Annotated in this window: 40 protein-coding genes (1 of these 40 cut by a window edge); 23 read left to right on the top strand and 17 right to left on the bottom strand. The window is 69.4% G+C overall.

Annotated features, from left to right (window positions below; genetic code table 11):
* Positions 1-78, bottom strand: the start of a protein-coding gene (locus K0H49_RS20290) for a tripartite tricarboxylate transporter substrate binding protein (RefSeq protein WP_219216282.1). It extends 897 nt beyond the left edge of the window; 78 of the gene's 975 nt are visible here — the first part of the coding sequence; the start codon lies at positions 76-78; its stop codon lies off the left edge, out of view.
* A gap of 264 nt (positions 79-342) precedes the next feature.
* Between K0H49_RS20290 and K0H49_RS20295 the strand changes: the two genes are divergently transcribed.
* Positions 343-660, top strand: coding sequence for an NIPSNAP family protein (locus K0H49_RS20295; RefSeq protein WP_219216284.1), 318 nt, complete (start codon positions 343-345; stop codon positions 658-660).
* Positions 661-680: 20 nt separating this feature from the next.
* On the opposite strand, the gene K0H49_RS20300 is transcribed toward K0H49_RS20295, so the two are convergent.
* Genes K0H49_RS20300 through K0H49_RS20320 form a run of 5 tightly spaced genes read right to left on the bottom strand, consistent with a single transcriptional unit; the run spans position 681 to position 3,273 of the window.
* Positions 681-1,499, bottom strand: a complete 819-nt coding sequence (locus K0H49_RS20300) for an alpha/beta fold hydrolase (RefSeq protein ID WP_219216287.1) — start codon at positions 1,497-1,499, stop codon at positions 681-683.
* Positions 1,500-1,537: 38 nt separating this feature from the next.
* A complete protein-coding gene (locus K0H49_RS20305; RefSeq protein WP_219216288.1) occupies positions 1,538-2,311 on the bottom strand; it encodes a ferredoxin--NADP reductase in 774 nt (257 codons plus the stop codon).
* On the bottom strand, positions 2,308-2,625 hold the full coding sequence (locus K0H49_RS20310) for a 2Fe-2S iron-sulfur cluster-binding protein (protein ID WP_219216290.1): 318 nt from the start codon (positions 2,623-2,625) through the stop codon (positions 2,308-2,310). The genes K0H49_RS20305 and K0H49_RS20310 overlap by 4 nt, the downstream gene beginning before the upstream one ends.
* Positions 2,622-2,948: a ferredoxin gene (locus K0H49_RS20315; protein WP_219216292.1), complete on the bottom strand. Its 327-nt coding sequence runs from the start codon at positions 2,946-2,948 to the stop codon at positions 2,622-2,624. Before K0H49_RS20315 ends, K0H49_RS20310 begins: the two co-directional genes overlap by 4 nt.
* 19 nt (positions 2,949-2,967) lie before the next feature.
* Positions 2,968-3,273 (bottom strand): 2Fe-2S iron-sulfur cluster-binding protein, encoded by a 306-nt coding sequence (locus tag K0H49_RS20320; RefSeq protein WP_219216294.1) that lies wholly within the window; start codon positions 3,271-3,273, stop codon positions 2,968-2,970.
* Between the two features lie 259 nt (positions 3,274-3,532).
* Here K0H49_RS20320 and K0H49_RS20325 point away from each other — a divergent pair, with 259 nt between their 5' ends.
* The 9 genes from K0H49_RS20325 to K0H49_RS20365 all read left to right on the top strand — a co-directional run bounded on the left by K0H49_RS20325 (position 3,533) and on the right by K0H49_RS20365 (position 14,555).
* Positions 3,533-4,264 (top strand): TenA family transcriptional regulator, encoded by a 732-nt coding sequence (locus K0H49_RS20325; protein ID WP_219216296.1) that lies wholly within the window; start codon positions 3,533-3,535, stop codon positions 4,262-4,264.
* A gap of 285 nt (positions 4,265-4,549) precedes the next feature.
* Entirely contained in the window at positions 4,550-5,530 is a 981-nt protein-coding gene (locus K0H49_RS20330; RefSeq protein WP_219216298.1) for a Bug family tripartite tricarboxylate transporter substrate binding protein, read from the top strand.
* Positions 5,527-6,966 carry an aldehyde dehydrogenase family protein gene (locus K0H49_RS20335; protein WP_219216300.1) on the top strand — a complete coding sequence of 480 codons (1,440 nt, stop codon included), beginning with the start codon at positions 5,527-5,529 and terminating at the stop codon, positions 6,964-6,966. Before K0H49_RS20330 ends, K0H49_RS20335 begins: the two co-directional genes overlap by 4 nt.
* Before the next feature lie 75 nt (positions 6,967-7,041).
* Positions 7,042-7,962, top strand: a complete 921-nt coding sequence (locus K0H49_RS20340) for a LysR family transcriptional regulator (RefSeq protein WP_219216303.1) — start codon at positions 7,042-7,044, stop codon at positions 7,960-7,962.
* 172 nt (positions 7,963-8,134) lie between these two features.
* Positions 8,135-8,530, top strand: a complete 396-nt coding sequence (locus tag K0H49_RS20345; protein WP_219216305.1) for an acyl-CoA thioesterase — start codon at positions 8,135-8,137, stop codon at positions 8,528-8,530.
* Positions 8,527-9,705, top strand: a complete 1,179-nt coding sequence (gene prpC, locus K0H49_RS20350) for a bifunctional 2-methylcitrate synthase/citrate synthase (RefSeq protein WP_219216307.1) — start codon at positions 8,527-8,529, stop codon at positions 9,703-9,705. The genes K0H49_RS20345 and prpC overlap by 4 nt, the downstream gene beginning before the upstream one ends.
* A gap of 140 nt (positions 9,706-9,845) precedes the next feature.
* Positions 9,846-12,470 (top strand): Fe/S-dependent 2-methylisocitrate dehydratase AcnD, encoded by a 2,625-nt coding sequence (gene acnD, locus K0H49_RS20355; protein ID WP_219216309.1) that lies wholly within the window; start codon positions 9,846-9,848, stop codon positions 12,468-12,470.
* Positions 12,471-12,492: 22 nt separating this feature from the next.
* Positions 12,493-13,680 carry a 2-methylaconitate cis-trans isomerase PrpF gene (gene prpF / locus K0H49_RS20360; protein ID WP_219216311.1) on the top strand — a complete coding sequence of 396 codons (1,188 nt, stop codon included), beginning with the start codon at positions 12,493-12,495 and terminating at the stop codon, positions 13,678-13,680.
* Positions 13,681-13,694: 14 nt separating this feature from the next.
* The gene (locus K0H49_RS20365; protein ID WP_219216313.1) at positions 13,695-14,555 is read left to right on the top strand and encodes an isocitrate lyase/PEP mutase family protein; all 861 of its coding nucleotides are present in this window, start codon (positions 13,695-13,697) and stop codon (positions 14,553-14,555) included.
* 22 nt (positions 14,556-14,577) lie between these two features.
* Here K0H49_RS20365 and K0H49_RS20370 read toward each other — a convergent pair whose 3' ends face one another.
* The 5 genes from K0H49_RS20370 to K0H49_RS20390 form a co-directional block, all read right to left on the bottom strand.
* The gene (locus tag K0H49_RS20370) at positions 14,578-15,489 is read right to left on the bottom strand and encodes a LysR family transcriptional regulator (protein ID WP_219216315.1); all 912 of its coding nucleotides are present in this window, start codon (positions 15,487-15,489) and stop codon (positions 14,578-14,580) included.
* A 206-nt stretch (positions 15,490-15,695) separates the two neighbouring features.
* Complete coding sequence (locus tag K0H49_RS20375) at positions 15,696-16,619, bottom strand: CsgG/HfaB family protein (protein WP_219216317.1); 924 nt, start codon at positions 16,617-16,619, stop codon at positions 15,696-15,698.
* A gap of 157 nt (positions 16,620-16,776) precedes the next feature.
* Positions 16,777-18,534, bottom strand: a complete 1,758-nt coding sequence (locus tag K0H49_RS20380; RefSeq protein ID WP_219216319.1) for an ATP-binding response regulator — start codon at positions 18,532-18,534, stop codon at positions 16,777-16,779.
* A gap of 11 nt (positions 18,535-18,545) precedes the next feature.
* A complete protein-coding gene (locus K0H49_RS20385) occupies positions 18,546-19,256 on the bottom strand; it encodes a LuxR C-terminal-related transcriptional regulator (RefSeq protein WP_219216320.1) in 711 nt (236 codons plus the stop codon).
* A gap of 75 nt (positions 19,257-19,331) precedes the next feature.
* On the bottom strand, positions 19,332-19,541 hold the full coding sequence (locus K0H49_RS20390; protein ID WP_219216322.1) for a hypothetical protein: 210 nt from the start codon (positions 19,539-19,541) through the stop codon (positions 19,332-19,334).
* Between the two features lie 354 nt (positions 19,542-19,895).
* On the opposite strand from K0H49_RS20390, the gene K0H49_RS20395 reads away from it, so the two are divergent.
* On the top strand, positions 19,896-20,948 hold the full coding sequence (locus tag K0H49_RS20395; RefSeq protein ID WP_219219027.1) for a ThuA domain-containing protein: 1,053 nt from the start codon (positions 19,896-19,898) through the stop codon (positions 20,946-20,948).
* Positions 20,949-21,029: 81 nt separating this feature from the next.
* Positions 21,030-23,249: an outer membrane protein assembly factor BamB family protein gene (locus tag K0H49_RS20400; RefSeq protein WP_219216325.1), complete on the top strand. Its 2,220-nt coding sequence runs from the start codon at positions 21,030-21,032 to the stop codon at positions 23,247-23,249.
* Positions 23,250-23,316: 67 nt separating this feature from the next.
* On the opposite strand, the gene K0H49_RS20405 is transcribed toward K0H49_RS20400, so the two are convergent.
* Positions 23,317-24,102, bottom strand: coding sequence for an IclR family transcriptional regulator (locus K0H49_RS20405; protein ID WP_219216326.1), 786 nt, complete (start codon positions 24,100-24,102; stop codon positions 23,317-23,319).
* Positions 24,103-24,318: 216 nt separating this feature from the next.
* Between K0H49_RS20405 and K0H49_RS20410 the strand changes: the two genes are divergently transcribed.
* Genes K0H49_RS20410 through K0H49_RS20425 form a run of 4 tightly spaced genes read left to right on the top strand, consistent with a single transcriptional unit; the run spans position 24,319 to position 27,644 of the window.
* Positions 24,319-25,299 carry a TRAP transporter substrate-binding protein gene (locus K0H49_RS20410; protein WP_219219029.1) on the top strand — a complete coding sequence of 327 codons (981 nt, stop codon included), beginning with the start codon at positions 24,319-24,321 and terminating at the stop codon, positions 25,297-25,299.
* Positions 25,300-25,319: 20 nt separating this feature from the next.
* Positions 25,320-25,763, top strand: coding sequence for a type II 3-dehydroquinate dehydratase (locus K0H49_RS20415; protein WP_219216328.1), 444 nt, complete (start codon positions 25,320-25,322; stop codon positions 25,761-25,763).
* 19 nt (positions 25,764-25,782) lie between these two features.
* Positions 25,783-26,367 (top strand): TRAP transporter small permease, encoded by a 585-nt coding sequence (locus K0H49_RS20420; RefSeq protein ID WP_219216330.1) that lies wholly within the window; start codon positions 25,783-25,785, stop codon positions 26,365-26,367.
* Positions 26,364-27,644 carry a TRAP transporter large permease gene (locus K0H49_RS20425; protein ID WP_219216332.1) on the top strand — a complete coding sequence of 427 codons (1,281 nt, stop codon included), beginning with the start codon at positions 26,364-26,366 and terminating at the stop codon, positions 27,642-27,644. Before K0H49_RS20420 ends, K0H49_RS20425 begins: the two co-directional genes overlap by 4 nt.
* Positions 27,645-27,689: 45 nt before the next feature.
* Here the strand turns inward: K0H49_RS20425 and tam are convergent, their stop codons facing one another.
* A complete protein-coding gene (gene tam, locus K0H49_RS20430) occupies positions 27,690-28,454 on the bottom strand; it encodes a trans-aconitate 2-methyltransferase (RefSeq protein ID WP_219216333.1) in 765 nt (254 codons plus the stop codon).
* Between the two features lie 105 nt (positions 28,455-28,559).
* Between tam and K0H49_RS20435 the strand changes: the two genes are divergently transcribed.
* Positions 28,560-29,486 carry a LysR family transcriptional regulator gene (locus K0H49_RS20435; protein WP_219216337.1) on the top strand — a complete coding sequence of 309 codons (927 nt, stop codon included), beginning with the start codon at positions 28,560-28,562 and terminating at the stop codon, positions 29,484-29,486.
* A gap of 138 nt (positions 29,487-29,624) precedes the next feature.
* Positions 29,625-29,822, top strand: coding sequence for a hypothetical protein (locus K0H49_RS20440; protein ID WP_219216339.1), 198 nt, complete (start codon positions 29,625-29,627; stop codon positions 29,820-29,822).
* A gap of 6 nt (positions 29,823-29,828) precedes the next feature.
* Here K0H49_RS20440 and K0H49_RS20445 read toward each other — a convergent pair whose 3' ends face one another.
* Both K0H49_RS20445 and K0H49_RS20450 read right to left on the bottom strand, forming a co-directional pair.
* The gene (locus K0H49_RS20445) at positions 29,829-30,224 is read right to left on the bottom strand and encodes a hypothetical protein (protein ID WP_219216341.1); all 396 of its coding nucleotides are present in this window, start codon (positions 30,222-30,224) and stop codon (positions 29,829-29,831) included.
* Positions 30,225-30,367: 143 nt separating this feature from the next.
* Entirely contained in the window at positions 30,368-30,646 is a 279-nt protein-coding gene (locus K0H49_RS20450) for a hypothetical protein (RefSeq protein WP_219216343.1), read from the bottom strand.
* A 172-nt stretch (positions 30,647-30,818) separates the two neighbouring features.
* Here K0H49_RS20450 and K0H49_RS20455 point away from each other — a divergent pair, with 172 nt between their 5' ends.
* Genes K0H49_RS20455 through K0H49_RS20465 form a run of 3 tightly spaced genes read left to right on the top strand, consistent with a single transcriptional unit; the run spans position 30,819 to position 35,738 of the window.
* Positions 30,819-33,089: an ATP-binding protein gene (locus K0H49_RS20455; RefSeq protein WP_257625040.1), complete on the top strand. Its 2,271-nt coding sequence runs from the start codon at positions 30,819-30,821 to the stop codon at positions 33,087-33,089.
* A complete protein-coding gene (locus K0H49_RS20460; RefSeq protein ID WP_219216346.1) occupies positions 33,089-33,553 on the top strand; it encodes a response regulator in 465 nt (154 codons plus the stop codon). The genes K0H49_RS20455 and K0H49_RS20460 overlap by 1 nt, the downstream gene beginning before the upstream one ends.
* Positions 33,540-35,738 (top strand): response regulator, encoded by a 2,199-nt coding sequence (locus K0H49_RS20465; RefSeq protein ID WP_219216347.1) that lies wholly within the window; start codon positions 33,540-33,542, stop codon positions 35,736-35,738. The genes K0H49_RS20460 and K0H49_RS20465 overlap by 14 nt, the downstream gene beginning before the upstream one ends.
* Before the next feature lie 24 nt (positions 35,739-35,762).
* Here the strand turns inward: K0H49_RS20465 and cphA are convergent, their stop codons facing one another.
* On the bottom strand, positions 35,763-38,354 hold the full coding sequence (gene cphA, locus K0H49_RS20470) for a cyanophycin synthetase (RefSeq protein WP_219216350.1): 2,592 nt from the start codon (positions 38,352-38,354) through the stop codon (positions 35,763-35,765).
* A gap of 40 nt (positions 38,355-38,394) precedes the next feature.
* The gene (locus K0H49_RS20475) at positions 38,395-40,647 is read right to left on the bottom strand and encodes a cyanophycin synthetase (RefSeq protein ID WP_257625041.1); all 2,253 of its coding nucleotides are present in this window, start codon (positions 40,645-40,647) and stop codon (positions 38,395-38,397) included.
* A 127-nt stretch (positions 40,648-40,774) separates the two neighbouring features.
* Between K0H49_RS20475 and K0H49_RS20480 the strand changes: the two genes are divergently transcribed.
* A complete protein-coding gene (locus tag K0H49_RS20480) occupies positions 40,775-43,054 on the top strand; it encodes a cyanophycin metabolism-associated ABC transporter (RefSeq protein WP_219216370.1) in 2,280 nt (759 codons plus the stop codon).
* On the top strand, positions 43,054-43,533 hold the full coding sequence (locus tag K0H49_RS20485) for a cyanophycin metabolism-associated DUF1854 family protein (protein ID WP_219216372.1): 480 nt from the start codon (positions 43,054-43,056) through the stop codon (positions 43,531-43,533). The genes K0H49_RS20480 and K0H49_RS20485 overlap by 1 nt, the downstream gene beginning before the upstream one ends.
* Positions 43,534-43,671 lie beyond the last annotated feature (138 nt).

The raw sequence follows: 43,671 nt of genomic DNA on the forward strand, positions 1-43,671 counted from the left end.
GGCGGTGGTGAAGAGCGCGAGCAGGAGGGCCCCGAGGGCCTGGCGCCACGGTCGGGAACGGGCGGGAAAGATGATCATGTGAGCTTGTCTCCGTTGTTGAAAGGTCGCCACGCAGGCCCTGTCATGGCACTGTCGAAGCGGCCCAGAAATGCTACGGAGATCGCACGTCGGGTTCGAGCCGTCGCACGGAATCACGAGGATGACTATCTTTCACAGATGCGGGGATGCCGAGCTCTTCGCCATCAACAAATCTGATGTGTCGCATCAGCGCAAGCGGCTTCCAGCGCGCGCGTCGCCTCACTAGGATGACCGTTCGCTCGGTCGCATCCACGGAAGGCTCCAGTGATCCACGAATTCAAGCAATACACCCCCGCCCCCGGCAAGGCCGATGCGTTGCGCACGCGCTTCCTGGCCACCACGCTGCCGATCTTCGAGCGGCTGGGTATCCCCGTGGTGTCGGTGTTCGCTCCCGAGGCGCCGCAGGGAGACCTCTGGTACATCGTGCGCTTCGACAGCGAAGCGCAGCGGGCCGCCGCCTGGGCAGCCTTCGGGGTGGACGAGGAGTGGCGGCGGGCCAAGGCCGCGTCCGAAGAGGACGGGCCGCTGCTGGCCAGCCAGAAGGGCTGCTTGCTCGCGTCGCTGTTCGAGCGCGCCGACTGAGTCTGCGCGGCCCGCGGAGCTCAGCGCCGTTCGGCCGTTCCGAGGTGCCGCAGCAGGGCGGCGTCGAAGGCTGCCGCCTGGTCGATGTTGGGAAGGTGCCCGGCCTGGGCAATGACTTCGAGCACCGAGCCGGCTATGCGCCGGTGGATGTCGGCCATGGCCTGCGGCAGCACGCCGTCGTTGGCGCCGACGATCAGCGTGGTGGGCAGGGCGATCTCTTGCACGCGTGCGAGGTAGTCCAGCCCCTGGATGGCGCGCGCGCAGCCTACGAAGCCGGTCACCGAGGTCGACGCCGCGACCTGCAGCAGGCGCTGCGCGGTGTCGGGATGCGCGTCGAGAAAGGCGCGGCCGAACCAGCGCTCCAGCGTGGGCCGGGCCAGCGCCCCACAGCCCTCGCGCTCGGCGGTGGCGATGCGTTCGTCCCAGGGCGCCCCGGCTTCGGGTGGCATGTCGGCGCGCGCGGCGCAAAGGCAGAGGCTCTCGAGCCGATCGGCATGCGCCAGCGCCAGTCCGAAGCCGCTCATGCCGCCCAGCGACAGGCCGACGTAGTGCACCTTCTCGAGCCCGAGCGCGTCGAGCACCGCGACCGTGTCGTCGACCAGCTGCTGCATCGTGGCGGGCGGCTGGCCGGCGACCGAGCTGCCGTGGCCGCGCGTATCCGTGCAGAGCACCTGCCAGCCCCGCGAAGCCAGCAGCGCCGCCTGCGTGGCCCACATGGCGCTGCTCGAGAGGATGGAGTGCGCCATGTACACGGCCGGCGCGCGAGGGTCGCCGTGGCGATGCACCGCGATCTGGCTGGCGGCCGAGGGCAGGGGGATGGTCTGTGAGGTGCTTTGCATGGGAAGGCGTTTTGGGTGCTGGAAGAAGGGCGGCTCAATCAATAACCGGCGAAGAACTCGATCGCCACCTGCTCCGGCGGCACGCCGCAGGCGTCGAGGCAGTCCTGCATGGCCGCGACCATCGCCGTGGGGCCGACGATGTAGTAGCTGCAGGCTTGCCAGTCAGGCACTTCCTGCTGGATGAGCTCGGCGGTGATCAGCCCGCTGCGCGTGGCCGGCGTGATCGCGTCGCCATGCGGTGCTGCCTCGCCCTGTTCGGCGATCACATGGACCACGCGCAGCGATGGCAGATCGGCGCAGAGCCGCGCGAGTTCGTCGCCCCAAGCCGCGAGATCGGGCGTGCGGTTGCCATAGAGCAGGGTCACGGGCGGTGTGGCCTTGCCGCATGCCGCTTCGTGCTGCAGGTGCCGCAGCATGCTGAAGAAGGGCGTGATGCCGATGCCGCCGGCCAGCATCACCAGCGGCCGGCTCGGGTCCGCGGGCAGCACGAAGTCGCCCATCGCCGGGCTCAGCAGCACGCTGGCGCCGTCGGCGCCGAGCGTACAGGCCGACAGGTGGCGCTTGAAGGGCGTGTCGCGCATGCGCATCGCGATCATCAGCTGCGCGTCGTGCGGCGCGCTGGCGATCGACAGCATGCGCTCGCCGTCGTCGGAGCCGTCCTCGGGGACGTCGAAGCCGGCCAGCTGAACGCTGACGAACTGGCCGGCCTCGAATTCGAAGCCCGCGGGGCGCTCGAGGAAGAAGGCCACGGTGTCGGTGGCGACGGTCGCGCGTGCGAGCACGCGGACGGGGAAGCTGTCGGGGTCGGTCATGGGGCGCTGCCGTTTTGGGTGGGGGAAGGGGCGGGGGACCAGGAGACGCTGACGTCGCCGCCGACGAAGGTCTGGCAGGCCATGCGGTAGCCCTGTGCCAGCTCGGCCTCCGACAGGTGCTTGCGCTCCTTGGGCTTCACGGTGTCGGCATGTTCCAGGCCGCGTTCGATCCGGCATTTGCAGGTGCCGCACAGGCCGCCGCCGCACTTGAAGGGAATGCCGCCCTGCCCGCGCAGCGAGACCCGCAGCAGGTTGCTGTTCTCGGGCGCGGTCAGGACCTTGTGGTCGTTGGTGATGAAGGTGATGCTGATCATGGGCGGTCGAGTTCCGATGCGTCGATGCGCACCAGGCGCACGTCCAGGGTCCCGAAGTTCACGAGCTGCGAGAGTTCCTCGCGCGCGGCCTCGAGCGTGTCGAAGCCCGGCAGGAACTTGGAGGGCACGAGATTGCGCAGGGGCGGATCGCCGTCTTCCACGATCGCGACCTTCACCGGCCGCAGCAGCTGTGCGATCACGAAGCGCGCGCGCCGCTGGCCGCAGAAGAAATAGTCGTGGGCTTCGACGGGATGAAGTCCGTCGCACAGTTCGGTGCGGAACTGCCCGTCCTTGTTCGTGAGGATCACGTATGCAGAGGCCATGGGAGGGGTCGGTGGGGTTTCAGGTGGGCGCGCTCTCGCCCTGGCTGATCTCGATGTCGTGATGGATCCAGAGCTGGCAGGCCAGCCGGAAGCCGGCGTCGAGCTGGTCGCCGAGCTGCTTCTTCTCTTTCCAGTTGGGCTCGGCCAGGTGCTCGGCGCCGCGCAGGACCTTGCACATGCACTTGGAGCACTTGCCCATCCCGCAGCCGTAGTCGAGGTGCGGAAAAGGGAACTGCTTGATGCCGGCGCGCACCACCAGGTTGGTGTTGGGCCGCACCTCGCCTTCGTGGCACTGGCCGTCTTTACGGATCACAACTTTGGGCATGGGCAATCGGTTCCATGGGTCGAGGGGTGGGGCGCTCGGGCCGCATCGGTCGGCGCCAGGGCTCGAGGGCTAATGTCGAAGCGAAGGCCGGCGCGCGTCAAACCACATCAGCACCGCCGATGCGTGACATCAGAGATATTGATAGGAGTGGACGGTTTTCATCGTCTCTTCATAGGATCACGCCAGGCCCGAAAAGGCCCCGTGCCGCGCGCCTCCCGGTGGCCGCGGACCTCCGTTCAGACCGACAAAGGACCACCCCATGACCGCATTGATGAGCAAGGAAGACTTCCGCCACGCACTTGAAGAAACGGTGCGGGGCAAGAGCGCGAACAAATCGCCTTTCAGCATCGCTTGGGCCGAGGGCCGGCTCTCACGCACGCATCTGGCGCGCTGGGCCGAGAACCATTACCACTACGTGGGCCCGTTCGCGGACTACCTGGGCTTCATCTACGCACGCACGCCGGCCCATCTGCTCGAGGTCAAGGACTTCATGCTGGCCAACATGTACGAGGAAGAGATCGGCGGCGACCGCCACACCGACCTGCTGATCCGCTTCGCGGAAGCCTGCGGCTCCTCCCGCGCGCGGGTGACAAACCCGGACAACATGCTGCCCTCGACGCGCGGCCTGCAGAGCTGGTGCTATTCGATGGCGATGCGCGAGAACCCGATCATCGCGGTGGCCGGCATCGTGGTGGGGTTGGAGTCGCAAGTGCCCTCGATCTACCGCAAGCAGGCGCCGACGCTGCGCGACCAGTACAAGTTCACCGACGAGGAGGTCGAGTTCTTCGACCTGCACATCGTGTCCGACGAGATCCACGGCGAGCGCGGCTACCAGATCGTGATCGAGCATGCCGACACGCCCGCGCTGCAGGCCGCCTGCCTCAAGGCCTGCGAAGTCGGCGCGCAGATGCGCCTGCTGTACACCGCGGAGCTCTTCCGCGTGTACGTCCAGCAGGACCTGGAGAAGGAAGCGGTTGTGCTGGTCGACTGAGGGTCAAGTCTCAAGTCCCAAGCTCCAGGTCTGGCGGACGAGCGGGCGTTCGATGCGGTGGTCCGGGCCGGCATCCATCCGGTGTGTCTCGAGAACATCTCTTTCACGTTGGCCCGCTCGTCACGCCAGATGCGATGACCTTGTGCGTTTGATGAAGCGCGAGAGTTCAAGTCGAGGCCGATGGGCCGTACCCCGGTGCCGCACGGTGGCGGCGTTTGCCTGCAGGTCACCAAGCGACGGAGACGGGGCACCTGCCTGTCTGCCCCCCCGATACAGGAGAAAAACATGCCGATTTCACGCCGCGATGCGACTGCTGCCTTGCTGAGTTCCACGCTCGCTCCCGCCCTTTGGGCACAGGGGGAGACGGCGAGCAGCTACCCTTCCAAGGCCATGCGAATCGTCGTGCCTTACCCACCGGGTGGTTTCAACGATACCTTGGGTCGCATCGTCGGCACCCATTTCAGCAACGTCTGGAAGCAGCCGGCCGTGGTCGACAACAAGCCGGGTGCGGGAACGGCCATCGGTTCGTTGGCGGTCGCAAGGGCACCCAATGACGGCTACACGCTGCTGGTGATTCAGTTTCCGTTCGCGGCCAATCCCTGGCTCTACAAGTTGCCCTACGACAGCGACAAGGCTTTCGATCCGGTGATTCTGGCGGGGCGTTCACCGATGGTGCTGCTGGCCAATGCGGACAGCCCGTACCGCAACGCGACGGAAGTCCTCGCGGCGGCCAAGGCAAAGCCCGGCACGATCCACTATGGAACGTCGGGGCCGGGGTCGTCCAACCATCTCGCGATGGTGTTGTTCGAGAATCTGGCGGGCATACGGATGAACCAGATTCCGTACAAGGGCAGCACGCCGATGCTCACCGATCTGGCGGGAGGGCAGGTGTCGCTGGCGATGGATCTGCTGCCCCATGCGCTGCCCTTCATCCAGTCAGGCAAGGTGCGTCCGCTGGCCATTGCCAGCGCCCAGCGTTCACCGTTGATGCCGGAAATCCCAACTGCCACCGAGGCAGGCATCAAGGGCTATGAAGTTTCGTCCTGGCACGGCTTCGTCGTGCCGCGAGGCACGCCGAGACCGATGGTCGAGAAACTCAATCGCGAAATGAACACGATCTTGGCCTCGAAAGAGGTCAAGAAGATCTTCGCCCAGCAGGGCTGTGTGCCGGATGGCGGGACGCCGGAACAGTTTCACAGCTTTATCGAGAGCCAGATGGCGCTATGGAAGCGCGTCATTCAACAGAACAACATCACCGCAGCATGACCATTCAACAAGACGCCCTCAACCTCATCGACGGCCGCTGGCAGCCCGCGGCCGGCGGCGCGTGGGGCCATCGCCACGACCCGGCCGACGGCGCGCCGCTCGGGCGCCATGCGGCCTCGGAGCGCGGCGATGCCAAGGCGGCCGTGGCCGCGGCGCGCCGCGCATTCGAGCTGCCGGGCTGGTCGCAGAACCCGCGCCTGCGCCAGCTGGTGATGCTGCGCTGGGCCGACCGGCTGGAGGCGCAGGCCGAGCCGCTGGCGCAGCTGCTGACCCGCGAGAACGGCAAGGTGCTGGCGCAGTCGCGCGGCGAGATCGCGGGGGCGGTGTCGGAGATCCGCTACTACGCGGGCCTGACGCGCTACATGCCGGGCCATGTGTTCGAGGTCGAGCCCGGCGCCTACTCGACCCTGCTCAAGGAGCCCGCGGGCGTGGCCGGCATCATCGTGCCGTGGAACGCGCCGGTGGTGCTGCTGATTCGTTCGCTGACGCCGGCACTGGCCGCGGGCTGCACCACGGTGATCAAGCCCGCGCCGCAGACGGCGCTGATCACCGCGCGCGTGATCGAGGCCCTGCACGCCTGCGAGGGCCTGCCGCCCGGCGTGGTCAACCTGGTGAGCGAGGACGGCCATGCGGTGGCGCAGTACCTGTCGGAGAGCACCGAGGTGGATGTGCTGAGCTTCACCGGTTCCAACGCCACCGGCCAGCGCATCATGGCCGCGGCCGCGCCCACCATGAAGAAGCTCTCGCTGGAACTGGGCGGCAAGTCGGCCTGCCTGGTGTTCGAGGACGCCGACGTCGAGCAGACCGCGGCCGCGATCGCGGTGGCGGCCACCATCATCAGCGGCCAGCAGTGCACGGCCGCGCGGCGCGTGCTGGTGCATGCGCGCCAGTACGACGCCATGCAGCAGGCCCTGACCACTGCGCTGGCCGCGCAGCGCGTGGCGCCGGGGCTGGTCGAGGGCGCGCAGATCGGGCCGCTGATCGACGCCGACGCGGCCCGGCTGGTGGGGCAGCGCATCGACGATGCGCTGCAGGCGGCCGATGCGGTGCTGCTGCGCGGCCGGCGCGAAGGCAACTTCGTGCACCCGTCGCTGGTGGCGCACCGCGACACGCGGGCCTTCTTCGTGCAGGAGGAGATCTTCGGCCCGCTGCTGGTGCTGGAGCGCTTCGAGGACGAGCGCGAGGCCATCGTGCGCGCCAACCACACCGAGTTCGGCCTGTCGGCCAGCGTCTGGACGCGCGACGGCGCGCGCGCGATGCGCGTGGCCCGCGCGCTGTGCAACGGAACGGTCTGGATCAACGACCACAACAAGCTCTTCGCCGAGGCCGAGACGGGCGGCTACCGGCGCAGCGGCCTCGGCCGGCTGCATGGCTACGACGCGCTGATCGACTTCCAGGAGATCAAGCACATCTACCAGCAGGTGGGCACGGCCTGAGCCAAGGCTGCGCGGGCGCCTTCTACAATCGCGCTCCACCCGCGCCTCCGGGCGATCTCACACCACAAGGCCCGCGTGGACCTCCGGCAGATTCAGTACTTTCTCGCGCTCTTCGAAGACGGCTCGATGACGCAGGCCGCCAAGCGGCTCGACGTGGTCCAGCCCACGCTGAGCATGCAGATCGCGAAGCTGGAGGAAGAGCTGGGCCAGCCCCTGTTCGAGCGCAAGCGGCGCGGCATGGCGCCCACCGCGCACGGGCGGCTCATGTACCGCCTGTTCCTGCCCATCGTGCGCGACATCGACAATGCGCGCGAACAGCTCGCGCAGCGCAGCGAGGTGGTCACGGGGCATGTGTCGCTGGGCCTGATCTCCTCGGTGGCCGAGAGCGTGCTGCCCGAGGCGCTGTCGCGCTTCAATGAAGCCTACCCGCATGTGGAGGTCACGGTCTCCGTCGGCTACAGCGCCATGCTGATCGACTGGGTGACCAGCGGCCAGCTCGACGTCGCGATCATCAACGAGCCGCGCGCCAAGCTCTCGCTGGCCACCGAATCGCTGGCCGAGGAAGACATGCTGCTGGTCACGAGCGCCGAGCACGGCCCCCGGCTGCCCGCCAACGTGCGGCTCGCGCGGCTGCCCGAACTCGACCTCGACCTGGTGCTGCCCACGCGCCGGCATGGGCTGCGCGGCGTGCTGGAGGCCTCCGCCCGGCAGGAGGGCATCGTGCTCGCGCCCAAGTTCGAGATCGACGTGCTGAGCACCATCGTGCGGCTGGTGGAGCGCACGCGCTTCGCCACCATCCTGCCGCGCATCGTGGTGCAGCGCGCGGTCAACGAGGGCACGCTGTCGGTGTGCCCGATCCTGTCGCCGCGCATCGTGCGGCACGTGGTCCGCATCAGCCACAAGCGCCGGCCGCTGAGTGCCGCCACCCACGCGCTGATCGACCTGGTGGCCGACGAGATCCGGCGCGTGCTGAGCGCGGGCGACGCGCGCAAGTGAGCCGCGCGGGCGTGCGCTGAGGCGCCGCCGCGCCGCGTCGACGCTTCGCCCGCCGCCTGGCTGAGCGGCCTTTGCCAATTCGCAAGCTTCGCAAATTCGCAGATTTCACTTCGCACAGATTCGCCTTTTCAGTCCTTCCGTGGCAACGCGCCTTTGCGTAGATTGCGAGGCCATGAACCCACCCGCTGGAACCACCGCGCTGCACGAACTGGTGCTGCCCGCCCATGCCAATCACCGCGGCACGCTGTTCGCGGGGCAGGGGCTGCAGCTCATGACCAAGGCGGCCTTCCTGGCGGCGCGCGGGCTGGCGCAGCGCGAGGTGGTGATGGCCGGCGTGACGCGTGCCGACTTCCTCGCGCCCGTGCCGGTGGGCCACCAGCTCACGCTGCGCGGCTGGGTCAGCCGCATCGGCCGCAGTTCGATGACCGTGTGCGTGACCGGCCTGGCCGACAGGCCCGGCATTCCCGCGGAAGAGGTTCTCAAGGGCGTGTTCGAGATGGTGGCGATCGACGCCGCCGGACGCCCCGCCGCCATCGACCGTTCTTACCTGGACAAGGAAACCGCATGACCACCACGACCCCCACGACCGAGCGCGCCGCACCGGCGGCCGCCTTCAAACCCAAGAAGTCCGTCGCCCTGTCGGGCGTGACCGCCGGCACCACCGCGCTGTGCACCGTCGGCCGCACCGGCAACGACCTGCACTACCGCGGCTACGACATCCTGGACATCGCCGAGGTCTGCGAGTTCGAGGAGATCGCGCACCTGCTGGTGCACGGCAAGCTGCCCACGCGCGCCGAACTCAAGGCCTACAAGGCGCGGCTCAAGGCCATGCGCGGCCTGCCCGCGAGCGTGAAGAGCGCGCTGGAGAGCCTGCCCGCCGGCGCCCATCCGATGGACGTGATGCGCACCGGCGTCTCGGCGCTGGGCTGCATCCTGCCCGAGAAGGACGACCACAACCTGCCCGGCGCGCGCGACATCGCCGACCGGCTCATGGCCTCGCTGGGCTCGATGTTGCTGTACTGGTACCACTGGAGCACCCAGGGCAAGCGCATCGAGGTGGAGACCGACGACGACTCCATCGGCGGCCACTTCCTGCACCTGCTGCACGGCGAGAAGCCCTCGGAGGCTTGGGTGCGCGCCATGCACACCTCGCTGAACCTGTATGCCGAGCACGAGTTCAATGCCTCGACCTTCACCGCGCGCGTGATCGCCGGCACCGGCAGCGACATGTACTCCTCGATCGCCGGCGCCATCGGCGCGCTGCGCGGGCCCAAGCACGGCGGCGCCAACGAGGTGGCCTTCGAGATCCAGAAGCGCTACGACGCCCCCGACGAGGCCGAGGCCGACATCCGCCGGCGCGTCGAAGCCAAGGAAGTGGTGATCGGTTTCGGCCACCCGGTCTACACGGTCAGCGACCCGCGCAACGTGGTGATCAAGGGCGTGGCCCGGCAGCTGTCCGACGCGGCCGGCTCGACCAAGATGTACGACATCGCCGAGCGGCTCGAGTCGGTGATGTGGGAGGTCAAGAAGATGTTCCCCAACCTGGACTGGTTCAGCGCCGTGAGCTATCACATGATGGGCGTGCCCACGGCCATGTTCACGCCGCTCTTCGTGATCGCCCGCACCAGCGGCTGGGCGGCCCACGTGATCGAGCAGCGCGTCGACAACAAGATCATCCGGCCGAGCGCCCACTACACCGGCCCGGAAGACCTGGTGTTCGTGCCGATCGGGGCGCGCAGCTGAAGTGCGGCGCAGCGCTGGATGCCCACGTGGCGATCCGGCGCCGTACCAAAGTCGTGCAGGACAACGAGTCCCGCACCGAACAAGAACCGAGCCTTGATTCCAGAGAGGCGCGCGGCGCGCCCGGCGACCGATCCCCCACGATGAACTCTTCCTACCGAAAAAAACTCCCCGGCACCGCGCTGGACTACATCGACGCGCGCGCGGCGGTCGATGCCCTGCAGCCCGGCGCCTGGGACGGCCTGCCCTACACCGCGCGCGTGCACGCCGAGAACCTGGTGCGGCGCTGTGACCCGGCCATCCTTGAGGACTGCCTGCTGCAGCTCGTGGAGCGCCTTCGCGACCGCGACTTTCCCTGGTACCCGGTGCGCGTGGTGTGCCACGACATCCTGGGCCAGACCGCGCTGGTGGACCTGGCGGGCCTGCGCGATGCGATCGCGGCTGAAGGCGGCGACCCGGCGCAGGTGAACCCCGTGGTGCCGGTGCAGCTGATCGTGGACCATTCGCTGGCCGTGGAGTGCGGCGGCTTCGATCCCCAGGCCTTCGAGAAGAACCGGCAGATCGAGGACCGCCGCAACGAGGACCGCTTCCATTTCATCGAGTGGACCAAGCGCGCCTTCGCCAACATGGAGGTGATCCCGGCGGGCAACGGGATCATGCATCAGATCAACCTGGAGAAGATGTCGCCGGTGGTCTACGTGCAGGACGGCCTGGCCTTCCCCGACACCTGCGTGGGCACCGACAGCCACACGCCGCACGTCGATGCACTGGGCGTGATCGCCGTGGGCGTGGGCGGCCTCGAGGCCGAGAACGTGATGCTGGGCCGCGCCTCGTGGATGCGCCTGCCCGACATCGTCGGCGTCGAGCTCACCGGCCGGCGCCAGCCGGGCATCACCGCCACCGACATCGTGCTGGCCTTGACCGAATTCCTGCGCCAGCAGAAGGTGGTCGGCGCGTACCTCGAATTCTTCGGCGAAGGCACGCAGGGCCTGACCATCGGCGACCGGGCCACCATCTCCAACATGTGCCCCGAGTACGGTGCCACGGCCGCGCTGTTCTACATCGACGAGCAGACACTGACCTACCTGCAGCTCACAGGCCGCGAGGACACGCAGGTCGCGCTGGTCGAGATCTACGCGAAGACGGCCGGCTTCTGGGGCGACGCACTCCAGACCGCCCGCTACGAACGCGTGCTGCGCTTCGACCTCTCGGGCGTGGTGCGCAACATGGCCGGCCCGTCGAACCCGCACCGCCGCTTGCCGACCTCGCAGCTGGCCGCGCGCGAGATCGCCGTCGGACTCGATGCGGCGCGCCAGCAGGAGGCCGCGGGCCTGATGCCCGATGGCGCGGTGATCATCGCGGCCATCACCTCGTGCACCAACACCTCGAACCCGCGCAACGTGATCGCGGCCGCACTGCTGGCGCGCAACGCCAACCGGCTCGGCCTGCAGCGCAAGCCCTGGGTCAAGTCCTCGCTGGCACCGGGCTCCAAGGCCGTCGAGCTCTACCTGCGCGACGCCGACCTGCTCAAAGACCTCGAACAGCTGGGCTTCGGCATCGTCGCCTTCGCCTGCACCACCTGCAACGGCATGTCGGGTGCGCTCGATCCGGCGATCCAGCAGGAGATCATCGACCGCGACCTCTACGCCACCGCGGTGCTCTCGGGCAACCGCAACTTCGACGGTCGCATCCATCCCTATGCCAAGCAGGCCTTCCTGGCCTCGCCGCCGCTGGTCGTGGCCTACGCGATCGCGGGCACGATCCGCTTCGACATCGAGCGCGACGTGCTGGGCGTCGTCGAGGGCAAGGAGATCCGCCTGCAGGACCTCTGGCCCAGCGACGAGGAGATCGATGCCATCGTCGCGGCTTCGGTCAGGCCCGAGATGTTCCGCCAGGTCTACGAGCCCATGTTCGCGATCCATCCGGACAGCGGCGAGAAGGTCAGCCCGCAGTACGACTGGCGCCCGCAGTCGACCTACATCCGCCGCCCGCCCTACTGGGACAGCGAAGGGGTGGGCGCGCTCGCGGCCGTGCCGCGCACGCTGCGCGGCATGCGGCCGCTGGCCATCCTGCCCGACAACATCACGACCGACCACCTGTCGCCCTCCAACGCGATCCTGCTCGACAGCGCCGCCGGCGAGTACCTGGCGAAGATGGGCCTGCCCGAGGAAGACTTCAACTCCTATGCCACGCACCGCGGCGACCACCTGACGGCCATGCGCGCCACCTTCGCCAACCCGCAGCTGGTCAACGAGATGGCGGTGGTCGACGGCGTGCAGCAGAAGGGCTCGCTGGCGCGCCTCGAGCCCGAGGGCCGGGTGCTGCGCATGTGGGAGGCCATCGAAACCTACCTGAGCCGCCGGCAGCCGCTGATCATCGTGGCCGGCGCCGACTACGGCCAGGGTTCGTCGCGCGACTGGGCCGCCAAGGGCGTGCGCCTGGCCGGTGTCGAGACGGTCGTGGCCGAAGGCTTCGAGCGCATCCACCGCACCAACCTGCTGGGCATGGGCGTGCTGCCGCTGGAGTTCAAGCCCGGCACCACGCGCCTCACGCTGGGCCTGGACGGCAGCGAAACCTTCGACGTGGCCGGCCGGCCTGCGCCGCGCACCGGTCTCACGCTGGTCGTGCGCCGCAGGAGCGGCGACGTGCTGCAGGTGCCGGTGACCTGCCGGCTCGACACGGCCGAGGAGGTGTCGATCTACGAGGCCGGCGGCGTGCTGCAGCGTTTTGCGCAAGACTTCCTGGCCGCGAACAAGCCGGCCGCCTGAAGACCACCACCCTCTCCTCACCATGGCATCCGTACCTCAGATCAAGATCCCCGCCGTCTACATGCGCGGCGGCACCAGCAAGGGCGTGTTCTTCCGCCTGCAGGACCTGCCGCCGGCCGCGCGCGAAGCCGGGCCGGCGCGCGATGCGCTGCTGCTGCGCGTGATCGGCAGCCCCGACCCCTACGGCAAGCAGATCGACGGCATGGGCGGCGCGACCTCGTCGACTTCGAAGACCGTGATCCTGTCGCCTTCCACGCGCCCGGAGCACGACGTCGACTACCTCTTCGGCCAGGTCTCGATCGACAGTGCCTTCGTCGAATGGACCGGCAACTGCGGCAACCTCTCGGCGGCGGTCGGCCCCTTCGCGATCGCGCAGGGACTGATCGACCCGGCCCGCGTGCCGCGCAACGGCCTGTGCACCGTGCGCATCTGGCAGGCCAACATCGGCAAGACCATCGTGGCGCAGGTGCCGATGGTCGACGGCGAAGTGCAGGAGACCGGCGAGTTCGAACTCGACGGCGTGACCTTCCCGGCCGCCGAGGTGGCGCTGGAGTTCATCGACCCGGCCGACGAGGGCGACGGCGGCGGCGCGATGTTCCCGACCGGCCAGGTGGTGGACGACCTCGTGGTGCCCGGCGTCGGCACGTTCAAGGCCACGCTGATCAACGCCGGCATCCCCACCATCTTCCTCAACGCCGCCGACATCGGCTGCACCGGCACCGAACTGCAGGAGGCGATCAACGGCGATGCCAGGGCGCTGGCCATGTTCGAGGCCATCCGCGCGCATGGCGCGGTCAAGATGGGCCTGATCCAGCACGTCGGCGAAGCGGCCCGGCGCCAGCACACGCCCAAGGTGGTTTTCGTCGCCCCGCCCACCGGCTACACCGCCTCCAGCGGCAAGGCCGTGCAGGCGGCGGACGTCGACCTGCTGGTGCGCGCGCTGTCGATGGGCAAGCTGCACCACGCGATGATGGGCACGGCCGCGGTCGCGATCGGCACCGCCGCCGCCATTCCCGGCACGCTGGTGAACCTCGCGGCCGGCGGCGGCGCGCGCCAGGCGGTGCGCTTCGGGCACCCCTCGGGCACGCTGCGCGTGGGCGCCGAGGCCCGCCAGGTCGACGGCCAATGGGTCGTGACCAAGGCGCTGATGAGCCGCAGCGCCCGCGTGCTGATGGAAGGCTGGGTCCGCGTTCCCGGCGACAGTTTCTGATTGGAATTTTTCGCATGTCCACCCGCAAGCAACTCAAATCCCTGGCCGAGGCCCGCCGCGGCCTGATCGTTCCCGGCGCTTTCAACGCACTGTCGGCCAAGGTGGTCGAGGACCTGGGCTTCCAGGCGATCTACATCACCGGCGCCGGTGTCACCAACATGTGGTTCGGCATGCCCGACCAGGGCTTCATGGGCCTGGCGGAAATCGCCGACCACACGGCGCGCATCCGCGATGCGGTCTCGGTGCCGCTGATCGTCGATGCCGACACCGGCTTCGGCAATGCGCTGAACGTGCGCCACACGGTGCGCACGCTGGAGCGCGCCGGCGCCGACTGCATCCAGTTCGAGGACCAGGTTGCGCCCAAGCGCTGCGGCCATTTCTCGGGCAAGGAGGTGATCGTCACCGAAGAAGCCGTGAGCAAGATCAAGGCCGCGGTCGATGCGCGCCAGGACCCCGACCTGCTGATCATGGCGCGCACCGATGCCGCCGCCGTGCACGGCTTCGAGGCCGCCATCGAGCGCGCGCAGAAGTTCGCCGAGGCCGGGGCCGACATCCTGTTCGTCGAAGCCGTGACCACCGCCGACGAGATCCGCGCGCTGCCCCGGCGCCTGGCCAAGCCCCAACTCATGAACATGGTGATCGGCGGCAAGACGCCGATCTTCAACGCCACCGAACTGGGCGAACTCGGCTACGGGATCGTGCTGTACGCCAACGCGGCGCTGCAGGGCGCGGTCGCCGGCATGCAGAAGGCGCTGACGGTGTTGCGCGACGAGCAGGAGGTGCAGGAATCGAGCGGCCTGGTCGCGACCTTCGCCGAACGCCAGCGCCTGGTCGGCAAGCCGGAATGGGATGCGCTGGAGAAGCGCTACACCTGAGAGTGCGACCTGGCCGTCGGTGTCAGGCGCTCGCCTGCGGCGCCGACAGCTCCGACGAGTGCCGCGCGAGCTCGACGAAGGCCTTCAGGTAGTCGACGTCGGTGTCGATCTCGCGCGCGCCCAGGAAGATCTGCTTGGCGATGCCGCGCGGGCCCAGCCGGACCGGCACGATGTCCATCTTCTGCGCGTATTCCTCCACCAGCCAGCGCGGCAGGGCGGCCACGCCGCGGCCGCTCGCGACCATCTGCAACATGATGTCGGTGGTCTCGATGGCCTTGTGGCGCCGGGGTGTCACGCCCGCGGGCATCAGGAACATGTTGTAGATGTCCAGCCGGTCCGTGGTGACCGGGTAGGTCACGAGGACTTCCTTGCTCAGGTGCGCGGGCTTCACGTAGGGCAGGTTCGCCAGCGCGTGGCCGCGCGGCACCACCAGCACCTGCTCGTAGTCGAACACCGGCTCGTAGTGCAGGCCCGGCTTGTAGAGCGGGTCGGGCGTCACCAGCAGGTCGATCTCGTGGCCGAACAGCGCGCCGATGCCGCCGAACTGGAATTTCTGCTTCACGTCCACGTCCACGTCGGGCCAGTTCGCGAGGTAGGGCGAGACCACCTTGAGCAGCCATTGGTAGCAGGGGTGGCATTCCATGCCGATGCGCAGCGAGCCGCGTTCGCCCTGGGCGAACTGGCCCAGGCGCTCCTCGGCCAGCGCGAGTTGCGGCAGCACCCGGTTGGCGACCGCCAGCAGGTACTGGCCCGCCTGGGTCAGCCGCAGGCTGCGGCCTTCGCGCTGCCAGATCTCGGTTCCGAGCTGGGCCTCGAGCTTGCGGATCGAATGGCTCAGCGCCGACTGCGTGAGGTGCAGCACCTCGGCGGCCGCCGTGAGCGAGCCCTGCTTGTCCACTTCCTGGACGATCGAAAGATGGCTGCGCTCGAGCATGGCGAATGAGTGGAATTCATCGATGGAGTGAGGTAAGGCCATCTTACTTCACGGGTCGCCGAGCCTCGGATCCTGCTTTTTCCAGACGGCCGGACCTCTGCGATACCGATCACCACCACCCACAACCTCGACGCGCAGCGCGAGGCCATGCCCCAGCCGGTTCGGCCGGAGGCCGTCCTATGGTTCGCGCTGCGTGAAGCCGCCGATCACTGCTTCTTCTTGCGGGTCGAGGCGCGGGTCGCGCCCGGTGCCGAGGTCTGCGACGGTGCCGCTGCGCCGTCCACGCCCAGCCGGCCGCCGCCGCCCAGGCCCTGGCCCTTGACCGTCTGCGCCTTGTAGTTGCGCAGCGCCACCACCATCTGATTGAAGGCGTCCATGAAGGCCGCGCTGATCACCTTGCCCTGGGCGGTGTTGGTGTAGCCGCCCAGGCCGCCCGCGGCGGTGCCGCCGAAGAGCTGGCCGAAGCCGCCGAAGTCGGTCTTGGAGGCGCTGCCTTCCGAGGCCGCGACCTGCACGCCCGAACGGTTGTCGATCAGCGTCAGCAGGGTGCTGGCCTCCTTGGTCTGCAGGTTGCCGCCCACGGCCGCGAGCACGCCGCCGTAGCGGCCGCCGACCAGGCCGCCGAGCGAGGCGCCCATGCCGCCGGCGTTGTTGTTGTTGAACACGATCTCGGGCGACAGGCCGTAGTCGGAGGCCACCATCTGGCCGCCGCCGAAGTTGCTGCCCTGGCGCATCTCGCCCGACTGCATCAACGCGCGCTCGCGCGTCATCGCGTTCATGCCGGCCGCGCCGCGCTCGACCACCACGAAACAGTTCGACTGCTGGATCAGCAGGCGCAGCAGGTTGGCCGTGGGCGGCAGCTTGTACTCGTTGCGCAGGATCGTGTACCAGCCGGCCGACTGGTTCTCGATCAGCGAGACGGTGCCCAGCGGCGAGGCGCACTTCTCGAGCGCGCTGTTGGTGTTGGCCGTGGCATCGCCCGCGGCCGCGCCGGTGGCAACGGTCTTGGCGCCCTGGGCGCCCATCTGCATGTCGGTGGTCTGGCAGGCGGCGAGCATCGCCAGGCCGGCCAGCACCGATGCGGTCCGGGTGAAGCGCAGCAGGCGCGCGGGGTGGGTGGCAGTGTGCATGGTCAGGATCCGAAGCCGCCGCGGCGTGCGCGCAGAACGACGGCCCTGGCCGCGATCCGCAGACTGCTTTTCATTGATAACTTTCGGGAGGGGGAGCGCCCGGGGTCGGGCGAGCCGAAAGTTAAGCGTTGAAGGCGGGTGCCACCAGTGCCGAAAGTCACTTTTCGGCGGTGAGCGCGCGCCGCAGCGCCGCGGCATTGACCGGCTTGAACAGCATCTGCACGCCCGATTCGCGCGCGTGCCGCAGCGGTTCGGGTGCGGTCTCGCCGGTGATGAGCAGCAGGGGGCGTTCGATGCCGAAGCGGCGATGCAGCCGCAGGCCGACGTCGAGCCCGTTGACGCCGTCGGGCAGGCGGTAGTCGCAGATCAGCATGTCGGCCTGCTGCGAGGGCACCTGCGCGCGGCTGAGCGCGTCCACCGCGCCCTGCTCGTCGCAGACCGCCATCACCTCGATCGACCAGGCGCGCAGCAGCACGGACATGGCTTCGCGGATGTCGGCCTCGTCGTCGATCAGCAGCACGCGCCGGGGCAGGCTGCCGTCGGGACGCGCGGCCAGCGCGACGCGCGCCCGGGCTTCGGCCAGCGGCAGCGAGATGCGAAAGCGGCTGCCGCGTCCGATGCGCGAATGCAGTTCGACCGGATGGCCGAGCAGGCGCGAGAGGCGCTGCACGATCGACAGGCCGATGCCCAGGCCGCGCGCGCGGTCGCGGCCCGAGTTGCCGACCTGGTAGAACTCCTCGAAGATCCGGTCGCGCTGGTCGGGCGCGATGCCCGCGCCGGTGTCCAGCACGTCGATGCGCACCGTGCGGCCGTGCGCGCGCGCCGTCACGGTGACACCGCCGCGCTGCGTGTACTTGATGGCGTTGTCGATCAGGTTCGACAGCATGCGCGCCAGCAACTGCGGATCGCTGTGCACCCAGAGCCCGCTGGCGCGCAGGCGCAGCTGCAGGTCCTTCTGTTCGGCCTGCGCCGAGAACACGTGGTTGAGCGACAGCAGCAGCGCGTCGAGCTGCACCGGCTGCGGCACCGGCGTGACCACGCCGGCATCCAGGCGCGACACGTCGAGCATGGTGTCGAGCGACTTGCCCAGCGCATTGACCGCGCGCATCAGGCGCTCGGCGTTGCGCCCTTCGGGCCGGTTCTGCAGTGCGGTCTCGAGCGCGGCACCGAACAGCGCGACCGCATGCAGCGGCTGGCGCAGGTCGTGGCTGGCGGTGGTCAGGAAGCGCGTCTTCTCGGCGCTCGCGCGCTCGGTGGCCGCGACCTGTTCGCTCAGGCGCGCGGCCAGGGCCTCGTTCTCGAAGCGCAGCAGCAGCGCGTCGGTCAGTTGCCGGTGCTCCTGCACACCGACCCGCAGCATCAGCGTGAGGTTGACCGTGGCGAAGGCGGCGAGGAACCAGTGCATGCCGTCGCCATGCACGATCAGTGCGGCGATCAGGCCGCCCAGCATCGGCAGCGTGTGGCCGTACATCGCGACCGTCAGCGGCCGCAGCGACTGCACGGCGCGCGCGCAATTGCCGAGCATCACCACCATCAGCACCGCGGTCACGGCGATATTGCCGGCGGGGACGAACAACCACGGCGCCATGGCGTCCGCCAGGCCCATGAGCGTGACGGCGACCGTGATGCGCCGCACCCATCGCGGGCTGTCGGCGGCCGGCGCCGCGGGCGTCCAGCGCGGCGCGAAAGCCAGGTAGGCATAGAGCGCGAGGTGGATGCCGACGAAGGCAATCACCGCCGGTTCGCGCAGCTGCACGTACAGGAAGGCGCCCAGCACCAGGATGAACACCAGCCGCGCGACCAGCGTGGCGTTGTAGATGTAGTAGACCGAGGCGACGTGCTCGCGCAGCACGCGCTGTTCGAGCGCGTCGTCGTCGTCGCGGCCCGCGGGGCGGGCGGGGACGCGCGCGTGCATGGACCGCGGGTTCAACGCAACTGGCTGATCAGCTGCGCCCGCGAGCGCACGCCGAACAGCAGCAGCAGCGTCGAGACATGGTTTTTCACCGTGCCTTCGCTCAGATGGGCCAGCTGCGCGATCTCGCGGTTGGCCTTGCCTTCGAGCACCCACTGCAGCACCTCGAGCTGCCGCGGCGTGAGCTGCTCCAGGGCCTCGGGCCGTTCGGCCGACGGTGTGGTCGACAACGGCCCGGGCAGCGCCGGCAGTCCGATGGCAGCGCTCTGCACGTCGAGCAGGCCGCAGGCGCGGATGAAGCTCACGACCTCGTTGAGGTCCGCCGACTTGGGCAGGAATGCGAGCGCGCCCTGGTCGAGCGCGCCGCGCGACAGCGTGGTGTCGACGGTGCCCGAGAGGACCACGATGCGGGCCAGGGGAAAGTGCGTGCGAAACGCGATCAGGCCCTCGAGACCCTGCGTGTCGGGCAGCGCGAGATCGAGCAGCACCAGGCCGATCGCGTCCTGCGCGGCCGCGTAGAGGGCCAGCGCGCTGGCCAGGCTGTCGGCCTCGAAGACCTCGGTGGCCGTTGCCGGATCGGTGGCCTGCGATTGCACCAGCGCGCGCACCCCCAGGCGCACCAGGTCGTGGTCATCGACGACCAGGATCGCACGGGGCCGTGCAGGGGGGAGGGCGGTGTCGGCGTGCGGAGGCGCCAGGGTGTGCAGGATCGATTCGGTTCGCATTGCGAACGATGGTAGCGAAGCGCACGGCAGGCGGAAGTGCCGGAAGTCACATCCGTGGACGCCGTCGCCCGCAACTCATTCGTTGCCGCCCACCGGATCGGCGTCCTCGTCTTCCGTGGCCGCCACCGGCTTCTTCAGGAAGCCGGCCGCGTTCTCGTCCGCGCCCGGCGCTCCTGCGCCCGCTTCTTCCCTGCGGAACTGCGCGGCGCGGCGCTGCGCTTCGGTGCCTGCGTGCTCGATCGGCTGTGCGCCGTGTTCAAGGTCGTCGTTCGTGGATGGCGGCATGGCGGGCTCCTTTGTGGGCTTCCAGTGAAACCGGGCCGCTGCTTCGCCGATGTAGGCGCTTGCGCAATCACCGGGTAGCCCGCGCAGGCCGCGGTGCTTCGGACCGATGCCGACAGGCCTTTTCCAATGGAGCGCGCTGAAGTCAAAAGTAGGAAGGGATTTCCATAATGAAAAGATATTCCACTTCTCATACGATGCGCTCTTGGGTTCTTCCAGGCGTGCCGAGCAGGGCGCCCTGGAGATTTCCTGGTGTTCCCTCTCTGCCGGCGGGGCCGTCGGCAGCCGAACCCCATGGCCCCTCGCCGCCATGGCGACTGCATCGTGATCAACAACAAGGAGACTGTCTTGAAATCCATGGACTCGTCGAGCTTCAAGCTCGCATTCACCGCCGCGGCGGTGCTGGCCATCGCGGCGTGCGGCGGCGGCAGCGGTGGCGGCGACGCGCCCGGTGCCGCGGTGCCGCCCGTGACCGTGGCGCCGACCGAGCCGGGCGTCACGACGCCACCCGTCGATCCGGTCACGCCGACGACCCCCGTGGTCGATGCCGAGGACAAGAGCTTCGACCTCTACTACAACGTGTGCCGGGGGACGGATTCCAAGTGCTACAACGACTGGGGTGCGTTCGCCACCACCCCGGACCGCGTGCTGATCTACTCGCGCACCGCCGGCCCGCGCCATGCGAACCTGGGCACGCCGATGGGCACTGGCATGAACCCGACGATGAACCCCGACAACGTGATGCAGGCCGGGTTGGTGCGGATGCTGGCCGAAGCCGGCATCACCGCCGACTGGACCGAAGACGTCGCGATCCTCGGGGCCCGGGTCAACAACTACAAGGCGATCATCTTCGCGAGCTCCAACCGCGACACCTTGTGGAACGATGCCGTGCCGACGAGCAACGATGCGGCGCGCACCGCGCTGCGCAACTACATGCGGCGCGGCGGTGGCTTCGTGGGGCTGCACAACGCCTTCGGCGCCGAATACAACTGGCCTTACTACGAGGGCCTGCTGGGCAACGCCAACTTCTACAACCACGGGCCCAACCGGGCGGGCGATGTGGAGATCGTCGCGCAGGACCCTTCGACCGACGGCGTTCCGGCGCGCTTCACCTTCCAGGACGAGTGGTACAACCTCACGCCCTTCCCGACCAACGTCAAGTTCCTGGCCAAGGTCGACACCTCGACGCTGCTGCCGTTGACGGCGGCGCCGCATCCGGGACACGCGGGCTTCCATCCGGTGGCCTGGTGCCAGTACTACGACGGCGGCCGCGCCTGGCTCTCGACACTGGGCCACAACACCCACTCGTTCACCGCGAACTCGACCGGCCCGGGCGCGGACGCGTTCCAGAAACTCGTGGTGCAGGGCGTCAAGTCGGCCATGGGCCTGACGCCCTTCTGCACCGACTAGTTCTCGCCATCGCTGCCGTCGCTCGAAGCACGGCAGCGCGTCCCCCCATCCGTGCGGCACCCGTCGCGTGAAGAGACCTCCATGAAACTCAAATCCCTGGCAGCCATGCTGCTGTCCTGCGGCGTGATCGCGTCGCCGCTCCTGCTCCACGGCTGCGGCGGCGACGACAGCGCGAGTGTCGGTGTGGGCGCCGGTCCCGGCACCGGCAGCGGACCCGGTCCCGATGGCGGTACCGCGCCCGTCGAGCCCACGCCGACGCCTGCGGTCGCCGCGGCGCTCGACGATTGCTGCACCCCCGGCGACAAGGACTTTCCCAAGGTCGGCGGCAACCTGGGCAACCAGAACTACTCGATGCTGCAGAAGGTCGGCAAGGCCGAGGTCGCGCAGCTGGGCGGCGCCTGGGTCAACCGCATCGAAGGCGGGCTGAACACCGGCACCAACCAGAGCACCACGGTGGTGGTCGACGGCGTGATCTACATCGAGTCGGCGCTGGGCAACGTGATCGCGGTAGACGGCAAGACCGGCGTCACGAAGTGGAAGTGGAGCACGCCGCATGGCGTGGTCACGCGCCGCGGCGTGGCGGTGGCCAAGGACCTCGGCCTGGTCTACACGCTCGCGGGCGGCAACCGGCTCGTGGCGTTGCGCAAGGACACGGGCGAGGTGGCCTGGACCAAGCAGTACCCGGGAAGCACCGACAGCGGCTTCGTCGGCGCGGTGCAGAAGGTGGCGCTGGTCTACCACGACAGGCGCCTCTACATCGGCACCAACGACGGCAACCGCGGCGCGGCCTTTTCGGCCGATGCCGGCAACGGCGAGGTGCTGACCGCGTTCTGGGGCGTGCCTCGCGTCGGCGAGCCCGGCCACGAGACCTGGGGCAATGCGCCGGAGACCGACCGCACGGGTGCCACGCCGTGGATCCACCCGGCGATCGACCCCGAACTCGGCCTGGTCTACTGGACCTTCGGCAACACGCGTGGCGGCTCCTCGCAGAACGGCTCGACGCGGCCCGGCCTCAACCTGTTCGCCAATTCGATCGTCGCGCTCGACCTCAAGACGGGCGAGTACAAGTGGCACTTCCAGTCGGTGCACCACGACATCTGGGACATGGACAACGTCATGGCGCCGGTGCTGGCCGACGTGCAGATCGAAGGCCGCCCGCGCAAGGTCGTGATCTACGGCAGCAAGACCGGCATGTACTACATCCTCGACCGCAAGGACGGCAGCGCGCCGCTGGGCATCGACGAGGTTCCGGTCAAGCAGGACGCGCGCCAGGCCACCTGGCCCACCCAGCCGATTCCGCGCCAGGGCGCCTGGACCGACTCCTGCGTGGTCGACCAGCCGCTGGGCACGGCCATCCCCGGCGACCCGAACCGCGCGGTGCCCCACTACAAGATCGGCTGCCTCTTCGATCCGCATTGGGACGTGCCCACGCTGTCCGCGCCGGGCCACGGCGGCGGCGCCAACTGGAACCACCAGTCCTTCAGCCCCGCCACCGGCCTGGTCTACACCGGCACCGGCTACGTGGCCGCGGCCCATTCGCTGACCGAGGCCTCCAACGGACTGCGGCCGCCCGGCGCGTACATGACCGGCGGCATCGTCGCGGTCGACCCGGGCACCAACCTGGTCAAGTGGAAGAAGCACATGCCGTACTCGCTGGCGCATGGCAACGGCATCCTGACCACGGCCTCGCGCCTGCTCTTCATCGGCCAGCCCGATGGCAACCTGCTGGCGATGGATGGCGACAACGGCAACGAGCTGTGGCGCTTCCAGACCGGCGCGGCCATCAGCGCGAGCCCGGTGAGCTACGAGATCGACGGCGAGCAATACGTCGCGGTGTACGCGGGCGGCACCGGCATTCCCTACGGCGATTCGGCAGCGCGCGGCGACTACCTGTGGGCCTTCAAGGTCGGCGGCACGGTGCCGCCCGCGGCCACGCCGCAGCCACCCACCGTGCGCCGTCCGGTGTCGGGCAGCGCGGTCGAAGGCGCGGCACTGCCTTCGCCCAACACGGTGTTCCTGGGGCGCGTGCCGACGGCCGCCAACGTGCCGGGTGCGGCCGAGTCGACGGCGGTGAATGCGATGACGCCGACCTGGATGCGCGTGCCGGTGAACACCACCGTGACCTTCACCAACCCGGCCGACAACGCCAACACGCACTGCGCGACCCAGTTCTTCGAAGGCCGGTTCGACTTCAGGCTGGCGCCGGGCGTCTCGGCGGCCCACACCTTCGACACGCCGGGCGAGTACTTCTACAACGATTGCCACAGCCCGCGGCCGACGGGGAAGATCGTCGTCTACTGAGCGCGCGCCCGCGCTGCTCTTGCCACGGCCTCGGTTTGCACCGAGGCCGTGTGCGTTGATGCAGCCTTCAGGCCGCGCGCTTCTTGAGCAGGGCCGAGGCGCCGCTGGCACCCGCGAGCTGCCGGGTGGTGCTGAGCAGCGCGGGCGCGAGCTCGAGCATGCGCTTCTCGGTGAGCCGCACCAGCGGTCCGGCGATGGTGACCACGCCGATCACCGCGCCGGCGTTGTCGCGGAGCGGCGCGGCCATCGCAGTCATCGCGGGTGCGAACACCTCCACGATCATGCTGAAGCCGCGCTGGCGCGTGGCCTTCAGATGGCTCAGCAGCGACTTCACCGAGGTGACGGCGCGTGGTCCGAAATCCTCCGGCTTGCCGAAGCCCTGGCGGGCCACGAGTTCGAGCGCGCGTTCGTCGCTCATCGTCGACAGCCAGGCGTGGCCCGCGGAGCTGCAGGAGAGGTTGACCGAGAGTCCCATGTCCGGGTCGTAGCGCAGTCCGCGCGTGGCGCCCTGCGCCTTGGCCACGAAGATCAGTTCGTCGCCGTCGACCACGCCCAGGCGCACCAGCTCGCCCGATTCGGACGCCAGCCGGTCGAGCAGCGGCTGCGCGATGTCGACCACGCCGCTGGCGCTCAGGAAGCCCAGGCCCAGCGACACCAGCTTGATGGTCAGCACGTAGTCGCCATGGCTCTGGTCCTGGCGCACGTAGCCGCAGCGGATCAACTCGGACAGCAGCCGATGCGTGGCGCTCAGCGGCATCTCGAGTTCGGAGGCCAGCGTCGACAGCGCCTTGCCGTCGGGGTGGGCAGCGAGGTGCTCCAGGACTTTCAAACTTCGCTCGAGGATGCTGCTCATCAGGGTTCTTTCTGTCGGTGTCTCGCCAGCCGTCGTGCGCAACCGAAATGGCTCGCCGCACGGGGTCGTTGCCACTGTATCAAAAGCGGAGACAAAAGGGTTTTCACTGTGGAAAACATTTCCGTTTAATTCTAGTATCGGTCCGTCGCGGCCTTCAGCAGGTCGCATCCATCCGATCTCACCAGGAGCATCCCCTTGAGAAAAACCGCCAGCCTGATGGCCGTCGCCGTCCTGTCCACCCTGTTGACCCTGCCGGCGTTCGCGCAGCAGGAGCGCGTGATCCGCTTCGGCCACCTCAACAACGCCGATCACCCGGTGAGCTTCGGCGTGAAGCGCTTCGCCGAAATCCTGGCCACGAAGAGCGGCGGCAAGATGAAGGTGCTGGAGTTCCCGGCCTCGCAGCTCGGCAACGAGATGCAGCAGCAGTCCGCGCTGCAGGGCGGCGTGCAGCAGATGTCCGCGCCCGCGACGACCTCGCTGGCGGGCATCGTCAAGGAGTTCGGCCTGGTCGACTTCCCGTTCGCGGTGAGCACCTTCGCGCAGGCCGATGCGCTGCTCGACGGCCCGCTCGGGCAGGCACTGATCGCGAAGCTGCCGGAGAAGGGCCTGGTCGCGCTGGGCTACTGGGACCTGGGCTTTCGCAACGTCACCAACAGCAAGCGCGCGATCACCAGGCCCGAGGACCTCGACGGCCTGAAGATCCGCGTGATCCCCAACCCGGTGTTCCTCGAGACCTTCAAGGCCTTCAAGGCGAACCCGGTGCCGATGCCCTTCGCCGAGCTCTATGGCGCGCTCGAAGCCAAGGCGGTCGACGGCCAGGAGAACCCGTACGCGGTGATCCTCTCGAACAAGTTCTTCGAAGTGCAGAAGTTCGTGAGCGCCACCAACCATGTGTACGCCGCGAACATCGTGCTGGTGAGCAAGAAGTTCTGGGACTCGCTCACGCCCCCGGAGCAGAAGATGATGAACGAGGCGGCCGACGAGGCCCGCGGCTATCAGCGGCAGGTCAGCCGTGCCGCGGCGCAGCGCGCGGTGGGCGATCTTCAGGCCAAGGGCCTGCAGTACAACGAGCTGGCACCGGCCGAGCAGGCGCGCATGCGCCAGATCGCCAAGCCCGTGATCGACAAGTTCGCCGCCAGCTACGACGCTTCGATCGTCAAGCTCTACAACGACGAGCTGGCGCGGATCCGCAAGTGATGCCGATGCGAGACCAACCCATGAAGATCCTCGTTCTCCACGGCCCCAACCTCAACCTCTTCGGCCGGCGCGAGCCGCACATCTATGGCCGCACGACGCTGGCCGAGATCAACGAGCGGCTCGCGCAGCTCGCGGCCGAACTGAAGGTCGAGCTGGCCATCCTGCAGTCCAACCATGAAGGTGCGCTGGTCGACTTCCTGCATGCGCACATCGACACGGCGCAGGGCGCGCTGGTCAATCCGGCCGGGCTCACGCAGCACGGCGTGCCGCTGCACGATGCGATCAAGGCGATGCCCTTTCCGACCATCGAGGTCCACATGTCGAACATCGCGGCACGCGAGGCCTGGCGCGCGCATTCGATCATCTCGCCGGCGGTCAAGGCGACGATCCAGGGGCTCGGCCCGATCTCCTACCTGGCGGCGCTGCGCGCACTGGTGCAGACCGTGACCGAAGCCACGGCGTGAGCGGATCGAAGGGCACGACATGAACCGATGGGTCGATGGCGTCTGCAGGGGAATCGATGGACTCATCGCTCTCATGCTGGCGCTGATGGTGTTGCTGGTGTTCGGCAACGTGGTGCTGCGCTATGGCTTCAACTCCGGCATCACGGTGTCGGAGGAGCTGTCGCGCTGGCTGTTCATCTGGATGACTTTCCTGGGCGCGGTGGTCGCGCTCAAGGAGCACGGCCATCTGGGCGTGGACATGGTGGTGCAGAAGCTCCCGCCGCGCGGCAAGAAGATCTGCCTGGCGCTCGGGCATCTGGTGATGCTCTACATCGTCTGGCTGCTGTTCCAGGGCAGCGTGGCGCAGGCGCGCATCAACTGGGACGTGACGGCACCCACCACCGGTGCGCCGATGGCCATCGTCTACGTCGCCAGCATCGTGTTCTCGGTGCTGGCCGCCATCGTCCTCGCGCTGGACCTGTACCGGATGTTCACCGGCCAGCTCAGCGATGCCGAACTGGTCATGGTGCAGGAGTCGGAAGAGTCCGTGCAGCTGCAGCAGATCCTCGGCGAGGCCGCGCAGCCGGCCCCGCCCTCGGCCCCCCGTTCCGGACCCCGTTCATGACCATCCTCGTTTTCGTCGGCGCGCTGCTTGCCGCCATGGCGCTCGGCATTCCGATCGCCTTCTCGCTCCTGGCCAGCGGCGTCGCGCTGATGTGGCACCTGGACCTGTTCGATGCGCAGATCCTGGCGCAGAACCTGATCGGCGGGGCCGACAGTTTCCCGCTGCTGGCGGTGCCCTTCTTCATGCTGGCCGGCGAGATCATGAACGTCGGCGGGCTGTCCAAGCGCATCGTCGACTTCGCGCTGGCGCTGGTCGGGCACGTCAAGGGCGGGCTGGGCTACGTGACCATCATGGCGGGTTGCCTGTTGTCGGCGCTGTCGGGTTCGGCGGTGGCCGATGCCGCGGCGCTCACGGCCTTGCTGCTGCCGATGATGGTGAAGGCCGGCCATGACAAGCCACGCGCGGCCGGCCTGATCGCGGCCACGGGCGTCATCGGCCCGGTGATCCCGCCCAGCATCGGCCTGGTGATCTTCGGCGTCGCGGCCAACGTGTCGATCTCGAAGCTGTTCCTCGCGGCCATCGTGCCGGGCCTGCTGCTTGGCGGCGCGCTGTGGGTCACCTGGGCCTGGCTGGTGCGGCGCGAGAAGCTCGTGCCGCCGCCGCGCAAGTCGGGCGCCGAGATCGCGCTGGCCTTCCGCAAGGCGCTCTGGGCGCTGATGCTGCCGGTGATCATCCTGGTCGGCCTTCGCATGGGCGTCTTCACGCCGACCGAAGCCGCGGTGGTGGCCGCGACCTACGCGCTCTTCGTCTCGACGGCGATCTACCGCGAGCTCCGCTGGCGCGATCTCTACGGCATCTTCGTGAGCGCCGCCAAGACCAGCGCGATCGTGATGTTCCTGATCGCCGCGGCCATGGTCAGCGCCTGGCTCATCACGGTGGCGGACCTGCCGTCGAAGGTGATCGGCCTGCTGCAGCCCTTCATGGACAACAAGATCCTGCTGATGGTCGCGATCATGGTGCTGGTCATGGTGGTCGGCACGGCCATGGACATGACGCCGACCATCCTGATCCTCACGCCGGTGCTGATGCCGGTGGTGAACGCGGCCGGCATCGATCCGGTCTACTTCGGCGTGATGTTCATCATCAACAACTCGATCGGCCTCGTGACCCCGCCGGTCGGCACGGTGCTCAACGTGGTGGCCGGCGTCGGCAAGATCTCGATGGACGACGTGACGCGAGGCGTGGTGCCCTTCATGCTGGCCGAGTTCGCGATGATGTTCCTCATGGTGCTGTTCCCGGTGCTGGTGACCTGGCCCGCCAAGCTGTTCGCGGGCTGATGTCGCGCTGCCTGCGCGCCCGTCGCTCCGAAGGGGGCGGGGCGTTCAGCGGTTCGCGACGATGAACAGCCGCGGGAAGGGCAGCAGCACCGTGCCGTCGGGCAGCGGCGGATAGGCCTCGGTGACGGCCTGCAGATAGCGGGCGAGGAAGGCCGCCTTCTCGTCCGCGTCCAGTGGACCCAGGAAGGGGCGCAGCGCCGAGCCCTCGAACCACTCGACCACCGCCGAGGGGCCGCCCGCCAGCGGGTGGAAGTAGGTGGTGCGCCAGACGTCGACGCGGGTGCAAAGCGGTTGCAGCAGTGCGTAGTAGAAATCCGCGCTGTGCCGCGCCGGATGCTTGACCGCGCCGATCTTGCCGGTCCAGGGGCCGTCGGCCGCGATCTGCCGGGCAAGCCGGTGCGCCGGTTCTTCGAGGTTGTCGGGGGTCTGGATGGCCAGGCTGCCGCCCGGGGCCAGTTGCTTGACAAGGTGCGGGTACAGCGTCGCATGGTCGGGCAGCCACTGGAGCGAGGCATTGGCCAGGATCACGTCGAAGGGCTGGGCCGGGTTCCAGGCGGCGATGTCGGCCAGCGCGAAGTCCATGCCGGGCAGGCGCTGGCGCGCGGCGGCCACCATGTCGTCGGAACTGTCGACGCCGCTGACCTGCGCCTGCGGGAAGCGCGCGGCCAGCACTTCGGTGGAGTTGCCCGGGCCGCAGCCCAGGTCGATGGCGTGGCGCACCGCCTTCGTCGGGATGGCGGCGACCAGGTCGCGGACCGGGCGGGTCCGCTCCTGTTCAAAGGTCGAGTACTTCTTGGCAGACCAGGTCATCGTGTGTTCCTTCGGGTGGGGTGAGGCTGTGCACGAGCGTAAGTCGATCGATCTATGATTTCAAATGCCAAGAATGAAGAGGTGCCATACCTCAGAGGTATTTCGATGCTTGAACTGCGACGACTCCACGCCTTTGTCGCGATTGCGCAAGAGGGCCACATCACGCGCGCCGCGGAGCGCCTGGGCATGCAGCAGCCACCGCTGACGCGGCTGTTGCAGGGCCTGGAAGCCGAACTGGGCGTGAAGCTGGTGGAGCGCCTGCCGCGCGGCGTGCGGCTCACCACGGCGGGCCAGGCGCTGCTGGAAGAAGCCCACGCGGTGCTGGAGCGGGCGGCCGGCGTGGCCGAGGTGGTGCGCCGCGCCGACCGCGGGGAACAGGGCCGGCTGGGCATCGGCTTCACCAGTTCGGCCGCGCTGCACCCCTTCGTGCCGCGCGTGCTGCGCCGGTTCAGGGAAACACTGTCCGGTGTGTCGGTGGTGCTGGAGGAGGCCGGCACCGGCGAGTTGATGGATGCGCTGGTCCATGAGCGCCTGGACGCGGCCTTCGTGCGATCGCCCCTGAGCGGCACCCCCGGCCTGCAGGTGGTGCCGATCCTCTCGGAGCCGATGTTGCTGGCGCTGCCCGTGGCGCATCCCCTGGCGCAGGAGCCGGGCGCGCCGCTTCGTCTGTCTGCCCTGGCCGGCGAGGGCTTCGTGCTGTACCGGCGCCGGGTGGGGTTGGGGCTGTACGACGCCATCCTGGTGGCCTGCAGGGAGGCGGGCTTCAGTCCCCGGGTGGTGCAGGAGGCGCCGCGCATGACGGCCACGCTGAGCCTGGTCGCGGCGGGCCTGGGCGTGTCCATCGTGCCGGCCTCGATGCAGCGCCTGCGTGGCGATGGCATCGTCTACCGGGCATTGTCCGGCTGTCCTGGCCTGAGCGCGCCGCTGCACCTGGCGACGCGCGTGGGCGACAACGACTCGGTGCTGCGCCGGCTGCGCGACATGGTGGCCGAGGACGCGGCGTCCGAAGCCGTCCACCCGCCTTTGCCGTGAGCCCAGCCCAGGGCGATCGAGGGCCGATGACTCTACGCCGTGCACACGGGAACTCAATCCGTGAAAACCTTGGCAGCTGCTGGTTCTAGAACTTTCAGCGACTGTCATCAAAAGTGCATTGAGCACTACGATGACCACATGTCCTTCCCGAACCCCGACTCCTCCGAATTCGCCGCACTGATGGACTTCGTCGCGACGGGTGGGCGCGATCGGGAGGCACTCCAGGCCTATCGCGATCCCGACGCGCTCAGCGCCGAACTGCTGGCACCGCGCGCGCGGGCCATGACCGCGAGCCTGGTGACCATCGCCAAGGCCGTGATCGGCCGGCCCGGCTGAGCGGCCTCAGCGTGTGGGCGCCGGAATCGGCGTCACCGTCTCGCGGATCACACCGCCCCCCATCACGCTGCCCTCGGTCGCCGAAGCGCCCGTGCCCCTAATCCGCGCTTCGCAATCGGCGCGGTCCGCCACCGGCTGCAACTGGCAGCGCTCGAGCGCGTTCTGGTCGTAGGTGCTCGGCGAGGCGCTGGTCAGCCCGTTGCGTTGCGCTTCCTGCTTGGCCGCACCGGCTTCCCTCAGGCAGGCCGCACGGTCCTGCTGCACGCCGTCGCAGGTGGCGCGTTCGCGCTGCATGCGGGCGTCGGTGCCGGGCGCTGCGCTTTGCGCGAAGGCGGCCGGCGCGCCGGCCAGGGCGCCGGCGGCGCACAGGGAAAGAGCGAGGGAACGGACAGAGATCTTCATGGTGCAACTCCTTGATGAGACGGCCACGCCGGTGAATCCGGGGTGCCAGGGCAAGCCACTGTGGTCCCCGGGCGCGGCGCCGCTGCGGGACGGCATGGCGAAGTGCCGGGCGTGTCGCCGTCAATCGCTGTCGGACGGGTCTTTCATCCCGCGGCCTTGCCGTCGCTGGCCGACGCCGCATCCTGCGTCTTGAACAGGCCGCGCACATTGGTGGCGGCCAGGCCGGCCTGCAAGGCGATCAGCGCCCAGGCCTGGGTATGCAGGCCCCAGGCCACCCAGAGCGCGTTGCTCAGCAGGAAGCACCAGAAGCCGATGTTGCGGCGGTGCTTGGCGTTCGAGCCCATGAGCCAGGCCGCGCCCAGCGAGGCGACCATCGCGGGCCATTGGACAAGGTCCAGCCATTCGGCGGAGAAGATCGGCATGGCGATGCTTTCGGGTGTTGCGGGGGCAGGCCATCCTAGGGCGCGCCGCGTGCCTTCACGCCTGCGGGGGCGCAATTGTGGCGATTGGCCGACAAGACCAGCCGGTCTTCGCAGGCATCATGCAAGCCGCCAAAACCGGCAGGCTGCATCGCGGCATCTTTTCTTCCACCGCATGGCTGACCACGCTTCCTTCCCCGCTGCGATCGCTGACCCGGCCACGATGCCGGACCTTCTCTCGTCCTGCCATGTGGAGCCGATACGGGTGCCCGGCGCGGTGCAGCCGCACGGCCGCCTGCTGGTGCTCGACCCGGCGACCCGGCGCCCGGTGGCCCGCAGCGAGAACTGGCCGCCCGACGCCGTGCCGTCGGCCGTGCACGCGCTCGATGCCTTGGCGTGGCCCGAGCTGCCGCCCGGCGCGGCGCCGACCTCGCTCGGCGTCTGGGCGCTGGACGGCGGCCGCTGGGACGTCTCGGGCCACCGGACCGAGCGGCACCTGCTGCTCGAGTTCGAGCCGGCGCAACCGACCGAGGGCAACGAAGCCCCGATCTACTCGCTGACGCGGGTCTTCCTGCCCTGCCTGCAGGACGCCGAGTCGGTGCAGGCGCTGACGCAGCTGGTGGCGGCCGAGATGAAGCGCCTGACCGGCTTCGGCCGCTGCCTGGTCTACCGTTTCGACGAGGCGGGCCACGGCGAGGTGCTGGCCGAGGCCATCGACGCCGGCTACGACAGCTATGCCGGCCACCATTTCCCGGCCGGCGACATCCCGCAGCAGGCGCGCGCCCTGTACGTGCTCAACCAGTTCCGCCTGATCGCCGATGCCAACTACATCCCGGTCCCGCTGCGCATCGAGGACGGCGCGCTGAGCGCCGCCGACATCGACCTGTCGCAGGCGCAGTTGCGCAGCGTGTCGCCGATCCACCTCGAGTACATGCGCAACATGGGCACGCTGGCGTCCATGTCGGTCTCGATCGTCATCGACGGCAAGCTCTGGGGACTGATCTCCTGCCACGACCACGCGCCACGCTTCATCGGCATGTCGACGCGGCTGGCCTGCGAGCACCTGGGGCAGCTGCTCGCGCTGCAGATCCGGTCGAAGGAGGCCAATCGCCTGGTCGCCGAGCGGCTGGCGCTGCGCCAGCTGACCCTGCAGATCGTCGCGCACCTGGCCGACAGCGACGCCACCCTCCAGCGCCTGGTGCTGGAGCCCTCGCTGATGCTGCGCGTCGCGCGGGCCACGGGGGCCGCGGTGGTGCGCGACGATGCGGTCTGGAGCGTCGGCGACGTGCCGTCCGACGCCGACGTCCAGGGCCTGGCGCAGTGGATCGCCGGCCTCGGCCAGGATGTCTATCACAGCGACACGCTGGCCCGGCACTACGCGCCCGCGGCCAGCCTCCCGTTCACCGCGGCCGGCGTGCTGGCGGTGTCGATCTCGCAGGTGCACCGTCACCTGATCCTGTGGTTCCGGCCGGAGATCGTCAAGACCGTGACCTGGGCCGGCAACCCGCGCAAGAACGCGATTGCCGAAGACGGGCGCATCCACCCGCGCAAGAGCTTCGAGGGCTGGCAGGAGCGCATCCGCGGCAGCGCCGCAGCCTGGTCCGATGCCGAGATCGGTGCCGTCGGCGAGCTGCGGCAGGCGCTGATCGGCATCGTGCTGCGGCGCGCCGAGGAACTCGCGGAGGTGGCGCATGAACTGACCCGTGTGAACAAGGAACTCGAAGCCTTCTCGTACACGGTGTCGCACGACCTGCGGGCCCCGATGCGCCACATCGCCGGCTATGTCGACCTGGTGGTCGACTCGGAAGGCAAGGCGCTGTCGCCGCGCGCACTGCGCTACATGGCCAACGTCAAGGACGCCGCCTCGTTCGCCGGCCAGCTGGTCGATGCCTTGCTGGACTTCTCGCGCATGGGGCGCGCCGCGCTCAAGCAGCGTGCGGTCGACACGCAGCTGCTGGTCGGCGACCTGGTGCGCGAGCTCTCGCGCCAGGAGCCGCCGGGCCGGCAGGTCGAATGGGTGCTGGATGCGCACTATCCGGCGATCCATGCCGATCCGCTGCTGCTGCAGGTGGCGGCCCGCAACCTGCTGGGCAATGCGCTGAAGTACTCGCGCGGCCGCGACCCCGCGCGCATCGCCGTGCGGGCCGTCAGCACCGAGGCGGGCGACGGCCTGGAGGTCGAGGACAACGGCGTCGGCTTCCAGATGCAGTACGTGGGCAAGCTCTTCGGCGTGTTCCAGCGCCTGCACCAGGCCGAGGAATTCGAAGGCACGGGCATCGGCCTGGCCAACGTCAAGCGCATCGTCGAACGCCACGGCGGCACGGTCTGGGCCGAGGGCGAGCCGGGCGTCGGCGCCCGCTTCGGCTTCGTGCTGCCCCGGCGCGAGGACCTCCCCGACCCGAACCCGACCGACACCCTTCCAACCCCCCCGCACGGAACCCTGTGATGCTGAAGCCGATCCTTCTCGTCGAAGACGACAAACGAGACCTCGAACTGACCCTGATCGCGCTCGAGCGCAGCCAGCTCGCCAACGAGGTGGTGATCCAGCGCGATGGCGCAGAGGCGCTCGACTACCTCAAGCGCGAAGGCGAGCACGCCGGCCGCACCGAGGGCAATCCGGCCGTCATCCTGCTCGACCTGAAGCTGCCCAAGGTCAACGGGCTGGAAGTGCTCGAAGCGGTGCGTGCCGACCCGGCGCTGCGCAGCGTGCCCGTCGTGATGCTGACCTCGTCGCAGGAAGAGGCGGACGTGCTCAAGAGCTACCAGCTGGGCGTCAACGCCTACGTGGTGAAGCCGGTGGCCTTCGATCGCTTCGTCAGCGCCATCGCCGACCTGGGCGTCTTCTGGGCCGTGCTGAACGAACCGCCGCCGGGTTCCCTGAAGGCGCTGCGCCACAATGAGCAGCCCTGATCCGACGGCGCGCGCCGGCCATGCGGCCGCGCTGCGCGTGCTGATCCTCGAGGACTCGCGCTTCGACGCCGAGCTGCTGACCGAGACGCTGTCCGAGACCTACACGGGCATCGAGACCACGATCGTGCAGCACGAGCAGGCCTTCGTGCAGGCCCTGGCGCGTCATCGCTTCGACGTGATCCTCTCCGACTTCGAACTGCCCGGCTTCTCCGGCGGGCAGGCGCTGGAACTGGCGCACGCGTCGGCGCCGTCGGTGCCCTTCATCTTCGTCTCCGGCGTGATCGGCGAGGACAACGCGGTCGAGCTGCTCAAGCGCGGCGCCACCGATTACGTCAGCAAGGGGCGCTTGGCACGCCTGCCGCTGGTGCTGGACCGCGCCTTGAAGGAGGCGGCCGATCGCCGCACGCTGGGCATCGCGGAGCACCGCTTACGCGATGCGCACGCGGCCGTCGACCGGATCGAGTCGCGCCGGATGGCGCTGATCGAATTGAGCGACCGCATCCGCGACATGGACGACCCTGTCGAGATCGCCTACGTGGCCGCGCAGACGCTGGCGCAGCAGCTGGGCGTCGACCGGGCCGGCTATGGCGTCGTGGACACCGCGGCCGAAACGATCACCATCGAGCGCGACTGGAATGCGCCCGGCGTGCGCAGCCTGGCCGGGGTGCTGCAGTTTCGCGACTACGGCTCCTACATCGAGGATCTCAAGCGCGGCGTGGTGGTCGCCTTCGCCGATGCACGCGAGGACGACCGCACCCAGGCCACCGCCGCCGCCCTCGAAGCCATCCACGCGCGCGCGGTCGTGAACATGCCGCTGACCGAGAACGGCGGCCTGGTCGGCCTGCTCTACCTCAACCATGGCGAGGTGCGCCCCTGGCCCGGCGACGAGCTGGAGTTCGTGCGCGACGTCGGCGACCGGCTGCGTTCGGCCATCGCGCGGCGCGAGGCGCAGATCGCGTTGACGGCCTTCGCCGCATCGCTCGAACGCCAGGTGGAAGCCCGCGCGGCCGAGCTCGAGGCGGCCCGGGAGCAGCTGCGGCAGAGCCAGAAGCTCGAGGCGGTGGGCCAGCTCACCGGCGGCCTGGCGCACGACTTCAACAACCTGCTGGCGGCGATCTCCGGCAGCCTCGAGCTCATGCGCCGGCGCGGGCCGCTGGCCCGTCCGGGCGACCTCGAGCGCTACATCGGCGTGGCGCAGGGCGCCACGCAGCGGGCGGCGGCCCTGACGCACCGGCTGCTGGCCTTCTCGCGCCGCCAGACGCTCGAGCCCCGGCACCTGGACCTGAACCCGCTGATCCGCGGCATGGAAGACCTGATCCGCCGCACCGTCGGGCCCGAGATCCGGCTGGACGTCCAGGCCGCGCCGGGCCTGTGGAGCGCGCACGTCGATGCGGGCCAGTTCGAGAATTCGCTGCTCAACCTGTGCATCAACGCGCGCGATGCGATGCCCAACGGTGGCCAGCTGGTCATCGAGACGACCAATCTGTCGCTGGACGCGCAGGCTGCCCGCGCTGCCGACCTCGCGCCCGGGGCCTACGTGTCCATCTGCGTGCGCGACAACGGCGTCGGCATGTCGGCGGAGGTGGCGCAGCGCGCCTTCGACCCCTTCTTCACCACCAAGCCGCTGGGCATGGGGACCGGCCTGGGCCTGTCGATGATCTACGGCTTCGCCAAGCAGTCCGGCGGACGCGTCGGCATCCGCTCGACGGTGGGCGAGGGGACGGCGGTGACCATCGAGCTGCCGCGCAGCGAGGTGCCGGCCGAGGCCCAGGCGGCGCCGCCCCCCGGCATGGAGGCCGCGCCGCGCGCGCCTGCCGGCGAGACGGTGCTGGTGGTCGACGACGAAGCCGCGCTGCGCATGCTGATCGTGGAGGTCATGCAGGAACTCGGCTACGCCACGCTCGAGGCCGGCAACGGGGCCGAGGCCCTGCGCTGGCTGCATTCGGGCCGGCAGATCGACCTGCTGATCACCGACGTGGGCCTGCCCGGCGGCATGAACGGCCGCCAGGTGGCCGATGCCGCGCGCACCGGGCGGCCCCAGCTCAAGGTGCTGTTCATCACCGGCTACGCGGAAAGCGTGGTGCTCGGCCAGGGCTCCTTCGACCGCGACATGCACGTGATGACCAAGCCCTTCGAGATGCACGCGCTGGCCCGGCGCGTCAAGGACCTGATCGACGGGTCCTGAGGCGCGTCGGGTCCGGGTGCGCGCCTATTCGGGCAGCGTCGCCGCGACCCGGCCGGCCGCGATGCGCTGCGCCAGGTGCGCCAGCGCCTCCTCGACCTGGTCGACCAGGATCAGCGAGAGGTCGCCCGGCTGCAGCATCGCCAGCGCGCGGTCGATGGCCACGAACTCGCCGCGGATCTCCTCCACATGCTGGGTGCGGCGCGCGCCCTGCAGGCCCTGGCGCAGCAGCGCCATCACCTCGCCGTCGGCGCGGCCGCGCTGGGCCGCGTCCTGGTAGAGGATCACGTCGTCGAAGGCTTCGCCCAGGATCGCAGTCTGGTCGCGGATGTCGCAGTCGCGCCGGTCGCCGGCGCCGCTGATCACCACCGAGCGGCGCTGGGCCGGCAGGGTGTCGACCGCGGCCACCAGCGCCTTCATGGCGTCGGTGTTGTGGCCGTAGTCGGCGATCACGGTGGCGCCGTTGTACTCCATCACGTTGAAGCGGCCCGGCACGCCGGCGGCGTCGTTCATGAAGCTCGACAGCCCGCTGCGGATGGTGTCCCAGTCCAGGCCCACGGCCCAGGCCGCGGCCGTGGCGGCCATCACGTTCTCGACCTGGAAGGGCAGGGTGCCGTTGCGGGTGATCGGCACGTCGCGCAGCGGCACGCGCTCGCGCCACGAGCCCTCGGCCGCGACCAGCGCATCGCCGTCGATGTGCACCGTGCGCTTGCCCTGCGCGCGGTGCGTGGCCATCACCGGGTGCTGGCGGTCGACGCTGAAGAAGATCACGCCGCCGGGGCAGCCGGCGGCCATCGCGGCCACGTTGGGGTCGCTGGCGTTGAGCACCGCGTAGCCGCTGTCGGCCACGTTGCGCACGATCACGCGCTTGAGCACCGCCAGGTCCTCGACCGTGGTGATGTAGTTCAGGCCCAGGTGGTCGCCGCTGCCGATGTTGGTCACCACCGCCACCTGGCAGCGGTCGAAGCCCAGGCCCTCGCGCAGCACACCGCCGCGCGCGACCTCGAACACGGCCGCGTCGACTTCGGGGTGCAGCAGCACGTTGCGCGCGCTCTTGGGGCCGCTGCAGTCGCCGCTGTCGGTCTGGCGGCCGTCGACCCACACGCCGTCGGTGTTGGTCATGCCGGTGCGCAGGCCGCTCGAGGCCAGGATGTGGTTGATCAGCCGCGCGGTGGTGGTCTTGCCGTTGGTGCCGGTGACGGCCACGACCGGGATGCGGCCGTCGTCGCCGTGGGCGAACAGCGTGTCCATCACCGCCTCGCCGACCGCGCGGCCGCGGCCGAACGAGGGCGAGATGTGCATGCGCAGGCCGGGTGCCGCATTGACCTCGACCACGCCGCCGTGCTGTTCCTCCAGCGGGCGCAGCACGTTCTCGCAGACCATGTCGACGCCGCAGATGTGCAGGCCGACCATCTGCGCCGCGTCGACCGCGCGCGCGGCGATCTCGGGGTGCACGGTGTCGGTCACGTCGGTGGCGGTGCCACCGGTCGAGAGGTTCGCGTTGTTGCGCAGCACCACGCGCTGGCCCAGCGCGGGCACGCTGTCGGGCGTCAGGCCCTGGGCCTCGAGGCGGCCGACCGCGATGTCGTCGAGCCGGATCTTGGTCAGCGAGGTCGCATGACCTTCGCCGCGGCGCGGGTCGAGGTTGACGGTGTCGACCAGCTGCCGGACGGTGGCGCTGCCGTCGCCGATCACCTGCGGCGGATCGCGCCGCGCGGCGGCCACCAGCCGGTCGCCCACCACCAGCAGGCGGTAGTCGAAGCCGGGCAGGAATTTCTCGACCATGACTTCGCCGTAGGTCGCGGCCGAGGCATAGGCGGCGTCGAGCTGTTCGCGGGTCACGATGTTGACCGTCACGCCCTTGCCCTGGTTGCCGTCCTGCGGCTTCACCACCACCGGCAGGCCGATCTCGAGCGCGGCGGCCCAGCCGTCGGCGGCGTCGCTGACCGGGCGGCCCAGCGGCACCGGCACGCCGGCCGCATTGAGCAGCTGCTTGGTGAGTTCCTTGTCCTGCGCGATGGCCTCGGCCACGCCGCTGGTGCTGTCGATCTCGGCGGCCTGGATGCGGCGCTGGCGCGAGCCCCAGCCGAACTGCACCAGGCTGCCGCGCGTGAGCCGGCGGTAGGGAATGCCGCGCGCCACGGCCGCGTCGACGATCGAGCCGGTGCTCGGGCCCAGGCGCTCGGATTCGTCGAGGTCGCGCAGCTCGGCGATCGCAGCCTGCAGGTCGAAGCTGCCGTCGTCCAGCGCGGCGGCGATCAGCTCCTCGGCCAGCTTCACCGCGCGCCGGCCGACGGCCTCTTCGCAGTACTGCATCACGACCTGGTAGACGCCGTCTTCGGTGGTGCGCGTGGTGCGGCCGAACACCACGCTGCAGCCCGACTGGGCCTGCAGCGCCATCACGGCGTTCTCGAGCACGTGGGCCAGCGCCAGCGGCTGGCCCAGCACCATCGGGTGCAGCTCGCCGATGGTCGGGAACAGCGCGCGCAGGCGGGCCTCGAAACCGGGCAGCTGCTCGATCGCGTTCTCGGCGCCGTGGCAGGCGACAACGGCCTCGATGGCCGTGTGACGGCTCCAGAGATTGGGGCCGCGCAGGGCGCGGATGCGGGTGACTTGCATGGCGGTGAAACCTTTGCGGCCATCGAAGGCCGTCGATTCATCAGGCGAATTGGGGCTCGGGCTGCGGCGCGCTCTGCGACAGCTGCAAGGAGGCGAGGGCGGCTTGCAGGTCGGCCTCGAAGGCCTCGGCGCCGGCGCCGATCAAATTGAGCGGAATGCCCAGGGCCCAGGCGGCGGCGACCGCGGCCAGCAGCACATCGAGGCTGACGCCCGCGTGCGTGGCGCGCCAGACCGTGAGCCGGCCCAGGCCGGGCAGGAAGGACTCGCTGGTGCCGTTGGCCAGCACCACGCGGTCCTGGCGCACCAGCACGGCCTTGCCGCCCTGGGCGCGGTGCGGCGCCAGCGCGGCGGCCTGCGGGTCGGCCGCATAGAGGATCACGGCGCCGTCGCACAGCGGCGCCAGCGCGGCCACGCGCGGATCGACGGCGTTCAGCACGGCGGTGCCCTGGGGCAGCACCACGTCGACCTGGGTGCGCAGCACCCGGACCATCTGGTCGCTCTCGGTGATGTCGAACTCGGCCAGTTCCTCGGCGCCGTCGAGGTCGGTCACGATGCCGACCTGGCAGCGGTCGTAGGCCAGGCCGTCGCGCAGGATCGATGCAGCGCCGTTCTCGATCACCACGGCCTGCACCGAGCGGTTGACCAGCAGCCGGTGGCCGGCTTCCCAGTTGGCGCTCGGGCGCGCGTCGACGCGGCGGCGCTCGAGGAACAGGCCGTCGCCGCAGGCCAGGCCGGTGTAGCGGCCGCCCAGGCCGGTGAGCCAGGCCAGCAGGCGCGCCAGCACGGCGGTGTCGCGCGAGCCGGCCACGCCGACCACGGGGATGCGGCCGGGCAGCTCGGCGTCGTCGCCGTCGGGGAACAGGTGCTCGCAGATCACGCGGCCCACGGGGCGGGGCGATCCGACGGCCGGTTTCAGGTGCATCAGCAGGCCCGGGCCGGCGTTGACTTCGACGATCGCGCCGCGCTGGCCCGCCAGCGGCCGCGAGATGTCCTCGGCCACCATGTCGATGCCGGCGATGTCCAGGCCGACCACGCGCGCGGCCAGCACGGCCGCATGGGCCACTTCGGGGTGGACCTGGTCGGTGCAGTCCACGCCCAGGTTGCCGCTGCGCTGGATCGTGACGACCCGGCCCTTGGCCGGCACGGCCTCGCCGTCGAGCGCCTGGCGCTGCAGTTCGAGCTGCAGCTTGGCGTCGGTCGCGAGCACGATCACGTCGAGCGGGAATTCTTCCTCGGCGCCGCGGCGCGGGTCGCTGTTGAGCTGGCTGTCGATCAGCGCGGCCACGGTCGAGACGCCGTCGCCGGTCACGGTGATGATGTCGCCGCGCGCCGCCGCGACCACCTGGCCGCCCACTACCAGCAGGCGGTGCTCGTGGCCGCGCACGAAGCGCTCGACCATCACGTCGCTGCCTTCGGGCTCGGCCACCGCGAAGGCGGCCATGACTTCTTCCCGCGTCGTGAGTTCGAGCGAGACGCCGCGGCCGTGGTTGGCGTCCGAGGGCTTGACCACCACCGGCAGGCCGATGTCCTCGGCCGCTTCCCAGGCTTCCTCGGCGCTCTCGACCACCTGGCCTTCGGGCACCGGCACGCCGCAGCTCTGCAGCAGCGACTTGGTCAGTTCCTTGTCGCTGGCGATCGATTCGCCGATGGCACTGGTGTGGTCGGTCTCGGCGGTCCAGATGCGCTGCTGGCTCGCGCCGTAGCCCAGCTGCACCAGGTTGCCGCCGTTCAGGCGCAGGTGCGGGATGCCGCGGTCGGTGGCCGCGCCCACGATGGCCGCGGTGCTCGGGCCGAGGTAACAGTCCTCGACCTTGGCCTTGACCACGTCGACGGCGCGCTGCACGTCGGCGGCGTCGAAGGGCGTGTCGTTGATGGCGGCCATCAGCAGGCGGTGGCCTTCGGCCAGCGCGACGCGCGCGACCTGCTCGTCGCGGGCCCGGAACACCATTCGGTAGACCGCGTGCTGCGAGGTGCTGCGGGTCTGGCCGAAGCCGGTCGGCATGCCGGCCAGGTTCAGCAGCTCGATCACCACGTGCTCGAGCACGTGGCCGGCCCAGGTGCCTTCGTTGAGGCGCTGGATGAAGCCGCCACGCTCGCCCACGCCGCAGTGGTGCTCGATCAGCGCCGGCAGCAGGGTGGTCAGGCGCTCGGTGAAGCCGGGCACCAGGTTCGAGGGGAAGTCCTCGAGCCGGCCCAGGTCGAGCCAGACCTCGAGCACCGGACGGTAGGTCCAGAGGTTCGGGCCGCGCAAATAACGGGTACGGAGCAGTCGGATGTCGTCGAAACAGGTCATGGAAACGTTCGTTGTGCTTGGGCCGAGCACGCGGGCGCCCTCAGGCGCGCCCATGGCGATCGATCAGAATCGGCGCCGGGCGGGCACCTTGGCGTGGTTCGGCGAGGACCAGAGACACAGAAAGACAATGCAACATCACGATCCAATCGGCACCCCGGAGGGCGAAGCGGGGCCGGTTTCAGAAGCGCTGAAAAGCCGGCTCTCAGTCGCGGAAAACGTTCTGGCGACGCTCACGGTTGACCTTGACGGCGAACTTCGGTTTGCACAAGGGCTGCTGGCCCTCACCGATCGGCGCCTGCTGGCCCGATCCGCAGAGGGGGTCTGGCGTGAGTGGGCGCTTACAACAGCCGGACTTTCCATGCAGCTGATCGATCACGCGGGCGTCGGCACGATCGACCTGCAGGGCGACGCCGGCCAACTGGCGCGCTGGCGTTACACCTTGGCACAGCAAACGGACGCGCTGCGCCTGTTCAAGCTGCTGGGGCAGCGGGCGGGTGCTGTCGCGCCCGCGACAGGGCCGACCGATGCGGAAGAGCTGCCCGCCGAGGCCGCCTCCGCGGCACCGCCGTCCACCTGGGTGCTGCTGCGCCTCGCGCGCTTCGCCAAGCCCTACCGCAAGCAGCTGATCGCCGGCTTCCTGCTGACCCTGGCCTCGACCGCCGCCACGCTGGTGCCGCCCTACCTGACCATCCCGCTGATGGACGACATCCTGATCCCGTTCCAGAACGGCCACCAGATCGCCATGAGCAAGGTCGCGACCTTCCTGGGCGCGCTGCTGGCGGCCGCGCTGGCGGGCTGGGGCCTGGGCTGGGCCCGCACCTATCTGCTGGCGCTGGTGTCCGAGCGCATCGGCGCCGACCTGCGCACCACCACCTACGAACACCTGCTGACCTTGCCGCTCGACTACTTCGGCGGCAAGCGCACCGGCGACCTGATGGCGCGCATCGGCTCCGAGACCGACCGCATCAACGTCTTCCTGTCGCTGCACGCGCTCGACTTCCTGACCGACGTGCTGATGATCGTGATGACGGCGGTGATCCTGTTCTCGATCAACCCGCTGCTGGCGGTGGTCACGCTGGTGCCGCTGCCCTTCATCGCCTGGATGATCCACGTGGTGCGCGACCGGCTGCGCACCGGCTTCGAGAAGATCGACCGGGTGTGGAGCGAGGTCACCAACGTGCTGGCCGACACCATCCCCGGCATCCGCGTGGTCAAGGCCTTCGCGCAGGAGAAGCGCGAGGCCGACCGCTTCCATGCCGCCAACGCCTACAACCTGCAGGTCAACGACAAGCTCAACAAGACCTGGTCGCTGTTCACGCCCAGCGTGTCGCTGCTGACCGAGATCGGGCTGCTGGTGGTCTGGGGCTTCGGCATCTGGCAGGTGGCGCGCGGCAGCATCACGGTGGGCGTGCTGACCGCCTTCATCGCCTACATCGGGCGCTTCTACACGCGGCTCGATTCGATGAGCCGCATCGTCTCGGTCACGCAGAAGGCCGCGGCCGGTGCCAAGCGCATCTTCGACATCCTCGACCACGTGAGCAACGTGCCTGAGCCGCTCAACCCGGTGAAGGTCGAGCGCCCCACGGGCCGCATCGAGCTGGCCGGCGTGGGCTTCCGCTACGGTTCGCGCGCTGTGATCCGCGATCTCGACCTGGTGATCCAGCCCGGCGAGATGATCGGCCTGGTCGGCCACAGCGGCTCGGGCAAGAGCACGCTGGTCAACCTGATCTGCCGCTTCTACGACGTGACCGACGGCGCCATCAAGGTCGACGGCACCGACATCCGCCGCTTCGCGGTGGCCGACTACCGGCGCCACGTCGGGCTGGTGCTGCAGGAGCCCTTCCTGTTCTTCGGCACCATCGCGCAGAACATCGCCTACGGCAAGCCCGAGGCCACGCGCGAGGAGATCGTCGCGGCCGCGCGTGCCGCGCATGCGCACGACTTCATCCTGCGCCTGCCGCACGGCTACGACTCGCTGGTGGGCGAACGCGGCCAGGGCCTGTCGGGCGGCGAGCGCCAGCGCATCAGCATCGCGCGCGCGCTGCTGATCGATCCGCGCATCCTGATCCTCGACGAGGCCACTTCGGCGGTCGACACCGAGACCGAGAAGGAGATCCAGAAGGCGCTCGACAACCTGGTCAAGGGCCGCACCACCATCGCCATCGCGCACCGGCTGTCGACGCTGCGCAAGGCCGACCGTCTGGTGGTGATGGACCGCGGCGAGGTGGTCGAGGTCGGGCCGCACGACGTGCTGATGGAAAAGCAGGGCGCCTACTGGCGGCTCTACCAGGCGCAGCTGCGCCAGGCCGACGAGGAGGCCAGCGACGGTGCCGTGGCCGAACGCACCGCGGTGGCCGTGGCGCTGTCGAACCAGACCCATGCGGCCCACCCCGCGGGAGACGCGTGATGAGCCTCATGAACACCCCCGACTTCCAGCTGTCCCGGGACGCCTTCGGCCGCCTGCTGCTGACCGATGCCGACGGCCAGCGCCACGAGGGCATCGTGCCGGTGCGTGCCTTTCCGCTCAGCGCGCCGCAGGCCGGCCTGTCGCTGGTGGGCGCCGACGGCCGCGAGCGGCTCTGGATCGACCGGCTCGACGACCTCCCGCCCGCGATGCGCGCGCTGCTCGACGAAGAACTCGCGGCCCGCGACTTCGCGCCGGCGCTGCTGAAACTGCATGCGGTGTCGAGCTTCGGCGTGCCCAGCACCTGGCGCGTGGACACCGACCGCGGCCCGACCCGCTTCGTGCTCAAGGCCGAGGAAGACATCCGCCGGCTGGCCGACGGTTCGCTGCTGATCGCCAGCGCCCACGGCGTGCAGTTCCGGATCGCCGATCCCAAGACGCTGGACCGGGCGTCACGCAAGCTGCTGGAACGCTTTCTCTGATCCCGCGCGGCGCTTGCGCCAGGCGATCGACCCGTGCAAAAAAGGTTTTCGGCGCGCAGGCCGTGCGCGGTTGCGCATCGATTTTCTTGCGCCGAAATGAAAACTTTTCAATTCTTTCGGGTGTCAATTCACGCCGGC

The organism is Variovorax boronicumulans, from assembly GCF_019352895.1.
Classification (GTDB): domain Bacteria; phylum Pseudomonadota; class Gammaproteobacteria; order Burkholderiales; family Burkholderiaceae_C; genus Variovorax; species Variovorax boronicumulans_A.

What these genes read in the sequence shown, in the direction of transcription:
- K0H49_RS20405 (WP_219216326.1), bottom strand. Translation starts at nt 24,102, where the DNA reads ATGAGCAGCATCCTCGAGCGAAGTTTGAAAGTCCTGGAGCACCTCGCT.
- K0H49_RS20465 (WP_219216347.1), top strand. Translation starts at nt 33,540, where the DNA reads ATGAGCAGCCCTGATCCGACGGCGCGCGCCGGCCATGCGGCCGCGCTG.
- K0H49_RS20420 (WP_219216330.1), top strand. Translation starts at nt 25,783, where the DNA reads ATGAACCGATGGGTCGATGGCGTCTGCAGGGGAATCGATGGACTCATC.
- cphA (WP_219216350.1), bottom strand. Translation starts at nt 38,354, where the DNA reads ATGCAAGTCACCCGCATCCGCGCCCTGCGCGGCCCCAATCTCTGGAGC.
- K0H49_RS20330 (WP_219216298.1), top strand. Translation starts at nt 4,550, where the DNA reads ATGCCGATTTCACGCCGCGATGCGACTGCTGCCTTGCTGAGTTCCACG.
- K0H49_RS20440 (WP_219216339.1), top strand. Translation starts at nt 29,625, where the DNA reads ATGTCCTTCCCGAACCCCGACTCCTCCGAATTCGCCGCACTGATGGAC.
- K0H49_RS20480 (WP_219216370.1), top strand. Translation starts at nt 40,775, where the DNA reads ATGCAACATCACGATCCAATCGGCACCCCGGAGGGCGAAGCGGGGCCG.
- acnD (WP_219216309.1), top strand. Translation starts at nt 9,846, where the DNA reads ATGAACTCTTCCTACCGAAAAAAACTCCCCGGCACCGCGCTGGACTAC.
- K0H49_RS20300 (WP_219216287.1), bottom strand. Translation starts at nt 1,499, where the DNA reads ATGCAAAGCACCTCACAGACCATCCCCCTGCCCTCGGCCGCCAGCCAG.
- K0H49_RS20435 (WP_219216337.1), top strand. Translation starts at nt 28,560, where the DNA reads ATGCTTGAACTGCGACGACTCCACGCCTTTGTCGCGATTGCGCAAGAG.
- K0H49_RS20450 (WP_219216343.1), bottom strand. Translation starts at nt 30,646, where the DNA reads ATGCCGATCTTCTCCGCCGAATGGCTGGACCTTGTCCAATGGCCCGCG.
- K0H49_RS20395 (WP_219219027.1), top strand. Translation starts at nt 19,896, where the DNA reads ATGGACTCGTCGAGCTTCAAGCTCGCATTCACCGCCGCGGCGGTGCTG.
- K0H49_RS20425 (WP_219216332.1), top strand. Translation starts at nt 26,364, where the DNA reads ATGACCATCCTCGTTTTCGTCGGCGCGCTGCTTGCCGCCATGGCGCTC.
- K0H49_RS20390 (WP_219216322.1), bottom strand. Translation starts at nt 19,541, where the DNA reads ATGCCGCCATCCACGAACGACGACCTTGAACACGGCGCACAGCCGATC.
- K0H49_RS20310 (WP_219216290.1), bottom strand. Translation starts at nt 2,625, where the DNA reads ATGATCAGCATCACCTTCATCACCAACGACCACAAGGTCCTGACCGCG.
- tam (WP_219216333.1), bottom strand. Translation starts at nt 28,454, where the DNA reads ATGACCTGGTCTGCCAAGAAGTACTCGACCTTTGAACAGGAGCGGACC.
- K0H49_RS20370 (WP_219216315.1), bottom strand. Translation starts at nt 15,489, where the DNA reads ATGCTCGAGCGCAGCCATCTTTCGATCGTCCAGGAAGTGGACAAGCAG.
- K0H49_RS20305 (WP_219216288.1), bottom strand. Translation starts at nt 2,311, where the DNA reads ATGACCGACCCCGACAGCTTCCCCGTCCGCGTGCTCGCACGCGCGACC.
- K0H49_RS20345 (WP_219216305.1), top strand. Translation starts at nt 8,135, where the DNA reads ATGAACCCACCCGCTGGAACCACCGCGCTGCACGAACTGGTGCTGCCC.
- K0H49_RS20485 (WP_219216372.1), top strand. Translation starts at nt 43,054, where the DNA reads ATGAGCCTCATGAACACCCCCGACTTCCAGCTGTCCCGGGACGCCTTC.
- K0H49_RS20365 (WP_219216313.1), top strand. Translation starts at nt 13,695, where the DNA reads ATGTCCACCCGCAAGCAACTCAAATCCCTGGCCGAGGCCCGCCGCGGC.
- K0H49_RS20375 (WP_219216317.1), bottom strand. Translation starts at nt 16,619, where the DNA reads ATGCACACTGCCACCCACCCCGCGCGCCTGCTGCGCTTCACCCGGACC.
- K0H49_RS20455 (WP_257625040.1), top strand. Translation starts at nt 30,819, where the DNA reads ATGGCTGACCACGCTTCCTTCCCCGCTGCGATCGCTGACCCGGCCACG.
- K0H49_RS20410 (WP_219219029.1), top strand. Translation starts at nt 24,319, where the DNA reads ATGGCCGTCGCCGTCCTGTCCACCCTGTTGACCCTGCCGGCGTTCGCG.
- K0H49_RS20315 (WP_219216292.1), bottom strand. Translation starts at nt 2,948, where the DNA reads ATGGCCTCTGCATACGTGATCCTCACGAACAAGGACGGGCAGTTCCGC.
- K0H49_RS20380 (WP_219216319.1), bottom strand. Translation starts at nt 18,534, where the DNA reads ATGCACGCGCGCGTCCCCGCCCGCCCCGCGGGCCGCGACGACGACGAC.
- K0H49_RS20415 (WP_219216328.1), top strand. Translation starts at nt 25,320, where the DNA reads ATGAAGATCCTCGTTCTCCACGGCCCCAACCTCAACCTCTTCGGCCGG.
- K0H49_RS20385 (WP_219216320.1), bottom strand. Translation starts at nt 19,256, where the DNA reads ATGCGAACCGAATCGATCCTGCACACCCTGGCGCCTCCGCACGCCGAC.
- K0H49_RS20400 (WP_219216325.1), top strand. Translation starts at nt 21,030, where the DNA reads ATGAAACTCAAATCCCTGGCAGCCATGCTGCTGTCCTGCGGCGTGATC.
- prpF (WP_219216311.1), top strand. Translation starts at nt 12,493, where the DNA reads ATGGCATCCGTACCTCAGATCAAGATCCCCGCCGTCTACATGCGCGGC.
- K0H49_RS20335 (WP_219216300.1), top strand. Translation starts at nt 5,527, where the DNA reads ATGACCATTCAACAAGACGCCCTCAACCTCATCGACGGCCGCTGGCAG.
- K0H49_RS20460 (WP_219216346.1), top strand. Translation starts at nt 33,089, where the DNA reads ATGCTGAAGCCGATCCTTCTCGTCGAAGACGACAAACGAGACCTCGAA.
- K0H49_RS20445 (WP_219216341.1), bottom strand. Translation starts at nt 30,224, where the DNA reads ATGAAGATCTCTGTCCGTTCCCTCGCTCTTTCCCTGTGCGCCGCCGGC.
- K0H49_RS20325 (WP_219216296.1), top strand. Translation starts at nt 3,533, where the DNA reads ATGACCGCATTGATGAGCAAGGAAGACTTCCGCCACGCACTTGAAGAA.
- prpC (WP_219216307.1), top strand. Translation starts at nt 8,527, where the DNA reads ATGACCACCACGACCCCCACGACCGAGCGCGCCGCACCGGCGGCCGCC.
- K0H49_RS20475 (WP_257625041.1), bottom strand. Translation starts at nt 40,647, where the DNA reads ATGACCTGTTTCGACGACATCCGACTGCTCCGTACCCGTTATTTGCGC.
- K0H49_RS20320 (WP_219216294.1), bottom strand. Translation starts at nt 3,273, where the DNA reads ATGCCCAAAGTTGTGATCCGTAAAGACGGCCAGTGCCACGAAGGCGAG.